Origin of the sequence: Cyclobacterium salsum (genome assembly GCF_010119245.1) — a bacterium.
Taxonomy (GTDB): domain Bacteria; phylum Bacteroidota; class Bacteroidia; order Cytophagales; family Cyclobacteriaceae; genus Cyclobacterium; species Cyclobacterium salsum.
In genome coordinates this window covers 115344-173014 of the sequence record NZ_WNKG01000009.1, presented here as the reverse complement: position 1 = coordinate 173014, position 57671 = coordinate 115344, and the positions used below count along the sequence as shown (strand labels likewise).

44 protein-coding genes and 1 pseudogene (2 of these 45 cut by a window edge) are annotated in these 57671 nt (G+C 45.2%); 21 read left to right on the top strand and 24 right to left on the bottom strand.

Annotation, left to right across the window (positions count from 1 at the left end):
- The 10 genes from GJS45_RS17030 to GJS45_RS16985 all read right to left on the bottom strand — a co-directional run.
- A protein-coding gene (locus GJS45_RS17030; RefSeq protein ID WP_162343063.1) for a DUF4837 family protein crosses the window boundary here: on the bottom strand, positions 1 to 398 show its beginning. Its footprint begins 703 nt before the window's first position; the window shows 398 of its 1101 coding nt (coding positions 1–398); it begins with the start codon at positions 396 to 398; its stop codon lies beyond the left edge, outside the window.
- Between the two features lie 78 nt (positions 399 to 476).
- Positions 477 to 1868, bottom strand: coding sequence for a lytic transglycosylase domain-containing protein (locus tag GJS45_RS17025; protein WP_162343062.1), 1392 nt, complete (start codon positions 1866 to 1868; stop codon positions 477 to 479).
- A gap of 19 nt (positions 1869 to 1887) precedes the next feature.
- Complete coding sequence (gene gatA, locus GJS45_RS17020) at positions 1888 to 3321, bottom strand: Asp-tRNA(Asn)/Glu-tRNA(Gln) amidotransferase subunit GatA (protein WP_162343061.1); 1434 nt, start codon at positions 3319 to 3321, stop codon at positions 1888 to 1890.
- A gap of 4 nt (positions 3322 to 3325) precedes the next feature.
- Positions 3326 to 3535 carry a Sec-independent protein translocase subunit TatA/TatB gene (locus tag GJS45_RS17015; RefSeq protein WP_092176689.1) on the bottom strand — a complete coding sequence of 70 codons (210 nt, stop codon included), beginning with the start codon at positions 3533 to 3535 and terminating at the stop codon, positions 3326 to 3328.
- 113 nt (positions 3536 to 3648) lie between these two features.
- Positions 3649 to 4845, bottom strand: a complete 1197-nt coding sequence (locus GJS45_RS17010; protein WP_235954831.1) for a murein hydrolase activator EnvC family protein — start codon at positions 4843 to 4845, stop codon at positions 3649 to 3651.
- Positions 4846 to 4894: 49 nt separating this feature from the next.
- Entirely contained in the window at positions 4895 to 5638 is a 744-nt protein-coding gene (locus GJS45_RS17005; RefSeq protein WP_162343059.1) for a DUF4292 domain-containing protein, read from the bottom strand.
- Positions 5631 to 7376, bottom strand: a complete 1746-nt coding sequence (locus GJS45_RS17000) for a tetratricopeptide repeat protein (RefSeq protein ID WP_162343058.1) — start codon at positions 7374 to 7376, stop codon at positions 5631 to 5633. Before GJS45_RS17000 ends, GJS45_RS17005 begins: the two co-directional genes overlap by 8 nt.
- 191 nt (positions 7377 to 7567) lie before the next feature.
- Complete coding sequence (gene dut / locus GJS45_RS16995; RefSeq protein ID WP_162343057.1) at positions 7568 to 7999, bottom strand: dUTP diphosphatase; 432 nt, start codon at positions 7997 to 7999, stop codon at positions 7568 to 7570.
- Positions 7989 to 9518: an MATE family efflux transporter gene (locus GJS45_RS16990; RefSeq protein WP_162343056.1), complete on the bottom strand. Its 1530-nt coding sequence runs from the start codon at positions 9516 to 9518 to the stop codon at positions 7989 to 7991. The genes dut and GJS45_RS16990 overlap by 11 nt, the downstream gene beginning before the upstream one ends.
- 18 nt (positions 9519 to 9536) lie before the next feature.
- On the bottom strand, positions 9537 to 10322 hold the full coding sequence (locus GJS45_RS16985) for an enoyl-CoA hydratase/isomerase family protein (RefSeq protein WP_162343055.1): 786 nt from the start codon (positions 10320 to 10322) through the stop codon (positions 9537 to 9539).
- A 312-nt stretch (positions 10323 to 10634) separates the two neighbouring features.
- Between GJS45_RS16985 and GJS45_RS16980 the strand changes: the two genes are divergently transcribed.
- Both GJS45_RS16980 and GJS45_RS16975 read left to right on the top strand, forming a co-directional pair.
- Positions 10635 to 12101, top strand: a complete 1467-nt coding sequence (locus GJS45_RS16980) for an NADP-dependent isocitrate dehydrogenase (RefSeq protein WP_162343054.1) — start codon at positions 10635 to 10637, stop codon at positions 12099 to 12101.
- Positions 12102 to 12121: 20 nt separating this feature from the next.
- Positions 12122 to 13453 (top strand): glycosyltransferase family 4 protein, encoded by a 1332-nt coding sequence (locus tag GJS45_RS16975; RefSeq protein ID WP_235954830.1) that lies wholly within the window; start codon positions 12122 to 12124, stop codon positions 13451 to 13453.
- Between the two features lie 4 nt (positions 13454 to 13457).
- On the opposite strand, the gene GJS45_RS16970 is transcribed toward GJS45_RS16975, so the two are convergent.
- The 12 genes from GJS45_RS16970 to GJS45_RS16915 form a co-directional block, all read right to left on the bottom strand.
- The gene (locus GJS45_RS16970; RefSeq protein ID WP_162343053.1) at positions 13458 to 14948 is read right to left on the bottom strand and encodes a lipopolysaccharide biosynthesis protein; all 1491 of its coding nucleotides are present in this window, start codon (positions 14946 to 14948) and stop codon (positions 13458 to 13460) included.
- Between the two features lie 136 nt (positions 14949 to 15084).
- Positions 15085 to 16368 carry a Gfo/Idh/MocA family protein gene (locus GJS45_RS16965; protein ID WP_162343052.1) on the bottom strand — a complete coding sequence of 428 codons (1284 nt, stop codon included), beginning with the start codon at positions 16366 to 16368 and terminating at the stop codon, positions 15085 to 15087.
- 43 nt (positions 16369 to 16411) lie between these two features.
- Entirely contained in the window at positions 16412 to 17863 is a 1452-nt protein-coding gene (locus GJS45_RS16960; RefSeq protein WP_162343051.1) for a DUF1501 domain-containing protein, read from the bottom strand.
- An 82-nt stretch (positions 17864 to 17945) separates the two neighbouring features.
- A complete protein-coding gene (locus GJS45_RS16955) occupies positions 17946 to 21203 on the bottom strand; it encodes a DUF1553 domain-containing protein (RefSeq protein WP_162343050.1) in 3258 nt (1085 codons plus the stop codon).
- 254 nt (positions 21204 to 21457) lie between these two features.
- Positions 21458 to 22996, bottom strand: coding sequence for a RagB/SusD family nutrient uptake outer membrane protein (locus GJS45_RS16950; RefSeq protein ID WP_162343049.1), 1539 nt, complete (start codon positions 22994 to 22996; stop codon positions 21458 to 21460).
- Between the two features lie 5 nt (positions 22997 to 23001).
- Positions 23002 to 26148 (bottom strand): SusC/RagA family TonB-linked outer membrane protein, encoded by a 3147-nt coding sequence (locus GJS45_RS16945; RefSeq protein WP_202928111.1) that lies wholly within the window; start codon positions 26146 to 26148, stop codon positions 23002 to 23004.
- Positions 26149 to 26688: 540 nt separating this feature from the next.
- Positions 26689 to 27657 (bottom strand): glycosyltransferase family 4 protein, encoded by a 969-nt coding sequence (locus tag GJS45_RS16940; RefSeq protein WP_235954829.1) that lies wholly within the window; start codon positions 27655 to 27657, stop codon positions 26689 to 26691.
- Between the two features lie 75 nt (positions 27658 to 27732).
- Positions 27733 to 28437 (bottom strand): class I SAM-dependent methyltransferase, encoded by a 705-nt coding sequence (locus GJS45_RS16935; protein WP_162343047.1) that lies wholly within the window; start codon positions 28435 to 28437, stop codon positions 27733 to 27735.
- Positions 28438 to 28441: 4 nt separating this feature from the next.
- Positions 28442 to 30877, bottom strand: a complete 2436-nt coding sequence (locus GJS45_RS16930) for a YfhO family protein (RefSeq protein ID WP_162343046.1) — start codon at positions 30875 to 30877, stop codon at positions 28442 to 28444.
- Positions 30878 to 30982: 105 nt separating this feature from the next.
- Complete coding sequence (locus GJS45_RS16925; RefSeq protein ID WP_162343045.1) at positions 30983 to 31960, bottom strand: PorP/SprF family type IX secretion system membrane protein; 978 nt, start codon at positions 31958 to 31960, stop codon at positions 30983 to 30985.
- A gap of 1 nt (position 31961) precedes the next feature.
- Complete coding sequence (locus GJS45_RS16920; protein ID WP_162343044.1) at positions 31962 to 36326, bottom strand: T9SS type B sorting domain-containing protein; 4365 nt, start codon at positions 36324 to 36326, stop codon at positions 31962 to 31964.
- A gap of 268 nt (positions 36327 to 36594) precedes the next feature.
- Complete coding sequence (locus GJS45_RS16915; protein WP_162343043.1) at positions 36595 to 37083, bottom strand: DUF6508 domain-containing protein; 489 nt, start codon at positions 37081 to 37083, stop codon at positions 36595 to 36597.
- A 284-nt stretch (positions 37084 to 37367) separates the two neighbouring features.
- On the opposite strand from GJS45_RS16915, the gene ffh reads away from it, so the two are divergent.
- Positions 37368 to 38705 (top strand): signal recognition particle protein, encoded by a 1338-nt coding sequence (gene ffh / locus GJS45_RS16910; protein ID WP_162343042.1) that lies wholly within the window; start codon positions 37368 to 37370, stop codon positions 38703 to 38705.
- A gap of 497 nt (positions 38706 to 39202) precedes the next feature.
- Positions 39203 to 39529, top strand: coding sequence for a DMT family transporter (locus tag GJS45_RS16905; RefSeq protein WP_162343041.1), 327 nt, complete (start codon positions 39203 to 39205; stop codon positions 39527 to 39529).
- A 293-nt stretch (positions 39530 to 39822) separates the two neighbouring features.
- Here GJS45_RS16905 and GJS45_RS16900 read toward each other — a convergent pair whose 3' ends face one another.
- Positions 39823 to 39996 (bottom strand): hypothetical protein, encoded by a 174-nt coding sequence (locus GJS45_RS16900; RefSeq protein WP_162343040.1) that lies wholly within the window; start codon positions 39994 to 39996, stop codon positions 39823 to 39825.
- Positions 39997 to 40385: 389 nt separating this feature from the next.
- Between GJS45_RS16900 and GJS45_RS16895 the strand changes: the two genes are divergently transcribed.
- The 15 genes and pseudogenes from GJS45_RS16895 (at position 40386) to GJS45_RS16825 (ending at position 52584) form a co-directional block, all read left to right on the top strand.
- Positions 40386 to 40667, top strand: a complete 282-nt coding sequence (locus GJS45_RS16895) for a hypothetical protein (RefSeq protein WP_162343039.1) — start codon at positions 40386 to 40388, stop codon at positions 40665 to 40667.
- A complete protein-coding gene (locus GJS45_RS16890; RefSeq protein WP_162343038.1) occupies positions 40658 to 41899 on the top strand; it encodes a TonB-dependent receptor plug domain-containing protein in 1242 nt (413 codons plus the stop codon). Before GJS45_RS16895 ends, GJS45_RS16890 begins: the two co-directional genes overlap by 10 nt.
- A gap of 220 nt (positions 41900 to 42119) precedes the next feature.
- A complete protein-coding gene (locus GJS45_RS16885) occupies positions 42120 to 43301 on the top strand; it encodes a sialidase family protein (protein ID WP_162343037.1) in 1182 nt (393 codons plus the stop codon).
- 90 nt (positions 43302 to 43391) lie between these two features.
- Positions 43392 to 43496, top strand: a pseudogene (locus GJS45_RS24175) (3-hydroxyacyl-CoA dehydrogenase family protein); the annotation flags it as partial.
- 266 nt (positions 43497 to 43762) lie between these two features.
- Positions 43763 to 44272 carry a 3-hydroxyacyl-CoA dehydrogenase NAD-binding domain-containing protein gene (locus GJS45_RS16875; protein WP_162343036.1) on the top strand — a complete coding sequence of 170 codons (510 nt, stop codon included), beginning with the start codon at positions 43763 to 43765 and terminating at the stop codon, positions 44270 to 44272.
- Positions 44181 to 44768: an aminotransferase class III-fold pyridoxal phosphate-dependent enzyme gene (locus GJS45_RS16870; RefSeq protein WP_162343035.1), complete on the top strand. Its 588-nt coding sequence runs from the start codon at positions 44181 to 44183 to the stop codon at positions 44766 to 44768. The genes GJS45_RS16875 and GJS45_RS16870 overlap by 92 nt, the downstream gene beginning before the upstream one ends.
- Complete coding sequence (locus GJS45_RS16865; protein WP_162343034.1) at positions 44765 to 44959, top strand: hypothetical protein; 195 nt, start codon at positions 44765 to 44767, stop codon at positions 44957 to 44959. The genes GJS45_RS16870 and GJS45_RS16865 overlap by 4 nt, the downstream gene beginning before the upstream one ends.
- A 279-nt stretch (positions 44960 to 45238) precedes the next feature.
- Complete coding sequence (locus GJS45_RS16860; protein WP_162343033.1) at positions 45239 to 45919, top strand: SAM-dependent methyltransferase; 681 nt, start codon at positions 45239 to 45241, stop codon at positions 45917 to 45919.
- A 240-nt stretch (positions 45920 to 46159) separates the two neighbouring features.
- A complete protein-coding gene (locus tag GJS45_RS16855) occupies positions 46160 to 46450 on the top strand; it encodes a nucleotidyltransferase family protein (protein WP_162343032.1) in 291 nt (96 codons plus the stop codon).
- The gene (locus GJS45_RS16850) at positions 46451 to 46783 is read left to right on the top strand and encodes a HepT-like ribonuclease domain-containing protein (protein ID WP_162343031.1); all 333 of its coding nucleotides are present in this window, start codon (positions 46451 to 46453) and stop codon (positions 46781 to 46783) included.
- A gap of 543 nt (positions 46784 to 47326) precedes the next feature.
- Positions 47327 to 48646: an exo-alpha-sialidase gene (locus GJS45_RS16845; protein ID WP_235954827.1), complete on the top strand. Its 1320-nt coding sequence runs from the start codon at positions 47327 to 47329 to the stop codon at positions 48644 to 48646.
- 279 nt (positions 48647 to 48925) lie between these two features.
- Positions 48926 to 50998, top strand: a complete 2073-nt coding sequence (locus GJS45_RS16840; RefSeq protein WP_162343030.1) for a CehA/McbA family metallohydrolase domain-containing protein — start codon at positions 48926 to 48928, stop codon at positions 50996 to 50998.
- Between the two features lie 164 nt (positions 50999 to 51162).
- Entirely contained in the window at positions 51163 to 51348 is a 186-nt protein-coding gene (locus tag GJS45_RS23840) for a hypothetical protein (RefSeq protein WP_235954825.1), read from the top strand.
- 93 nt (positions 51349 to 51441) lie between these two features.
- Complete coding sequence (locus GJS45_RS16830; protein ID WP_235954824.1) at positions 51442 to 52263, top strand: dipeptidase; 822 nt, start codon at positions 51442 to 51444, stop codon at positions 52261 to 52263.
- 42 nt (positions 52264 to 52305) lie between these two features.
- A complete protein-coding gene (locus tag GJS45_RS16825) occupies positions 52306 to 52584 on the top strand; it encodes a hypothetical protein (protein WP_202928110.1) in 279 nt (92 codons plus the stop codon).
- A 155-nt stretch (positions 52585 to 52739) separates the two neighbouring features.
- On the opposite strand, the gene GJS45_RS16820 is transcribed toward GJS45_RS16825, so the two are convergent.
- On the bottom strand, positions 52740 to 53165 hold the full coding sequence (locus tag GJS45_RS16820; RefSeq protein WP_235954823.1) for a c-type cytochrome: 426 nt from the start codon (positions 53163 to 53165) through the stop codon (positions 52740 to 52742).
- Between the two features lie 170 nt (positions 53166 to 53335).
- Between GJS45_RS16820 and GJS45_RS16815 the strand changes: the two genes are divergently transcribed.
- Together GJS45_RS16815 and GJS45_RS16810 are read left to right on the top strand one after the other, a co-directional pair.
- On the top strand, positions 53336 to 54631 hold the full coding sequence (locus GJS45_RS16815) for an amidohydrolase (protein WP_162343029.1): 1296 nt from the start codon (positions 53336 to 53338) through the stop codon (positions 54629 to 54631).
- Positions 54632 to 55251: 620 nt separating this feature from the next.
- Positions 55252 to 57671, top strand: the 5' portion of a protein-coding gene (locus tag GJS45_RS16810; RefSeq protein ID WP_162343028.1) for a SusC/RagA family TonB-linked outer membrane protein. 751 nt of this gene lie beyond the right edge of the window; the window shows 2420 of its 3171 coding nt (coding positions 1–2420); it begins with the start codon at positions 55252 to 55254; the stop codon falls past the right edge of the window.

Below are 57671 nucleotides of genomic sequence, written 5' to 3'. Positions count from 1 at the left end.
AATAGGGATGAATCTCCTCTGCTCATCTCCACGGATTCAGGCGTAAATTGATTATTGATAACCCTGCTCGCAGGACTGGAGTCATCGAAAGTGGTGACATATACCATGTTATTGGCCATCTTCAAGATCCGGGTTAGTGCTCGCGGATCCACTTTTCGTATGTAAAACATGGATTCAGAACGAATAATACCTGGAATATCATCTTGGAAGATATCCCTTAACGCATCTCCAACCGGTCCTGCATATTTGGCAGAATCGATCACCAACAGGATTTCTCCAAGCGATCCCCGGGCCCTGGGTTTGTTGCTGGAGGAATCATTCTCGCTACTTCCCTCACAAGAAGCAAGGGCAAAAGCTGCAAATAAAACGAAAATGTATAATCTGATATTTTTTTCCATAGGGTAGTTTTTTACCTAAGCCTAAATTAGGAATAATTGCCTATTGAAAAAAATAAAATTAAAAAATTAGTTTTAAAATTATCCAATAATTAATTTTTGACCCGGCTTGATTTGGTTTGTATTGAGGTTATTCAGCTTTTTAAGCTGCTCTATGGTCACTCCTTCCAGTCTCCTGGAGATTAACCATAAGGAATCACCGGGCTGAACGGTATACATTTTCCCGGCACGGGTTTCAGAAACCGCAGGTTGCTGGGAGGAAGCAATGCTTTTTTCAAAGGTGGGGTTATCCTGGTAGATATGAATTACCTGGCCAACGCGAATGGTATTGGAATACAGGTTATTCCATGACTTTAACTGGCTGACAGAAACACCATATTGTTGTGCAATTTTCCCTAAAACGTCCCCTCTCTGCACCCGATAGGTAAGGTTGTGGATCGGTTTTTCCGGTTCATCGGGTAGAGATGCCAGGTACCGTTCCTTTTCTACCATAAGGGAGTCTACCAGCCTGGGCTGGTTTTCGGTGATGTAGGCATGCATGTACTTGGGAACATTGATTGTCATGTTTTTCTTAAAATCAGGTACTTCTCCTCTAAGAAGGGAGGGATTTAAGTACTCCAGATCTTCCAGACATAATTCGGTGTGTTTGGCCAAATCCTTCAGTGTAAATTCGGCACCCATACTTACTTTATCAAAGTCCATGGCATAAGCTGGTTCTTCTAATATCAGATTATGTTCTTCAGCGTGCCGGAGTACGTACATGATGGCTTGAAATTGGGGAATATAGCTTCTTGTTTCGCGGGGTAAATAGCGATAAATACCCCAAAATGTCCTTTTCCCTCCGGATCTTCGGATGGCTTTGTTGACATTTCCCGGGCCACAGTTATAGGCTGCCAATGCCAGTTCCCAGTTGTTAAACCTTCGGTTCAGGGCTTTCAGGTACCGCAGAGCGGCATCCGTGGATTTTTCCGGATCAAGCCGATCATCAACGTGGCTGTTGATGTATAACTGGAATTCTTTTCCCGTTGCAGGCATGAATTGCCACAATCCGCTGGCACCCATTCTCGATCGGGCACTGGGATTCAGCCCGGATTCAATGATCGCCAGGTATTTAATGTCTTCCGGCATCTGGTGCTTGTCCAATGCCTCGTCAAACATCGGAAAATACATGTCCTGACGGGCTAAAACCATCCGGGTATAATCCCTGTTTCGAACAGTAAAGTAGTTTATAAAAGCAAAAATGGTCTCGTTAAGCTCAAATGGCATGTCGGTTTCCATTGCCGAGACTCGCTTTTCCACTTCTTCATAGGTGAAGTCCGGTATATGTTCATAGTCATAATAAGGAGCTACCGTGGCCGTACTTGCCTCTCCTTCCGATAGACTTACTACCTGATCCTGTGCAATTGCTGCGGGTAAAAACAAAATCCCGGCAAGCAAGCCCCTCAACACGTTTTTTAAAAATCCTTCCCTCATATCCGTAATCATTTATTTACTAATTAGTAGCTGCCCGCTCACTTAAGTAGTTAGCAAAGGCATATAATTCCGCTTCTTTAAACGAATTGGTCATAATCTGCAGACCAATGGGCAAACCATTTTCATCCTTTCCGTTTGGAATGGATATGGATGGAACTCCGGAGACGGAGGCCTGCACGGTAAAAAGGTCTTCCAGGTACATGGCCACCGGGTCATTTGAATGCTCCCCAAATTTGAAGGCCGTACTCGGAGTTGTTGGCAAAACAATATAGTCGAACTTGGTCAATAAGTTTTCAGTGAATTCCTTGATCAACCGCCGAACTTTCTGGGCTTTTGTGAAATAGGCATCGTAATAACTGGCACTCAACACAAAAGTCCCCAACATGATTCTCCTTTTTACCTCCTCACCAAATCCCTCGGACCGGGTGAGCTTGTACATGCTTTCCAGATTGTGGGCATTTGATGACCTATACCCGTATTTAACACCGTCAAATCTGGAAAGGTTCGAGCTGGCCTCAGCAGTGGTCAATATATAGTAAGTTGGTAACACATAATCCAATAAAGGGAAATTCACCTCCTCCACCTGATGACCTTCATTTTTCAGGTTGTCGAGTACCTGCATTGTATGTGCTTTTATTTCCGGCTGCAGAGCATCCGAATGCACCGTTTCTTTAAGATAGGCGATTTTGGCAGGCTTGTCAAAATGAAGCAGGTTGCTGTACGCGGGAACGGGTTTGCGTGAGGAAGTGCTATCGTATTCATCCGGGCCAGCCATGGTTTCCAATATCAGGGCATTATCTCTGACATTTCTTGAAAAGACACCGATGGTGTCAAAGGAGGAGGCATAGGCAATCAACCCAAAACGGGAAACCCTGGAATAGGTAGGTTTGATCCCAATAACGCCAGTGAAAGCTGCCGGCTGACGAACGGAACCGCCCGTATCTGTTCCGAGCGAAACCGTACAAAGATTAGCTTGCACGGCTACAGCGGACCCACCCGAAGACCCGCCGGGCACACGACTTTCATCCAGGGCATTCAGTACGGGACCATGTACCGTATTTTCATTGGAAGACCCCATACCAAACTCATCGCAATTGAGTCTGCCAATAATGATGGCATCCTGGTCAATTAGCCGTTGAATGGCGGTAGCGGTAAACTGAGATTCGAATCCTTCCAGAATTTTGCTGGACGCATTGGCCACATGACCCTGATAGCAAAGGACATCTTTGATCCCCACCACCATGCCTGCTAGTTTGCCTGCTTTACCAGCAGTAATTTTTTCATCTATGGCAGCCGCCTGCTCCAAAGCAGAGGGTCCATAAACTTCAACGAAGGCGTTTAATTGCGCCTTCGTCTTAATGTTGTTTAGGTAATAAGTAACAATCGCTTTACAATCCGTTTCCTTTTTTTCCAGCGATTTTTTTATCTCATCGAATGAAAGAAATTTTTCCAACCTGTTATTTTTTTGCTTTTTTGTTGTCATCCTTCAGTCCTTCCTCCAAATCATCCTGAATCTCTTTGGTGGCATCTTTGAATTCACGGATACCCCTACCCAGGCCTCTGGCCAGTTCAGGAATCCTTTTTGCCCCAAAAAGAAGGATGACTACCAGAACGATGATCACAAGTGATCCTCCTCCGATATTTTGTATAAAACCCAATGTACTCATGTTTTGCTTATTTTGATTATGAAATTATTACAAATATAGAACTGTGCTTTTCTAACGCAAAGGAAATAAAGCATGTTGTAATTTTTTTTTCTAAATATACTAAAATTTAAGCATTATTTGCTAGAAAGCCAAATACTTGGGTCCATTACTTCCAAACCTTTCCAGGTTTGAAAATGAAGTTCGGATATACCGTCGGAATCCGTATACACTGTGCCAATTACGGTGGATGTATTAACATCCTGGCCGGATTTCACTGAAATGGTTTTTAGCCGGCTGTACATCGTGTAAAAATCTCCGTGTTTAATAATAATGGTTCCCCCCATACCCGGGACAGTGGTTATTTTGGTAACTTTCCCGGCAAATACCGCTTTAACTGGAGCGTTATTGTTGGTTTGAATATCGACGCCGTCATTGGTTTCGGTGATTCCTTTTAGCGTAGGGTGCGGATAGGTTCCGTATTTTCTGGAAATAAAACCGGATTCTACCGGCCAGGGTATTTTCCCCCGGTTACTGGCAAAGGATGTGGAAAGTGCGGTAGCTTTGGGCGCAGCGGGAAGGCTTTTTTCCGCAGGCTGCTCGGTAGCTGCCTCGTTTTCCCTTGCTTCTCGCGCTCTGGCCAGTCGCATTTCTTCCTCGATCACTCGTTTGATCAATTGATTCAACTCTTCCTGTTGCTTTCGGGTGGCAGCAATTTCTTTTTTCAATGCCTCTTCCTTTTGACTCAACGAACTTACTAATTGCTGCTGTTCCGCTTTTAGCTCATTTAGCTCCTTCCGTTGTTCTTCTTCCTGTGCCAATACCGCGAGTTGATTGGAGCGCTGTGCCTCCAGTTCCTGTTGCTTTTGGGTCAGGTCCTGACTAACTTTTTCCATCTGTTCCACCTGCTTTTTACGCGCATCGCTGTATTGTTTGAGGTATTTTAGCCTCATGTAAAACTGTTTGAAGGTGGCAGAAGTGAAAATAAACGCCACGAGGTTTACGCCTTGATTCAATTTGTACGAAGTATAAATCATTTTTGCATACTCTTCCTTCAGATTTTTCAGTTCCTCCTCCAGCTGATCGATACGGGAAGAGGTCTGCTGTATTTCTTGTTTTACGAGCCTCAATTCCCTGTTTAACGTGGCGATGTAGCTTTCTCTGGCTTCTAGTTTTTGATTGACGGCACGCAATTCTCCCAATGAAATCCGTTTTTCATTCGTCGTTCTTTTTAATACCGTATCAAACTCCCGTAGCCTCTTTTGAATCCTGGCTTTTTCTTCCTCCAGCTCGGCTCTGTTGGCCGTTACCTGTGCTGCTGATGGACCCGCCATCAGGAGGAGAGCAAAAACCAGTAGGAAAACTGAGCGATGAAAAGAAAAGTTAAAAATTATATGGAAAGCTGATGGGATCATCCGTTAGTTCTACTTTTACCATTTCTGCATTGAGAAAGAAATTGGATTTAGGTTTCTGTGGCAGGCTGAGCACCATTTTTATGATGGCCTGATAAGGAAAGGGCTGGCCTTGCAGGTCTCTGAAATCCATGTAGGAGGCGGAAACACTTCCAGACCTGGTTTTTGATGCCTCACTTTCCAACTGCGTCACTTTTCCATGGCCTGCGTCTATCAGGGTTTTGTACTGTATATTTTCTCTTTCTTGTCTTAATTCAAAGGTTTTTCCAATCCGGATCAATCGATCCCGGTAACTGAATTCGTGTGGGATATTGGCAAATAATAGGTTTTGGAAAAGCGAGAAGGACAGTGGAACGCCGAATTTTTCCTGAAACTCCGCATACCCCATGTCGATTTTTTGTCCGTTTATCCGGTCCCGAATTTTGATTTGATCCGTACTGATATATCCTCTCACCGCCTCAATGCCCAGCCCGGGAGACATGTTAAACCAGATGACGCTGTCTTTCTTGGCTCGGATGTTTAACGTTCCTTTGGTGATTTTCCCATCTTGCTCTTCCAGGGTCACACGACCCTTTGCCGTAAGGTAGTTATAATCCAGGTAAAAAGGCTCGAACTCCTCCATTACACTGTCTGCGCTATAGGAAAGTGGTTTCCGCACACAGGAGCTTACGATGAATACCCCTAAAATGAAGGCGATTAGCTTGGCCTTACTCATAATATTTTTTGTTTTGGATTTTTAATGTTAAAAATTCCGAAGTATCCTCCAGCTCCTTCGCCCTATTCCAGTAATCCAGTGCCCGTTCTTTTTCTCCCAGTTTGAATAAAATATCGCCATAATGTTCCAGCATCTCTCCACTAGGCTCTTCCAGGTGGTCCAACGCTTTTTCCATATAGGTTTTGGCCTCCTCGTACCTGTTCAACTGAAACAATACCCATGCATGGGTATCCAAATAGGTCGGGTTTTCAGGAAATCGGGAAACGAGTTTGTGAGACATGGTATAGGCCTTATCCAACTCCTTTTTTTCCAGAGAGAGAAAGTAGGCATAATTATTTAAAATATGCTCATTATTTTTATTTTCCGATAAAACTTTTTCGTAAGCAGTGAAAGCTGCCTCTGTTTCACCCAACGCATGAAGGGCATCACCCAGTTGCGCATTGGCCATAAGGGAAAGCTGTGGATTGCTACCCGCATTCAGGTCAATAGCCTTGGTAAGTGCCGTTTTGGCGGCTTCATGGTCTTTCATTCCCAGCTGAGCAGATCCCAGGAAAAACCAGAATTCGGCCTTGTCGGGATGAACGGATGTAGCAGTCGAGCCCATCTCCACTATTTCTTCAAAGGGCTGTTGGTTTTCAAACATTAACGGCAAAAGCCGTTGAAACAATTCCTCCCTTTCCGGATCTGCAAGCAGGGATTTTTTGAAGTAAGAAATGGCCTCTAGCTGATTGTCTTCCTGAAGTTTCCATTTCCCCAAAGCAGCCGTTACTTCCGGATCATTAGGGTGCTGTGACTCCATTGTCTGAGCGAGTTTGGTCAACAATTGTTCCCGCGCGGTATTCTTTACCTGAGAGAGAATTCCCTCAAAAGCCCTGGCTTTCGTTGCTGCATCCAAATCCGGATGCTTAAATCCATCTAACAAATACTGCCGGGCTTTTTCCAGTTCTTCCTTTTCCTTGTAAAGCGTATGAGCAGCCATTTTTAATTCCGGTTGGTTAGGGTAGGAACTCAATGAATTCAATACCAATTCTAAAGCCTCGTCGGTTTGGTTATTGTTAAACAGTATTTCTACCAGCGCCAACACGTAATTGGGATTTCCAGGATGGGCTTCGATAAGCTTTCTTCCCTCAGCTACTGCCATTTCCAGATTATTTTTTCGCAGGTAAATGCGTTGCTTTTGAGCCGTAAGCTGCTCCACCACACCGTAGTATTCCTCAGCTTTGTTTAAAGCAATCAGTGCTTTATCAAAATCCTTCAAATTAAGGTAAATAGAAGCCAACTCCAGGATATATTGCTGGTAGTTGCCCTCTTTCTCCATTAATGTTTCTAATATTTTAGCGGCCTCTCGGCCTTTGTTCTGTTTATTGTAAATTTCTGCAATTTGTAAATGATAATATTTGTTTTCCGGTGCAAGCGCAAGTGCTTTTTGCCCGAATTCCAATGCTTTATCGGGTTGGTTGGCCCGAATCATCATTTCAGAAAGCTTGTAATAGATGGCAGGTTCTTCGGTGTCAAACTCCAATGCCTTGTTAAAATAAAAGTAGGCTTTCTTGAAGTCTTCTAACATAAGATGTTTTTGCCCTTCGATGAAAAGTCTGTCTGCCATCATTTCTTTTTCCTGGGCTTTCCTTTCCTTCCGGCTGATTTTCTTTTGAGCAAACACGGACTCGGGTAGGGTACTGGCAAATAATGCCAGCGTGAAAGTCCAGACCAAAGGTCTTAAATACCACTTATTCATTTATTTTCTATCTTATCGTTAGCGTAAAACATCCTTTGAAATGGTTCCCTGAAGGTAATGTTCGCGACTTTCTCAGGGTTTCTGAGAGCACACTTGAAGGGGGATTTTACGTATTTAATTTAATTTTCATACAATATAAGTGGGCGTTTGGTTCCCCAGCCAGGAGCGTAAGCCATGGGAGGTCTATCCAATTAACTACCCGTACTTCCATATCCTCCCACTCCTCTCTTGGTTTCTGAAAGGTTTTCCGCCAGTTTCCACTCGATTTGTTCGTGCCTGGAAACCACCATTTGTGCGATCCGTTCTCCATCCTGAACGGTAAAATCCTCCCTGGAATTATTGACGAGTAAGATTTTAATTTCGCCCCGGTAGTCCGCATCGATGGTACCCGGGCTGTTGAGTACGGTGATTCCAAACTTGTATGCCAACCCGCTTCGGGGTCGAATCTGCGCTTCAAAGCCTGCGGGTAATTCGATAAATAATCCCGTTCCTATTAGTTTTCGTTCGAGCGATTTTAAAATGACAGGAGCATCGAGCTCCGCCCGCAAATCCAGACCGGCAGCTAGTTGGGTTTGGTATTCGGGAAGGGGATGCTTCGATTTGTTTATGACGTTAATTTGCATGCTTTGGTTTAATGATGGATTTTAACAACGAATATAATTCCTTTTTTTCCATGTAGAAAATGAAGGCCACAAAGACCAAAAAGACAACATTGTGCAACAGAAAATTGAGTCCGGCTTGCCCCGTATCCAGCCAAAAGCCGCCATAGCTGAACAAGAATGCCAGGCACAGGTAGGTCACATCTTTTTTGGTTTGGTAGGGGATGGGGTAGTGTTTTTGGCCAGTGACATAACAAAATATGACCATGGTCAGGTAGCAGCCAAGGGTGCTTAGGGCTGCTCCAATAAAACCAAATACAGGCACCAGGGTAAGGATGATCACCACCGTGACCACCGCTCCGGTAAAGGTAATGTAAAAGCTGTATTTGGTTTGATCGGTGATTTTGAACCAAATGCTGAGGTTGTAATACACTCCCAGGAGCAGGTAGCCCATTAATAGAATCGGGACCATGGGAAGTGCGATGGCGTATCCCGGTGCTTGAAAAAACAGCGACCCGATGATATCCAGGTTTACCGCAACTCCGACCATGAGCACGGTACAGAAAATAATGAACCAATGCATCACCCGGGCAAATAGCTGCGGGTTATTTTTGTTTTCCGCTTGCTGAAAGAAAAACGGTTCTCCAGCATACTTGAAAGCTTGGATTATAAGGCTCATGATGATGGCCAGCTTAAAATTAGCTCCGAATACTCCCCCAGCTTCCCGGGAAGTCAACTCCGGGTAAAAATTTTCCGGCAGGGCGTATTCAAAAAGCCCTCGTGAAAAAACCTCATTGGTCACGCCCGCAAGCCCCATAAAAAGCAAGGGTAGGGCATAATGCCACATGGCTTTCAGGAGCGAGGCCTTCAACTCAAATTTCCATTTACCCACCAATTTCCAGACCAGGGGTAAAATCATTAAATTGGCCAGCACGTTGGAAAGCAAGATATAATCCACCCCCCAATTTGGCTGGTACCACTGGGATACCCAGGGATTTAATGAAGGGAGAATATCTCCGCTCACAATATGAAAGGCTACCACGATAAACAGGACATTGAACCCTACGTTCAGAAAAATATTGACTAATTTGACCGAAGCAAAGGTAACCGACCTGCCTTCTAATCTTAGTTTGGCAAAAGGGATGGCCATCAGCGCGTCAATGGTGAGGATCATGGCTGCCCATTGAAACAAGTGTGCTTTTCCCGGAAAGTCAAATAAAAGGGATAAAGGCTCAGCCGAGATATACAAGGCGGCTCCCAACAGGATCGCCACCAGGGTTACCAAGGACTGGGTATTCTGATACACTTTTTCCGGAGACAGGCCTTTTCCCGTAGCGAATCGAAAAAACGTGGTCTCCATACCAAAGGTAAACACCACGTTCAGGAAAGCGATCAGGGCATAAAGGATGGTAAAAGAACCTAAATCTTCTTTTGGAAGGTATCCTGTATAAAGCGGAACCAATAAAAAATTAATGGATTTTCCGAGGATACTGCTGACACCGTAAATGGCGGATTGCCCGGCTAATTTTTTTAACAGGCCCATAAAAAATAAAAAAGGGGATTACTCCCCTTTGAAGTTAGGTTTTCTTTTTTCCAGAAACGCATTGGTGCCTTCCCGGTAGTCTTCTGATTTGACACAGCGCGCAAAACTGTTTGCCTCAATTTGGTAGCCATTTTCATCACTGGCGTATACGGCATTCACACAATCCACTATCATTCCGATAGATAAAGGAGCTTTACTCATGATTTTCTTAAGTATTTCCTCTGCTTTGGCGATTGCTTCCTCCTTGGTAGCCTCTACGTGATTCAGAAGACCCAGCGATTTGGCTTCATTCACGTCCAACATGTCTCCGGTCATCAGAATTTCGGTCGCTTTGGTCCTCCCTATCAGGTGAGTAAGTCGCTGCGTGCCACCATACCCCGGAATGATCCCCAAATTAACCTCTGGCTGACCGAATTTGGCGTTGGTGGTAGCAATCCGCATGTGGCAGGCTATCGCCAATTCACAACCTCCTCCCAAAGCGTAGCCATTGACTACTGCTATGACTGGTTTATGGCAGGATTCAATGATTTCAAATACCTCCTGGCCAAACTCTGCGAATTTCCGGGCATTCAGTTCGTTTAGCTCGGCAATTTCAGTAATATCGGCACCTGCCACAAAGGCCTTTTCTCCCGCGCCGGTGATAATGACCCCACGAATGGATTTATTATCATTCACCTCGTTGAAAATATTTTTCAACTCCTCCAAGGTGTTGAAATTTAAGGCGTTGAGCTTAGACTCTCTGCTGATGGTCAGGTAAAGTATTCCGTCTTTAGTTTCGGAAAGAATAATTTTTTGTTCTGCCATTCCAATTATTCAATGGTAAGCTTCAAATATACGAGGAGCGTAATCAATCACAAAAGATTCAGATAAAAATCATCCATGATAAAAAATAGGAAATAAATAAAATAGCCAATAAAATGTATTTTAAATCTATTAAAGAGAATTTTATAATCGCAAGTGGATTGGTTTTACTATTGAATACTTCGGATACCGAAGGTACCAAATCTCTGAGTGTGATAATTTTGGGTTTCCATTTTAATATTTAGCCCGTAGAAAGGGTACTGTACCAATTTTTCCTATTTTTGTACCATCTTTCGAAAAATAAACGCAAACTACATGTCCGAAAAAAGAAAAATTACAGTTGCCTATGGAGATGGTATTGGTCCGGAAATAATGAAGGCCACCTTGTCCATTTTGGAAGCAGCAGGAGCTGCCATCGAAACTGAAGTCATCGAAATCGGAGAACAGGTATACTTAAAAGGAATTAGTTCCGGGATTGAACCCAACGCCTGGGATTCACTTCGGGAAACCAAGGTGTTTTTAAAATCGCCTATTACGACTCCTCAGGGCGGAGGCTTTAAGAGTCTGAACGTGACCACCCGAAAAACCCTGGGATTATATGCCAACGTAAGGCCTTGTAAGGCTTATTCACCCTATATCCGAACGCATTTTCCTGAGACGGATATGGTTATTATCCGGGAAAACGAAGAAGATTTGTATGCTGGTATTGAGCATCGCCAAACGGACGAGGTTTTTCAGTGCCTCAAATTGATATCTAGACCCGGTAGTGAGAAAATTGTCCGCTATGCCTTCGAATATGCCCGAATGAACAATCGGAAAAAAGTCACTTGCATGACCAAGGACAATATCATGAAAATGGCCGATGGGGTTTTTCGTCAGGTGTTCAATGAAGTGGCAAAAGAATACCCGGAAATAGAAACAGATCACAAGATCATTGATATTGGGACCGCCCTAATTGCCGATCGTCCCGAAATGTTCGATGTGATCGTGACATTAAACCTCTATGGCGATATTATCTCAGATGTGGCAGCTCAAATAACCGGGTCAGTGGGACTGGGCGGATCTGCCAACATAGGGGAGGAGGTAGCCATGTTTGAAGCCATTCATGGTTCTGCACCCGATATCACGGGCATGGGCATCGCTAATCCTTCTGGCCTCTTAAATGGAGCCATCATGATGCTGGTTCATATCGGACAGCCAGAAGTAGCGGAGAAAATCAGTAATGCCTGGATGCGAACCCTGGAAGAGGGAATTCATACCGGGGATATCTTTCAGGAAGGGATTAGTAAGAAGAAGGTAGGTACCCAGGAATTTGCCGAAGCCGTTATCGAAAGGTTAGGAAAAATGCCGGAGAAAATGAAAAAGGCTTCTTTTGCCAAGTCCGAGCGAAGTGAGAAAGACATCAAAGAGGCCCTGGCCATTCGACCAAGAAAGGCGGCAGAAAAGGTATTGATCGGTTTGGATGTCTTCATTGACTGGAAGGAAGGTACTCGTGATCCCAATGTCATCGGGGATGCGCTACGGCAGGTCGATTCCTCCGGATTGAAGATGCAATTGATAACTAACAGAGGGGTACGGGTATACCCTGGAGGCATGAAAGAGACGTTTTGTTCCGATCACTGGCGGGTGCGGTTCTTTAATGCCGACGAAAGTGTCATTACGCACGACCAGCTTATTGACGTGCTACAGCAGGTAAAAGCGCTTGGTTTTGACTTTATCAAAACGGAAAACCTTTACACATTTGACGGGGCCAGGGGATTTTCGCTGGCACAGGGCGAGTAATTCTTTCCAATCAATTACGCATGCAGGCCATTTATGGCTGGCATGCGTTGATTTTTAGCAGTATGAAACGGGTTTTGATCATCACTTATTACTGGCCGCCAAGTGCCGGATCAGGAGTGCAACGTTGGCTTAAATTTTCCAAATTCTTGCCCGAATTCGGTTGGCAGCCGGTAATTTTTACACCTGAAAACCCGGATTTTGCACTGACAGACCCTTCGCTGTCTAAGGAAGTGACCGCATCAACCGAAGTGTTGAAATTTCCGATTTGGGAGCCCTACCATCTTCTAAGGCGTTTAAAAAGAGATACATTGGCCGACCCCGCGCGGATTCTGGAGCAAAAGGAACCTTCCCTCCTGGATAGGTTGGCGGTGTGGTTCAGGGGAAATGCCCTGATACCGGACCCCAGGATATTTTGGGTAAAACCCTCGGTTTCGTTTTTGGAGAGTATTTGGCAACAAAATCACTTTGATGCCATCATCACCACCGGTCCCCCGCACAGCATGCACCTGATCGGAAGGAATCTAAAGCGGAAAACCGGTACCCCCTGGCTGGCAGATTTTCGCGATCCCTGGTCGGCCTGGGAATTTTTGGACACCTTGAAGCTCACCGCTATGGCAAGGAAAAAGCACCGAAAATTGGAAGCTTCTGTTTTCAGGGAGGCAGATGCGTTGATGACCATTTCCCCCACTTTTGCATCCGAAATGAAAGAACTGGCCGACCGGAAAATTCATGTAATTACGAATGGGTTTGATACGGATGACATGCCGCCCCACTTTAATAGGAGTCAGCCCGGGAGCGATCCGATTCAAATTGTCTATTCGGGGGTCATCGATGGTATTCGAAATCCCAGCCCCTTCTTGCAAGCCCTTAAAGAGGTATTCGGAAAAGAGCAAGGGAAGGTAAGGCTTACTTTTGTCGGAAGGGTAAGCCAACAAGTAGAAGAACTGATCCGACATGACGATTGGCTGGAAAAGCATGTGGAGCTTACTGGTTACCTGAGTCATTCGGAGGTATTTGCTTATTATGAGAAGGCGCATGCTTTATTGCTAATCCTTACCAATACCAAAAATGCCCGAGGGAATATACCGGGGAAACTTTTTGAGTACATGGCCACCGGCAGGCAAATAATCGGCCTGGGTGACCCGGAAGGAGACGCTGCCCAAATCATTGGTAAGGCAGGCGCGGGCAGGGTTTTTGCACATGAGGACATTAACGGTCTATCTCAACAGCTATCAGAATTGAGCACTTTTTCGAATTCAAATGAAACCGGGCAGCAATTACAGCCATTTCACCGGAGACATTTGACCGGGCAGTTGGCAGGGCTGCTTCAGGAAATGGGGGATAATCTCTGACAGGTTATTGGGCGGGTCGATTGACCCATTTTTTGATAGTTAACCGAAGCCAGTCTTCTGCTTCCGGAGCGGCTTTCAGGTAATAAACCAACGGCAAGTAGACCAATAGGACGAGCCCGGATCGTAGTACTAAATCAACAAGCACTGAGTCCAGGGAGGGCAGTAGAAAGTAAGATGCCGCCCAACTGATCCCTCCCGCAAAAGCTATTTTGAACACGCCCAGGGTGAAAGGGTTAAAGCCCAGCTTGACTTTAATATAGATAAACTTAATAAAGTTGTAAAAAAACATCGCAAGTAGGGAGGCAAGCGCGGCCCCTTCAATTCCATAGAGGGGTATAAAAAGCAGATTCAGCAAAATGACCGCAAAAGCCATGAGCAAGGTAGCCGTAATGTTAAATACATAGAATCGGGAGAAAACGATAATTTCCCCGTTGACCGAAAACAATACGTCACTGAGTTTGCCTAACCCGATAAGCAATACCACCCATTTTCCGGCTTCGTATACGTCCCGGTTAGGTACGAAATGGTAAAGCGTGTCGATATTCACCCAGATCAGCAAAAATACCAGGCCACAGACCAGTAATTGATGGATGGCTATTTTTTTGTAAAGGGCATCTATTTCGGATAATTGGTTGGCAGCGAATTTCTCGGAAATAATGGGCATGGCCACCTGTGAGATCGCTCTTCGGGGCATTTCGATGACTACGGCGATGGAAAACCCGATAGTGTATACGGCATTGGCATCCAGCCCGATCATGGAACTCACCATCAGGCTATCAATCTTCATTATCAGCAATGCGCCAGCCGTGCCCAGCATGGTAATCATATTGTACTGAAAAAAAGCCTTCTTTAAACTGCCCGGAATCCCACTCCAATTGAACTGAAGCTGAAAAATGCCTATTTTCCGCATGTAAAAGGCCATGCTTATCAGAGTAAGCAGGTAGACCAGTACCATTCCCCATATCATGAGGAAAAAGGGATAGCCATCTAAAAAGTACCCGATGACCAGCAAGCCCATTAGCAAACGCAGCAATACATCCCGGATCAGGGAAGGGATGGCAATTTTTAAAAAGGAACGGCTAAAAGCTTCCAATAGGGTGTTGAGCACGGATAGGAAAGTGATGAGCAGTGCTACTTGAATGTATTCGTTGACTTCCGGAGATTTTTCAACAAATGCCGCACTGATCGGTGCTTGGAACAGCAGGAAGATAAGTAATAAACCGGTGTAGCCAATAAATCCCAAAAACAAGCTAAAGGTAAAAAAGGAAAACTTTTCTGCTTTTACCTGCGGGAAAAATCGGGTAATTCCATTGCCGATGCCCATTTGAGCAAAGGGAGTCATCAGCAAGGCCATGTCCTGTATGGTTTTGAACAAGCCGATTTGCTCCGGTTCCAACACATAGGGCAGTAGCCAGAGGAGGTTAAAATACCCGATCACCACGCCCATATAGGCCGAAATGGTGGTGAGGATGCTTTGTTTGGCTAACTTACTCAAAGAAGTGCTGAAGATTGATGCTCAGGCAAAGGTACCTGTATCTGGTAAATTTAGATTAAAGTACCAGGTTTTTTGCTAAGTAATAGCAATTGCGGACAAACCATTCCGGGAGGTCTTACAAGTTTAGCTAGAAGGATTACATGGTATCAAATTGGGATAGGTTGAGGTTAGGGTCTATGCTCTCATTGGAGAATCGCATTTCATCCCAAAAAACCTGTCTTTGTCCGGTGGCTGCCTGCCTGCCCAAAATGGCAGTTAGTGTTGATTGAGAACCTGAAATCGCTTCGTTGAGGTAATTACCGGATTCTATGCTTGAAATAAAACTTTTTACTTTATTTTCATTGGAATCATGTAAAGAAGACGTAAAAACCCCTGCTGACTGTTGCTGCCTGCTTTGTTCGCTGGAATCCTCCCTTAAAATACCGGAATCCCACTTGTTCTCCCCATCAATGAAGACCCCTCCACTGTAATGGGCGGTGGCAATCCCTTTAGTACCAATGAATCGAGCACACACATCACCAAAAGTTGGCCCTAATTGGGTGGAGTGAAAACTCACATTGATATTATCAGGATATTTATATAACACCTGATAATTATTCCAGGCATCTCCAAAGGCATCCACCCCATTTCGTCCACCGGATCCAATGGAACTAACAGGGTTTTTTTGCAGGGTCCAGTTACAGACATCCAGCATATGTATACCCTGATCCAATAAAATTCCACCTGACAAAACCCTGAAGTGGAACTGATTCCGGATCCTTGCTTCATCATTGGACATATTGTTAATGGGTTTCAAAGGTACACGGGAAGAAAAATAGTACAGTTGGGCATTGATGATATCTCCAATGTCGCCCCGCTGCACCCTGTCCACCATTTCACGGTAGGCCGTGGCATGACGAATCTGGAACCCGATGACCAGACTCAATTTCCCATTGATGCGGTTGCCTACGGCTTCCACCCGCTTACAACCTTCCACATCCAAGGCGACGGGTTTTTCGCAATAAATGTGCTTGCCGGCCGCTACCGCAGCCTCCACAAATGCAGGGTGCGTATAGGCAGGAGTGGAAATCAATACGGCATCCACTTCTTCATTGTTCAAAAGGTCTAAATAGGCTTTTGAACCTTGGTAAATATTGGAACGGTCAATTCCCGAAAACCCTTTTTCCTGGTTGAGCTTATCCAATTTTTCCTTGGCTGTAATCAGTTGATTTTCAAAAAGATCTGCCATGGCAACAATATTGATATTGGTATGTTTTGACATGGCCGTGATGACGGAAGTACCCCGGTTTCCACAGCCAATAATCCCAACCTGAACGGCTGAGTTGGCCTTAGAGCCAAAAGCGGTGGAAGGTTTTAAAAGGGTGATGGCAGAAATGGCGGCAGCTCCTTTTATAAAGGATCTTCTTTGAATGGTTGGCATATTTATCACTAGGTTATTATCAGATTTTTTTAATTTTTTACATTTAGGATAAAATATCCTTGACCACATGTCCGCTGACATCCGTCAGACGGAACCTTCTGCCCTGGTGTTTGAAGGTTAGTTTTTCGTGGTCCACACCCAGCAGGTAAAGTAAGGTAGCCTGAAAATCATGTACGTGCACCGGGTCTTTGACGATATTGTAACCAAATTCGCAGGTTTCTCCGTGGGTATAGCCCTTTTTCACACCCCCACCGGCCATCCACATGGTGAAGCATCGGGGATGATGATCACGGCCGTAATTATCGGTTGTAAGCCTTCCCTGTGAATAGTTAGTTCTTCCAAATTCGCCTCCCCAAATGACCAACGTATCATCTAGAAGTCCTCTTTGCTTTAAATCCATCACGAGCGCAGCCCCAGCTTGGTCTACACTTTTGCTCATTACCTGGATATCTTTTGGCAGATTGCCATGTTGGTCCCATCCCTGGTGATAAAGTTGTATGAATTTTACATCCTTTTCTGCCAATCTTCTAGCCAAAAGACAATTGGCCGCAAAGGTACCCGGCTTTCTGGAATCGGGCCCATACATATCATAGATGTAATCGGGTTCTTTTGAAATATCCATGGTTTCGGGTACAGAGGCCTGCATGCGGTAGGCCATTTCGTATTGGGCAATACGGGAATTGATCTCGGGGTCCATTACCTTTTCATATTGCTCCACATGGAGCTCCTTTAAGGCATCCAGCATCCGGCGTCGGCTTACATTTTTAAGTCCCTCCGGGTTATTTAGGTAAAGGACCGGATCCTTCCCGGACCTAAACTGAACCCCTTGATGAAGGGATGGTAAAAATCCACTTCCCCAAAGTTTTGCATAAAGCGGCTGTCCACCCTGTCTTCCCCGGGATAGCAAAACACAGAAATCGGGTAAATTCTTGTTGTCACTGCCCAACCCATAACTGATCCAGGAACCTATGGATGGTCTCCCGCTTAGCTGGGATCCTGATTGAAAAAAAGTAATGGCCGGATCATGGTTGATGGCTTCGGTATGCATGGACTTGATAAAGCACAATTCATCCACAATTTTCGCCGTATGAGGCATCAATTCACTTACCCAGGCACCACTTTTTCCATGCTGGGCAAAATCAAAAACAGAACCTGCTAATGGAAATGAGTTTTGACTAGAGGTCATGCCGGTAAGTCGCTGCCCCGCCCTTATGGATTCGGGTAATTCCTGCCCAAAACGCTCGTTGAGTAGGGGTTTGTAATCAAAAAGTTCCATTTGTGAGGGGCCTCCACTTTGAAAAAGATAGATGACCCTTTTTGCTTTGGGTACGAAGTGTAAATTATCCAATACGCCCCCACCTCCGCTGCCAGGTGCCATTTTAGCCATGAGCTTACCAGGATCTAGTAGGGAGGAAAGGGCTAAACTACCTAATCCCAAACTGGTCTTGCTTAAAAACTGGCGTCGATCGATATGTTGGTTATGCAATAAGCTCATTTTTACTCTTTTTCAATGAATGGGGGACCACCTACCCCTTAAGTTAAACTTGAAATGCCTTGGTGGTGAACCCAAAGGTTCATTATCTTTTATACACTGCTTCGTCATAATTAATTAAGGTAGACGCCACCAGGGAAAGGGCCGCTACCTTTTCACTGGGCAGATTTGGATCTCTGGCGTGTGCCCCAACTTGTAGTAAGCTGTCTGCTGCAGCAGGTGATTCCGAGAAATCCTTCAATTCGGCCCAATAAAGGCCTTCCAAAATCTTTAATTCCTCAGCCTCAGGACTTCTGCTGGTGATGGCTCTGAAGCCGTACCGGATCTGATTTTGAAGCTCATTTCCACCTATTGTCAACATTTTTTCCGCTAATACCCTTGCAGCTTCCAGGTATTGAGGGTCATTCATCAGCACCAGGGCCTGTAAGGGCGTATTTGTTTTTTGCCTTTCTACAGTGCAATTGTATTTATCGGATGCATCAAAACTGACCATGGATGGAGGGGGTGAACTGCGTTTCCATATGGTATAGAGGCCTCTCCGATAAAGATTTTTTCCGGTATCCTGGACGTATTCTCTTACATTGGCGGTAGCCAATTCTTTCCATAAACCTTTTGGCTGGTAGGGCTTCACACTCCGCCCTCCGATTTCTTTAACCAGTAGGCCGCTGCCGGCAAGGGCATTGTCCCTGATCATCTCGGCAGGCATACGGTAACTGGGTCCCCGTGCCAGCCAGACATTTCCAGGGTCTTTTTCTTTGAGTTCATCATTCAGACGGGAAGATTGCTGGTAAGTACTAGAGGTGACCATAAGCTTAAGCAGTTCCTTAAGGTTCCAACCCGATTCCATGAACTTAACTGCCAGCCAATCCAATAATTCCGGATGGGAGGGAAAATCACCCTGGTTTCCAAAATCATCAGAGGAAGCCACTATCCCTTTGCCAAAAATCATCTGCCAATATCGGTTGACCGCCACCCTTGCAGTTAATGGATTGTCCATATGGACCACCCACTTGGCTAAACCCAATCGGTTTCGGGGTAAATCATCCGGAAACGCCATTACGGCCTTTGGCGTACCGGGAAACACTTCATGGGTAGGCGCATCATAAGTACCCCTATCCAAAATAAATGTAGCCCGGGGCTCTTCTCTTTCTCCCATGACCATCACTTCCGGCTGTGAACTGAGAATGGCATTTTCTTCTCCGCGAAGTTGCGTCAGTTGGTTTAATCCTTTTTGAAAGTCCTGATTCAAATTAAGAAGGTAAAAATCAAGCAAATCCTCTTCGCTTCCTTTTGCGGAAAGGGAAAGAATGGGAGCTGATGCTCCATTCAATACTTCAATTTCCAGGGCTGAAAGTTGGCGGTCAAATACGCTGAATTCGTCCACTAGCGAATGGTCCAGCGTTTCGGCAAAATTGGTCCCACGCTTACCGATCTGAAGATTACCCGGATGGCCCGTACTTAATTTGTCCTTGCCGTATGACAAGATACTCCGTTTTAAATGATCTGTTTTAATATCGAGATCAAGCTGCTTTCCATTAAGAAATAGTTGCAGACCCATTGCCCTGCTGGACCCGTCATAAACCATGGCCAAATGCATCCATTCTCCGATTGGTATTTTATCTCGGGAATGTACTTCGATGGCATTGGCAGGCCAGGTATGGCTCATTAAACCGGCTAACTTTCCATCTTCCCTGACCAGTAATTCATAGCCGCGGAATCCGTTGGCAAATCCCCCGGTTTTAGAAAAAACAGGACCTTCTAGACTGTCTTTTAGGGCTTTGTACCATAAGCTGATGGTGAAAGGTTCATTTCGCTCAAAGTAGGCCATTTCATCGCCCAAATCCACATAACTGTCACCTACTAACTTAACCGCATTGCCGAACTTTCCCTCTACAATTTGTATTTCCTTGTCTTTTTGAATGACCACCATGTCGGCAGGTTTAGATGGTTCTGCCAGGTTTTTAAATTGATCCTTGACCGGAGCATCTAAGGGGTAATGACCAATCCTTCCTTTGACCTCAACTTTATAATGGGGTTTCGATTCTAAACTTGCCTGCCAATCTTTAAAACCATTTTGGAATTTTTCCTGATCGGGGTCCAGGGCATTTTCCACCTTACGAATCCTTTCATTAATATAGGATAGCTTTTTTTCTACTTCCTCATCGGTAAGTATGACTGTGGGGCTGGGTTCTCCCATATAGGGTACCTGTCCGGTTTCTTTGACATTATTAAAAAACGCATACAATTGATAATATTCCTTTTGGGAAATAGGGTCGTATTTGTGGTCATGACACCGGGCACATTCCGTGCTCAAGCCTAGTATAGCTTTACCTACCGTATTGGTGCGGTCGGCCACATATTCTACGCGGTACTCTTCCGCAATCACGCCTCCTTCCTGGCTTTGGGGATGATTTCTATTGAAACCGGTGGCTAATATTTGGTCTTTGGAAGCATTAGGCAACATGTCTCCGGCCAACTGCCAAACGATGAAATCATCGTAGGGAAGATTTTCATTGAAGGATCGGATGACCCAATCCCTCCATGGCCACATGTTTCTCATGCCATCATCCTGGTAACCATGGGAATCCGCATATCTGGCTACATCCAGCCATTCAGAGGCCATGCGTTCCCCATAGTGAGGAGATTCCAATAAGCGGTCTACCAGCTTCAGGTAAGCATCAGGGTTGTCATCCTTCAAAAAATCGTCCACTTCCTCCACCGTGGGTGGTAATCCGGTAAGGTCAAATGATACCCGTCGGATTAACGTTTCTTTGTTGGCCCTATCAGAGGGTTCAAGTCCATTTTCTGACATTTTGGCCTGGATAAACAGATCAATTTCATTGGTGGCCCAATCGTTACTATTAAGTTGGGGGAGTTTGGGTTTGTCCGGTTTGATAAAAGACCAGTGTGGTTTAAAGGCAGCACCCTGTTCAATCCATCGAGTGATCAAAGCGATTTCAGTAGGTGATAAGGAGAGGTTGGATTCTGGTGGGGGCATCATCACTTTAGGGTCGGAAGAGACCATGCGCTCATAAACAGCGCTTTTATGGGGCTTGCCAGGAACGATGGCGTAATGGTCTTTGTCATCTCCCAATGCCGCAAGTGCATTTTCCGCTATATCCAACCGCAATCCGGCCTCTCTCTTGTTGTTATCCGGACCATGACAGGCAAAACATCGGTCGGATAATATCGGTTTAATATGGAAATTAAAATCAATTTGGGGGGGTAAGGAAGCCTCCACTTCCTCCGGAAATTTCACTTCAGATTCGTACTGAATTACCCAAATGATCAGGAGTACAATAGCCGCTGAAATAGATATTTTGACTACTGAATTTTGGTTCATCTTACGTTTTATTTTTCCTTACCAAGTATTCACAATTTAAAAAGAAATTAAACAAAATTATAAAAGAAGATGAAACGGCCAGTACTATTCTGATTTTATCCTTTTTAAGAAACCAATCAGTATTTTCCCGACCATTTCATCTCCATCCTTATAAAGAAGCTATTTACCAGTCACATCCAAATCATTCTCCTTTAACTTTCTGTTAGAATGCTTCAAGTGGCTGGTTTACTCCATGGTCTAACTGTCAAGCTAGATTACCAACCTGGATTTTGTTCCAAATTTTCGTTAAAGGAAATTTCATTGTCCGGAATTGGCAATAGATTGTCTTTCTCCTCGTACCCGGTAGGAAATTTTACCTCAATCAAACCTCCGTCGGCTCCCCTTACTTCAACGGGATAAAGGTCTTGACCTATATTCCATCGTTTTATATCTGCCCACAATATGCCTTCGCCGAAAAACTCGACCACCCGCTCATGCCTTAAGGCTTCTCTCGCTTCTTCTTGGGATAAATCGGTGGGTAAACTGGTAATGGTGACATCCATTCTTTCAGTTCTGATCCTATTGATTATGCCAATGGCCTGGTCTAAATTTTGATTCGTCTCAATCAGGGCCTCTGCTTTGGCCAGCAATACATCCGCATAACGCAAGACTATAAAATTTAAAGGAGATACCCTGGGAGACAGTAAAGGAATTCCTTCACCCACATTTTTTCGGAGATTGAATCCTACCCGTTGACCGGTATGATTGGATACTTCTGTAGGATAGACCATGCCTTCAAAAGTCGCTCCCGGCCGAAGAATACTAAAATCCAACCGGGGGTCTCTTCCTTCAAAAGGATTATTTGGATCCACTTCAGACCCATCAATCATCTCATACTCATCAATGATATGTTGGGTGGGGGCGGGATCGCTGGCCCCTGCGGCTGCTACACTTCCCGGAAGTGCCAACCAGGCAAAGAAATTTCCCTGCCCCTGCTCACCAGCAATATATTGAATATCAAAAAGGACCTCTTCGTTGTTTTCATTATCCAATTGAAAGAGCCCTTCATAGCTTGGGAAAAGGGCATACATGTCCAGGGCATCAATTTCATCCACTACCTCCAGTACTTCGTCGTATTTATTCTGGTACAAATAGGCCCTCATTTTCATTCCCAAAGCGGCCCCTTTGGTGGCCCTTCCCAATTCATAGGAAACAGGATCCAGTCTTTGAATAGCCTCATCATAGTCTGAAATGGCCTGTGCCCAGGTTTCTTCTCGGGTATTTCTGCTTACCGAGGTTACTTCCTCCGTGTTCATCACGGTGGTAATGATTGGAACTCCTCCATATGATTCTGCCAAAAGAGCGAAAGCAAGGCCCCTAAGAAAATGGACTTCTCCCAAATAGGTCGATTTTTTTGCTTCAGGTAAATCTACCCTTTCAATATTCTCAAAAAAGTCATTAGAGAAATTAATGATCCGGTAGCACATGGTCCATCGCTCATTTAACAACCCACCTGAAGTAGCGGCGGTTATGGTGCCATTTCCGATCTGCTTTTCCATGCCGTTCCAGTGCGCCCATTGGTAGGCATAGGGAGTTACAGCATCGAAAGTAGGTCCTGAGCCGTAAACACCCCGGTGTTTTAATACACTGTAGATTCCATTTAAAGCCAGCTGCACATCATTTTCGCTCTGCCAGAAAGAGACGGTGGTAATCCTGTCCTGGGGATAAACCTCAAGAAAATCCTCACTACAACTATTAAAAGTCAATAGGCCCAATAGGAGGATACTAATTGTTAATATATTTGTCGTTTTCATAATACCTAAAGATTAATATTGACACCAACGGTTACTATTTTTGGAAGGGGATAAAAATTCCCTCCGGAGTCAAATGTGTTCCGCTCCGGATCAAATCCTTCGTAGTCCTCGCTAACAATTGCTCCCACATTTTGGGCGTTGCCATATAAATAAAGCTTCTGTATACCCAGCCTTTTGGTCATTGCCGGATCAAAGGTATATCCCAGTTGGATATTTCTTAATTTAACGAAGGAAATGTCATTTACCCAAAAGGAGGATGGTTCACTCCTCCAGGTATCGCTGATGGAAATTCTAGGAACATCGGTCTCCATATTCTCGGGGGTCCAGGCGTCTCTCCATCGTTTGGTAATGGTTCCTCCTGAGATTCCAAGCGGTTGAGTCCAGGCATTTTGGGTATAAACACTTGCACCGGCAATACCCATGACAAGGGTACTCAAATCAAATCCTTTGTACGAAACACTTGGTGTGAAACCAAAAGTATATTTGGGAATGGTATTGCCCAAAGCCATCTTATCTTCAAATCCCAAACGTCCGTCATTGTTGACATCCTCATATTTCAATTCACCTGCCTGTGGTACATACCCGTTATCATACATGTGCTCACTTGCTTCCTGATCCGATTGGTATATTCCTATCGCATTGTATCCGTACAATTCTCTATAAGAAAACCCTTCCCGGATAAGATACAACTGATCCGGGGCATTCTCCCTGAATTTGGTTACTTCGTTCATGATGTAGGTCATATTAACACCCAGATTATAGCCGATTTCATCCCTATTTGCAGCGAATTTGGAGTAGTTAATATTGAATTCAAACCCGTTATTGATCATTGCTCCCACATTTTCAAAAGGAGCGCTCACTCCACCAAGGATGGATGGAATGGGCAATTGAACTATGATATTGTTAGTGGTTTTCCGGAAATAATCCGCCTCCACATATAACCTGTTGTCCAATAAACCGAATTCCACCCCAATATCTGTGGTTTCCGAAGTCTCCCAACCAATCGTTTCATCCACCAGGGCCACTACCCCGGCTCCCGGAGCAAAACTCCCTGCGAAATTGTGACTGAGGCCATTAGTTTGGCTGACAACAGCCAGATAAGGCCAATAGGAGTTGATATTTTGATTTCCCAATCTACCCCAGGATGCTCTCAGCTTGAGATCTGTAAATACATTCAAATCCTGAATGAAGGCTTCTTCACCCAATCTCCATCCAGCTGAAAAAGCAGGGAATATTCCCCATCTATACCCCTCCTTAAACCTGGAAGAACCATCTGCTCTTAAATTCATCTCAAACAAATATTTATCATCCAATGCATAGTTAACCCGACCGAAATAAGATAGCATCCTTAATTCGTTCAGGTTTCCATTGGCCTGAAATCCTGCTGTTCCGGCATCTACCTGGGTCAACCCTTCTTTGGGAGGATCTGACCTTCTTCCATAAACATCCTTAATCACTGTATTCTCCACCTGGATACCCGCAATGGCAGACAAATTGTGAATTTCGTTGAACGTCTTGTTAAAGTTTAAGGTGGAAAAGAGGATGTTATAATCACTTTGAACGTTGTTTCGACTGGCCTCCAAGATGGTCAGGTAATCCAGGTTCCGACCTTCCACACCCGTATGGGTATAGCCGAACTCCAGACTATTATGCCTGTCCCTAAGATTACTGTTGTACTGGGAGGTGAAATTGGTTTTTAAAGTAAGGTAATCGGTAAACTCAATATCAGCATAGACATTCATTTTAAAGAAATTGTTCTCCGTCAAGGTAAGACCATTTGCTGTTTCAATCAAAGGATTACGGTTTCCAACGATTGTATTCCCGTTGCTGTTGATCGCTTGAACTGATCCAAAGCGGCCATCTTCTGTATACGGTGCCGTGAAAGGATATCCGCCATTAGAAAATATGTACATCATCCTTCCCAGATTGAATGGTTCTTCTGAAGCTTTTTTTATACCGTTCATCCGACCTCCGATTGTCAACCAATCATTTAGTTTTGATTCCAGGTTAACGGTCAAACCATAGCGGCTGGAATTGGAATTCTGCATGATTCCATCTTGATTTAGATAGTTCATTGAAATGTAATATTTCGTCTGTTCTGAGCCCCCACTGACAGATAAATTGTGCTCAGTAATGGGAGCAGTTTTGAATACCTCATCAAAGAAGTTCGTATTGGGGTACTGGTAGGGATCATCATTATTTCTAAACTCATCAATTACCGATTCCGGAAATAGAGGGCTTCCTCCCTGGTTCATTAAGGCCTGGTTCCACATACCCATGTATTCTACACTGTTATCAATAATATCATACCTTCTTCCCAGTGATTGCTGGCCAACATAACTCCCTATACTCACTCTGGTCTGCTCTCCAAACTTACCCGATTTCAGGGTAATCAGGACTACACCATTGGCGGCACGTGACCCATAAATAGCTGCACTCGCGGCATCTTTCAGCACCGTCATGCTTTCAATATCATTGGGGTTGATTTCATTAATGGAAGCTTCTACACCATCTACTAAAATCAGAGGATTCGAATTATTCAACGTTCCCCAACCCCGTACACGGATCTGAGCTCCATCACTACCAGGTTGACCTGAGTTTTGACTGATCCAGACACCTGGCACCTGCCCACTCAGGGCCTGTGAAGCATTGGTGAGCGGACGATTCTGAAGTTCGTCATCAAAATTTACGGTTGAAACGGCTCCGGTTAGGTTCTCCCTTTTCTGGGTTCCATAACCTACCACTACGACCTCCTGGAGGGAGGAGGCTTCCTCAGCAAGTGTTACGTCGATCACGCTCTGATCTCCCACCACAATTCGCTGGGATTCAAAACCGATAAAGGAAAAAACCAATGTTGCGCCTTCTTCTACCGTAAGGGAATAATTTCCATCCAAGTCTGTAGCTGTTCCCAACGTGGTACCGGGAACCGAAACGGTGACACCAGGAATCGGTTCACCATTAGCATCTACCACCGTTCCTGTGACGGTAATGTCAAAAACAGCGGCAGCATCATTGAAGTGTTTTTTTGATTCTTCAGCACCGTTTGCCAATGCAGGAGAGGCATACAAGCCAAAGAATAATAGGAAGTGGAACATTAGGCCACCTCTGTAGAATTGATAAATTCTACTTCTGGGAGGTACGTTTTTTTTCATCTGTTCGAGGGTTTTCAATAATAAATGAATTTGAATGTTTTTTAAGTAATGGGAATGACTGTTACATATTTGATTAATTAAAGTTGAAATTTTATTTACTATAAATAATATACTTAGAGCTCTTTTTACTACTACACTATTAAAATTTCAACATGCCAATCTTAAAAAAGATAAATAAATAAATTAAAAATAGAAATATTAAAATTTTATTCGTAAAAGCTACTGAATAATTTTATAATAGTCAAGTCAAATTAGATGAACAGCGAATTATGCATGTATTAGATAATTAGGCCCCTGGTGGTGTTTTATTTTTGAATACCTAAATAATAATCCAACGCAGGACAATTAGCGGTTTACCGATTGTCATCGCTCTCAGCAGAATCAATTTTCGACTGAATTCACGCTGGCAGGTTCCGAAATCTTTTTGAGGAGCCGTTTAAATCAGATTATCTAAAAGTAAATTCGTGGTGGGGGGTTAAAAACCGAATGAAAAAATAAATCCGAATAACCACCAATAAATAGCGATCGCAACTTCTAATTTTACGCAAGCAATTTCAAAAGTTTTTCTTTCCTTTTTTGATAGCTGAATCTATTTCTAATTCGATTGGATGCCGCTAATCGGAGTTTTGCCAAATCGGTCGTGGGAAGCCTATGGAATATCTTTTGTAGCTCGGTTATCTCTTTTTTTGCTAAAACAAAACCGGAATCCCCGATTATTTCCGGTATTTCTCCCACAGCTGACCCAATGGGTATGCACCCACACAACATGCCCTCCGCCAAAGCATTTGGAAAGCCCTCAGAAGAAGAAAGCTGCAAATAGAATTGGGTCTCCTGAAATAACGACCTAATCTTTTCCTGAGGTAGAGATCCGATGGTAGTAATATTTGGTAGCTCGGATTGGAATTTTTCGTCTCCAACAATCGTAAACGTATATTTCGGAAACGATTTTGCCAGCTCCAATAATAAATCTATCCCTTTTACCAATGCCCTGTTTTGTTTGGAAATGCCCGTGGCCACCGTTATAAAGGAAAAGGGCCGTTTTTCGTTTCCCTTATCAAACCAAAAGGAGGGATCAAAACCATTGTGAATAACGATGATTGGGGTCTTAAGGCCCGGCACCAAATTTAAAAGGCCTTGCCTGCTCGTTAGTGATTGGTCATAGGTGTAATTGGATTTGACTAACGATTTGGCGACGGGTACGATCAGGGAGCAATGTTTGAAACTGAATATGGTAGCCATTTTCAGCCATTTTTTGCGGTAGTTTCCGTAATTTATTTCGGGTAAATTTACGGCATCTGTACCACCACATTGAATGATCACTTCCTTACCGAATAGTTTGCCAAACACCACGGGTAGGACCGAATGATAACCAGAGAAGAAACAAAGGTATTTTTTCGTCGCAGGTAGCAAAAATAATAGCTGAATGGTTTGGATAATTAAGGCCAGGGGTAAAAAATAGGGGTTGTCAGTCAAGGTCAGGTGTTTGACTTGAAAATTTGACCTTAGCATCTTCAAATCCCTTTGAATAAATGCGGTGTTTATTGGAGAAATATAGACGATCATTCGATGAATTCTTAAACCAATTTAAAGCATTAGTTTAATACGGATCCATATTCTTGACATCAAAATGCTCCATTTAGTTAGATGGGAGATTTTGGAGATGGGTCTGGATTTTCGGAAAATAAAGTATTGGTAGTCCTTTTCTTTGTAGTAAACGCTGTAGGTTTCCATTTTCTCAAGATAGAAGCCATTAGTGGTAACGTCCTTCACCAGATTACTTGTGTCTAACGGTTGGTCGATCACCTGAAGTTTTTTGGGTTCATGGTCGATCATCCACTCAAGGAATCGGGGTGCTGGGATATGGATAAAAACAACGGTGTTTTGATGGGCGTGGCGGCTTATGGTTTCAAATAGCGAAAAATGATCTGATACCGGAATGTGTTCCAAAACATCCGGAAGAACAACAAAATCAAAGGCTTTTCCTTCTTTCCGAAATCCTTTCATATCGGATACTTCAAAAGTGAGGTTGCTTAGTTTTGACCAGGCTTTTTGCGCTTGAGCGATGCTTTTTGGACTAATATCTACCCCTAATACACTTCCCTTTGGCGTTTTTTTTGCGATAAGATGGCTGACCGTGCCAATGCCACAACCAATTTCTAATACCTGGTGCTCAGGTTTTAAACCCGCTTGGATAAGCTTATCAATGATGCTTAGGTGGCGTGAATTGACGCCAATTCTCATTTGATTGTTAGCAAATTCATCGTAGAATTGAGCTACTTGTTCTTTCATTAATTTATCCTTTTTGGGCTGCTTTTTTCGAGTTAATAACCAACCCAATGATTAAAAATAATAGGATGGCGTACTGGGTAATGTTCGTAATCCACACCTTTGACTGGTAATGATCAGGCCTAAATTGCATCTCCACCTTAACCTCCCCCGCCGGAAGGACCAGCCCACGTAGTAAATAATTTACCCGGTGGATTTCGGCTTCTTCGCCATTCACAAGGGCTTTCCAGCCCTCAGGATAGTAGATTTCCGAAAATACGGCCAAGCCCTCTTTCGCTACCCGGGCGGAATAGACCAACTGATCCGGTGCCCTGCTTTCCAGGTCGATGCTGCCGCTTCCTTCCGGTAACGATTGGCCACCAGCTGTCTGACTGGAATTATACGTGGCTACTGTTTTCGTTTGCAGCCCTGCCAGGGTATTGATCTCTTCCTCGTTACTGTCCACCGGTATGATTTTTTCCGGAAACCAGGCGGCTCCGTTGGCCAACGGATTGGTGAAAACGGCATTTTCTGACCTTCCTGCGAGAATGTATTTGGTATTGAGCATGTTCAACACCTGTATGGAACCATAGTCAAAATTTCCTTCCTGGGCTTTTTGAATAAAATTGTTCATTTCCGGAGTCAATACCCGCTCGATGAGGTCCTGATAGCGGCTCATTTTAGCCCCATGGTAGCCGCCAATGCTATTAAAATAGTAGCTGGTTCGGGCTTCGTTAAATGGGTTCTGGATGTTTAATACCCGGAAATACCCCTCATCCTGCATGATTTTCTGGTCTGCCGGAGTAGCTGCAAAATGCTGCTGGCTGGGGTTTTCGGTGAAGCTTTCCTGATCCAAATACCTTCTGTTTACCCCGTAAAGATCCACCAGCAGCAACAGGCCTATTGCCAGTAAGGCCCATTCGGTTTTTAATTTTTTGTACAGCACCAGGCCAATCAGCAGCCCCGTAGCACCAATAAAAAACAGCGAGCGTAAGGTGTCGGAGAGCAATATGCTTCGACGATCCTCCTTTAGCGCCGAAAGCAGCCATTCAGGATAACCGGTCGTATTTCCCTGGAAATTCAAGCCAAAAGCCACTAATACCGCCAGTACAATCAAACCGAGGGTGATGGCGATTCCCTTCAGGAAGGTTTTTTTGGTTGTCGCTGCCTGGCTATTCCGAAGCACGTTTTCCAATCCCAGTGTACCAAGCACCGGAATAAGAAATAACGTAATTCCCAGGGCCATGGATACGGCTCTGAACTTATTGTATCCTGGCAGGTAATCAAACAGCGTATAGTTAAACCAGGCCAGGTTTTTACCCCAGGAGAGCATCAGGCTCAGCAGGGTAAGGGCCAGAAAGACATTTCGATAGAGGGGAGGGGCAAATAAGATTCCAAGGACAAACAAAAATACCATAATGACCCCGCCATAGATGGGGCCGCCGGTAAAAGGCTGTTTGCCCCAATAGGTAGGGGCGTTTTGTATAAACTGGTTGGTTTGGGCAGGATCCGCTCCCTGAGATCGCAAGGCTTGCTCCGAGGCGGAATCTTCTGGCAATGCCTGCTGACTGGCACCGCCATAATAATTCGGGATGATCAGGGTAAAGGTCTCCACTATTCCATTGGACCAGCTGAACGCATAGTCTTTGTCCAGGCCGGTATCGTTTTCCCCCGTCTCCGGTAGGTTGCTTTCTCCCCGGATGGAATAAGGGCTGTATTCCAATACCGAAGTAAGTCTTGCCAGGTTGCCCAGACCTCCCAGCATGGCTCCTGCCAGTAGCAAGGCGGTGATTTTGGAAAAATCCAGGAGGCGGTTTTCTTTATAATAAACGACCAGTTGCCCAATACCATAGCCCACCACCAGCATTAGCGTGTAATAGGTGATTTGCAGGTGGTTAAACTTTAGCTGCAGTAATACGGCCAGGGCGGTGACCGCGACACCCAGGAGCTTTTTATTGTTAAAAGCCAAATGAACGCCGGTGAAGATGAGGGGAATAAGACACACCGACCATATTTTGGCATTGTGTCCTGCTTCCAGACTTAGAAAGTTGAAGGTGTTAAACGCAAAAGCCCATGCGCCCAGGACAGCGACGATGGGCCGGACCCGAAACCCCAACAATAGCAGGTACATGGCCGTCATACCAAAGAATAATGCGCTGATAGGATGCGGTAGCCCCAGGGTTAGTACTTTAATAAGGGTATTGGTGATGTCCCCTTTTGGGTCCAGGTGGATGAGGTAAGCGGGCATGCCTCCAAACATGCGGTTGGTCCACAGGGCTTCCTCTCCGGTATTTTCGCGGTGGTCCAGAAGCTCTTTTGCCGAGCCCTCCCATTGCAAAATATCGGTTTGAAACATCATTTTCCCTTCAAACACAATGGGAGAAAAGTAAATGACGACGATCAGGTAAAAGGAAAGGATGGCCAAAAAATGTGGTAGAATGACTTCTTTAAATTTAAAATCCATGATCCAAAAGGTTGGTCTACGTTTTTCGATAGGAATGCCCTGCAAATTAGTAAATTTCACCGGAATATTGGTACAAGAATTGGGATTGGGGCCCATCACCACTGGTTAAAAATACCGTTGCTGGGGTGCTTTTAGCCATTTGCTTTGGATATAATACCCAATGGAGAATTCATGACTGTTATTTCGGTAGTTGTTTTTACTATTTAAATTGAAATCATAGGCATAACCAAACCGAATATCTTCGGTAATAAAGAGATCCAAAAGCAGCGCAACAGCAGTTCGGGTAGAAAAAGGAGAAGCCTCCGGAATATCGGCATTTCCAAATCCGGATCGAAAGGAAGTGCCCAGCCAATACTGTTCGTTAAATAAAAACATGGCGTTAAGATCATAGCTTCCGGGGCCATTCAAGTCCTCCCGGACAAGTAGAGTGGGTTTAAACGTGACCTCGCTCGAAATGGGAAGCAAGCCCCCCGCCTGAAAATAAAAATGGTAATTGTGGGTAGCCAATGCCAGGTCTTTGTTTTGCAATATTTTCTGACCGATCAGGTTAAAGGCGCTGATTCCAGAAAAAAACCGGGGAGAATGATAAAGTAGCCCGGCATTCAGATTCGGGGTAAAGGCATTGATCCGGCCTTGGGGAATTCCAGGGTCGGAGGGGTCGTCTGGAAGCAGCTTTCCGGCATCCAGTAGGTGTTCGGATATACCGGAGCTGATACCCAATCCCAGAAAACGTTCCTGGGTTAATTGCACCTTGTAGGTGTAGGTCAAAAGCAAGGATTGGATCTTATTGGGACCCAATTGATCCGAAATGAGGGACATGCCATAGCCCATGGTTTCCTCCAGATTCCCCATATCTGCTGAGATGGAGAAGGTTTGCGGAGCGCCTGGGAAATTCATAAACTGTGACCGGTAGGTGGCCTGAACGAAGGGGTCTACCTTGTAGCCAGCATAGGCCGGATTGATATGCAAGGCATTAAAGACATATTGGCTGTATTGCGGCATCTGTTGTCCGTTTCCACTGCTTGGGAAAAGAACCGCTCCCAGTAGGAGCCAAATCAAATAGGTGTAAGCGCTACCCTTCATGTCATTCTTTGATTACCTGTATCCAGCCCTGGTATTCCTTTTCATTACCCCGGGCATCCACTCCTCTCACCTGATAATAGTAGGTACCCGAAAGGAGCCCTTCTGCGGCCCAGTCATTTTGATAGTCCTCTGCTCCGAAGACCAGGTCTCCCCAGCGATTAAAAATCAATACTTCTACCCTGTCAAACTTATGATCTGCCCGGATGACAAAGGTATCATTCTTCCCGTCAAAATCTGGTTTGATCACGTTTGGAATGAACAAGGGAAGGATGTTTTTTTGCTCCAGAGCCGTGTTGTTTTCCGGCGCGGTATCTACCCCCTCACTACTCACTTCTGCCCGATTGCTTATTCTCCCGTCTTCCATGGCGGAGACAGTCAGTCGAATCTCCAATTCAGCACCCACCGGAAACCGCTCCAGTTCCCAGATCAATTGTTGCCCCTCCTGACGGAAGGAGGGTGCCGCCGGCAATCCGGAGTTTTGAACGCTGGCTTCCACATATTGGAGGTTGGGAGGTAGAAAATCGACTATACGAACATTTGCCGCTTCATCCATTCCATCATTGGTAATGGTAAGCAGGTACTCGAAATCATCCCCGTCGCGTACCGGTTCGGTACCGGAAGCTTTTTGGATGGAAAGATCCACCATTACCGGGCGCACCTGCAATTCTTCACTGGCAACGGTTTCGTTAAAATTTTCCACTTCTACCCGCACCTCATTGATAAAGCTCCCTTCCGAGGCAGCAAGAACGGTTAATTCCAGCAACACCGTTTCATCGGGCTGGATTTCCGGAACGAACCATATCCCCTCCTCCGAAGCCTGGGGACTGGTCGAAAGTAGCATAAGCCCTTCGGGTAACAATTCCGTTACCTGGACTTCTTCCAGGGGGAAACTACTGGTATTGGTCAGGGACAGCGTAAAATCGACCATTTCACCCCTGACGGCCTGGTTTCGGTCAATGGATTTCTCCAGGTCCATGCTGATTCCAATCACCGTCAAGCGGATCTGCGCTTCGGAACAATTGGTCGGCACATCGGACTGGCAAATGCGGTATTGCAACAAATACGTATTGGGAGGGGTGTCTTCCGGTAGAAAAAATGAACCGTTTTCATCCAGGGAGTAGACCAGATTTTGTTCCTCTCCGGCTTCATCGGTGATGGATAGGATAGACAGGGAAACATCCTCCCCGGTTACCGGTTCCAATTTCAGGCTATCATTGGCATAAATGGAGGGGAGCCGATGTTCTTCGAAATTCCTGAACGGACCAAATTGATCGTCATTGGCCACAATAGGAGCCACTTCCACGGTAATGATCACTTCATTACTGGTAAAACTGCCGCATACCGGATCCTCCGTAATCCTTCGAAATCGAGTCGTTTCCATGAGCGGGGGGGCAGAAAAATCTTTATTTGTAGCCCCTGTGATGGGTACCCATTCAGCTTCTCCGGACTGTATTTCCCACTGGTAACTGAAATCTCCTGACCCTCCGGCGGCCGTTTCCCCGATCAGAATTTCAGGAACTTCCATCTGGTATAGCGTTTGGCTCTCTTGTATTTCATATCCGGTTACTTCCGGGTAGAGTACCACTTCTACGGGCAATCGCTGGTCTGATGGGCATCCATCTGCTTGCTGCTCTGCATAATACGTCCTGCCCGATTCCAGACTGGTTTCATTGGAAATCCGATCGCTGCCCTCTGGTGTGAGGTACCATTGAATGTTTTCTCCAATAGCAACCAAATCGGCTACCGTATAATCTCCGGGAGCACAGAATTCCTGCAAGCCTTCTCCCAGAGGAGCCGGTGGTACCTCACTCAAATCAATGGTGACCTGTGTGGATTTTTCGCCAGAACAAATCCCTGTGATGGTATATTCAAAGGTATAGGTACCTGTATTGAGGTTGGCCGATGACCAGACATTTCCCACCAGGGCACCGCTATTACTTAGTTCCTCCCAGGTACCGTAGTCATTATAAGGGCCTTCCAGGAAATCAAACAAATCCACGATTTCCCCTTTGCAGACGATTACTTCCTGCCCTGTTCCTGATTCCGGGTTGAGACTGGCCTCATCGATGGTAAATTCCAGGGTCTCATTCAGGCAGGATCCGGGCGTGTCATTGCTTAGCCGTACCCCGTACACTCCCTCGTGGGTGGCCAGGTTAAACGGCGTAAACTCCAAGCTGGAACTGGTGCTGAGGACCTCATCGGGATTGGCTTTATTGAACCATTCGAAGGATAGAAAATCTAGGTTTTTTATCGACAGCGACCCGTTATCCCCTTCACAAAGGTTTTCGGGGATAATTCTGGGAAGGTTTTCTCCGCTGATCTGAACCGTGGTGTTGGTCAGATTGCCGCAGGCATCTTCCAATTGTACCCGGTACCTTCCTGCTTCCAGGTTTTGAAAAAGCGGGTCCGATCCATTGTCAATCTCAAAAGGCAATCCGTCCTTCTCCACTATTTTGTAAGTGATAGGCGGGTATCCGCTCGCATCCACGGATAATTCATAATTGCCTTCCACACATTGGAAGGTATTGACACTCGTGAAGCTGCTCCGTTCGTTGACTTCAAACGCTTCCAGGGTCTCCAGACAGAAATTGTAGGAGGGTTCGTTGGGAACAATGTCCTGCCCGTTTTTCCAGATCCGGATGGATTTCACCAGTCGCAGGTTGCCATAATAACTCAGATTAATTGTCGTGGCACCGTTTACAATAAGAATGGAATTTTCGTCATTCAGTTCCTCACCTTCTTCGTAAACGAGTCCGGTTTCCGGATCTCCCCATTCCCCGGTATCTTCGTTTCGTTTTTGGATCCCAAATCGGGTGGTTTGGTTTTCGTCCAGATTGTCCTGATGATTCAGCGATAGATTGAACGAACCGCAGTTTTCTTCAATGTTTAAATCATTTGTCAGAATTTCGGCACCTTCTATGGTAACTTCGGTCACATGTTCGGTATCGCAGGTGGTGTACGAAGTAAATTCGTAATCACCAGCCGGGAGGTTACTCATAAAAAACCTTCTGGGATCGCTTAGACTGATGTTTTCCGAAAGGTCCAGCGGGAACTGTCCGTCGTAGCTAGCCGGACCTGCGGTCATTTCAATGCGGGTAAACTCGTAATCAAAGCTGTTTAATTGAAGGGAGCCGGTGGAGGGGCCACAGCCCTTGTAAACGGTAGCGACCGGCCCGCTGAGCAGGTCCCTGAATTCCCTGTTAAGACTGGCGGTGCTGCCACAGGCATCCGTGATGCTAAACGAATAGGTTCCAAAAGGGATGGGCATTTCCTCGGAGCCAAAAAAGAGGTTTTCTTCCGTAAATGGTCCGGGGTATTCCTCGTTAAACAGTTCAGGGTCAAAATCTCCGGGATAGTCGGTAAAACTGACGGTGTAAGGAGGAACAAAATTGATTGGTTTGATGGACAGCCGTCGTTTGCCGCAGAGGCCGGCCCCCCAGAAAAGGTCTTCGGATATGGTAAGTTGACGGTCGATCAGGTTGTTTTCCAGCACCGCTGTCTGTCCGCAATTGTCCGTTACCTCGAGGTCGTAGGTATAGGCCTCTCCCGTGAAAAAGGGTAGGTTTCCAAAGATGACGCTTTCCGTAGCCCCACCCTCGCTAAGTTCCGTGGTAATTTCCTGACTGGATCCATCCGGGGCGGAGACAGTAAAGCGGGCTTGCAGGGGATAAGCGATTTCGGCTCCCACGGCACGCACCAGGTGACCCACGTTAATTTCTCCGCAACTGCTTAACGTTGCTGGAAATTCCTGAAAATCTTCCTCCAGAATGAATTCGGCTTTTTGTACTTCAAAAGACTGGGAAAGCCGGTCCCCGCATTCGTCCGTGACAATGACCGTATACTTGCCTGCAGGAATGGCCTCAAAAATCGGGCTTGCCTGAGGGGGTCGTTCGGCTTCTCCCCTTAACTCAAAGGTTTCAGGGTTTCCCTGATTGACGATCACCTCAATGCTGCCAAGGTCATTATCACAGAGATTTTGGGAGCTCACCGTATACGACAAGGGTTCAAACAGAGAAACGAGTTCTACTTCAGCCGAAATTTCCAGGGGACTTTCGTTTAAGGTAAAAGCAGCGGCGACTTGATAGGTGCCTACCGGTAAATTAGAAAAGATACCCGATTCATTTTCAAGCAGGGCGCTGTTCTCGCCCGATCGGAATAGCTGGAAAATCAGATCTGTGGGATTGCCATCCGCATTTAAGCTTGCCGTAATCGTACCATTTCCGGTACAGGTGACCGGGTTGGTTTCCAATTCCAGACTTGGTTGGTCCTGGGCCAATAGTTTCATTGGTGTCAGAATACCGGAAACGATTAGCAAAAGCATTCCGAAAAAATGTATAAAGTAATTTCCTTTCAATTCTACCCTCATTAAAACTTTATTTACTTCAACGCTAGAAAAGTATCCTGATCATACGAATTCTTTATTGTGAAATAACGTACAAAATAATGGAATTGGTTGTAGGTATTCCGTTATTTTTCCAGAATTCTGTCAATTGTTCAGGTTTCCGACCTGCGTTTTATTTTTTCTGACAATAAATAGGCCAGAAAGCAGGATTCTGCATTAGAAAAGTAAAATGGGTGATTAAGCTTAAAAAGCGGTTAGGGGAGTGTTTGCTTGTAGGAATAGCGTGCGAATGTTAATCCAGGTTTCCGGCTAAATTCACCAAAGAATTGCCGTCTAGTGAGTGGATGATGGCTTTGAGAAGGTTCAAAACGAACTTATCCTTGATTTTCGATTCCAGAAAGGTCGGACCGTAAATGGTTTGGGACCGTAGCAGAACCGTCATGATTTTGCCCAGTGTGACTGCATCCAAGCTGTACAACTGGGCTTGGTCTTGATAATACCTTTCTGCTTCGCTTTTCCAGGACATCCAATCAAAAAGGGGGACTAGCCTGAGTTTTAATACAGCATCCAGCAGCCTGACGTGGATACCGGTCAGCGCCAGGGTATTCAATGAAACGTTACTGAAATCCTGGATGCCCAGTATTTTTTCCGTCTTATAGAATTTTAGCTCCATTTCGTGGACTAAGTCAATAAGTGGCATCAGTTTTTTCCGGTCGATGCTGTTACAATGGTCAGAAAAATTCCCCAGGGGAATAAACAGCGGGATTTGGTCTTTGATCATTTTTGTTTGGTTTTTGGTTAATTAAATAATAACTCATTGATAATTAATTGGTAGCGGTGCAATTCGATGTGTAAGTAACGACTTTTTTTTCATCAAAAAAATACCCCGATTGGGGTATTTTTGTATATTAAATACACCTTTTTGCCTTTTTTCTATAACAAAAATTAATAGAAATTACCTCAAATACAAGAAAAAGGCCTTTTATCTTTCAACGAATACTTTCCCATCTTCCCTGACAAGCTTAAAAAAAAACGCTATTTTTGTTGCTTCTAAAGAATAAAGACATGTTTGATAATCTGAGTTATAAATTAGACAGGGCCTTTAAGACCTTAAAGGGTACGGGTAAGATTACCGAAATTAATGTTGCCACCACCGTCAAGGAAATCCGAAGAGCCCTGATTGATGCCGACGTTAATTACAAAGTAGCCAAAGAGGTAACCGATAAAATCAAGGAAGAAGCCCTGGGAAGGGACGTGCTGATATCGGTGTCTCCGGGGCAGCTACTCGTGAAGATCACCCAGGAAGAACTCACCCAGCTGATGGGGGGCAGCAAAGAGGAGATCAATATTAAAGGAGATCCGGCAGTCATTCTGATATCCGGTCTTCAGGGTTCGGGTAAAACCACTTTTTCCGGCAAACTGGGCACCTATCTGAAAAAACAAGGCCGGCAGGTACTCTTGGTCGCCTGTGACGTGTACCGTCCCGCAGCGGTGGAGCAGCTAAAGACGCTGGGAACACAGATAGGTATCGAAGTCTATGCCGAACCCGGCAATCAAAACGCGCTTCAGATTGCCGAGAATGGCATTGAATACGCCAAAAAATCCGGCAAGAAAACGGTCATCATCGATACCGCCGGTCGCCTGGCGGTGGATGAAGCCATGATGGACGAGATTTCTTCCTTAAAAGAAAACCTCAAGCCTTCGGAAACCCTGTTTGTCGTCGACTCCATGACGGGTCAGGATGCGGTCAATACGGCCAGGACCTTTGACGAGCGCCTGAATTTTGACGGAGTGGTGCTTACCAAACTGGATGGTGACAGCCGCGGTGGGGCGGCCATTTCCATTCGCCACGTCGTGAATAAGCCCATCAAGTTTATTTCCACCGGGGAGAAAATGGAAAACCTGGACCTCTTTTATCCCGACCGGATGGCCCAGCGGATCTTGGGCATGGGGGATGTCGTTTCCCTGGTAGAAAAAGCACAGCAATCCTTCGATGAAGACGAAGCCAAGCGGCTGAATGCCAAAATCCGGAAAAACCAGTTTGACTTTGACGATTTCCTTTCCCAACTGGAGCAGATCAAAAAGATGGGCAACATCAAGGACCTGCTGGGAATGATTCCGGGCATGGGGAAAGCCATTAAGGGGCTGGATATAGACGACGAGTCCTTTATCCCCATTGAGGCCATCATCCGCAGCATGACCCCGCAGGAGCGCGGCAATCCTGCCCTGATCGACGGCAGTCGTAGAAAACGCCTCGCGCAGGGCAGTGGACGCAGCATTCAGGAGGTCAATAACCTGATGAAGCAATTTGCCGACATGCGAAAAATGATGAAGCAGATGAACAAAATGGGCGGTGCCCAAAAAGCCCTGGGCGCCATGAGTGGCAATATGAAGCGGCGTTAAAGTGCCCGTATTCCGACATATAATTCATACCGGCAGGGTTTTCTTGCCGGTATTTTTTTTGGCAAATGCTTGGCAACCACGTTTCCACCATCACATGATTCGCAATCCGGCGGAATACCAACGCATTTCAACCTATATCAGAAAAAACCCTGGGCATTGTAAGAGAGGTAAATTTTAGGGAGGCTAAATTTGGCAACTTTCCAGCCTTTTGTTTCGGCAGATCCGGAAATACGCTGCCTGGATAGTTGATAGGTGTTTCTTTACCGGATCGCAAAGGGGTGGTGGGTAGCCCCGGATCAATAAAATATTCCTACATGCTTGATTCCTTATACGAAATCCATAATTTGACCATTTAAAACCGGGAGTCAGGTGGTAGCCATGGTTCGTATATTGGCAATTCCCCTTCCAAGACATAACTATATTTAAATATTAGCAGTAATGCCACCACAGACCAAGACTGAATATTGCCAAACGGTACAAAAAGAAATTAATTACGAATGAATTGGATACTCTTAGTCATTGCAGGACTTTTTGAAGTCGCTTTTGCTGCTTGTCTTGGAAAAGCAAAAGAAGCAACAGGAATTGAAACAAGGTATTGGTACATAGGATTCTTGGTTTGCCTGGGAATTAGTATGTTTTTGCTTGTAAAAGTGAGTCGACAACTGCCGATTGGAACAGCTTATGCGGTTTGGACAGGAATAGGTGCTGTAGGGACAGTTTTGATTGGGATTTGGTTTTTTAAAGAGCCAGCAACCTTTTGGCGATTATTTTTCATTACGACATTAATTGCTTCAATTATCGGACTGAAAGTAGTTTCCCATTAAGATTCAGACTAAAAAAGTAAAAGCACTTACTGCTAACTTTCGCTAGTCTTCTAACGGTTAGATCAGGAATCATACCCATATAGACTAGGAAACCAACTCATAAATGGAAATTCAGGGATTTTACTTCTATGTACTGGTCGGTGTCGGGTTGTATTCTGCCTTTGGGTCCGAAGTAATAAGCAGGATCTCAGAAACTTTATTTTTCGGAATGGTCGGGATTTCATTTGGTATAATAATGCTTACCGGGAGCGTATTCTTTGGCACTAACAAATAAAAATGGTCATGTTTAAAGGTTAATAGTCAAATTCCGAACCGGAACGAAACCTGTTTTTATGCAAGCCTGTCAGTTTTGAGTCCATGCTTGCCTGTGTAAAGCCAGTGGGCAGTTCTCTGGTCTGGACGGTTTCAGTGGACATGATGGGTAGAGTATACTTCCAGTCATGGCAGAGGCTCATTTTACAGAGCATTTACAGGATTTTAGCTCCCTGAAGCCATTTAATACCGACCTGGTGCATCTTTCGGAGACGGATTACTTTTGAAAAGAAGGCTTACAATGAGATGGCAGGTTTCCATAGGATTTTCAAAAATACTGTCAGATACCGATGGGTAAAAGCCAAATTTTTTTAAGAAAGGAGATCGATTCAACGAGTTTAATTTTTGACCAATTTCTGTGGAAACTTTAGCTACGGCATTAATAGCAGGCTGAACCATATAATATTGTATGGTAAAGAGGGTTTTCGTCATAAAATTTCACAGAAAAATTGTATTGATAATGTATAATAAAGTAGAAGCCTTCATTTTTGCATATAATATCTTTGATAGGACAAATGAAAGTTTTCAATAAAATCATTTTCCTATGAAAGTAATTGTACGAATTCCACCCAGGTGGAAAATTATTTTGGTGCCGGTTTTCTGTATGTTCTTCCTGCATCACAGTTTTGGTCAGGGAGCACGATCAGTAAGCGGAACCGTGACAGACAATTCTGATGAATCCATTTGTGGGGTTAATATTTTGGTAAAAGGAACCTCGATGGGGACTATTACCGATATTGATAGAAGTTATACCATTATGTACCGGATGGAAGCAATACGCTTGTTTTTTCCTTTATTGGCTACCAAACCCAGGAGGTGGAAATAGCTAACAGTATCCAGGTTGATGTTTCTCTGGAGCCTTCTTTATCTGATATGGAAGAAGTAGTGGTGATAGGATTTGGAGAAATGTCAATAGAGGTTTTGACCACTTCGGTGAGTAAGATGGATGAACGGGTTCTTGAAAGTGTTCCATTTTCGAATGCTGCCTCGGCGTTACAGGGGACGGTATCAGGTGTTAGGGTACAAAGTGTTACTGGTCAGCCTGGTGCTCCTCCTAGAGTAATAGTAAGAGGTGGGACATCCATAAATAATCCAAATGGAGCTACGCCCCTATTTATCAGTGATGGGGTAATCCGTCAGGATATGAATGACTTAAATCCTGAAGATATTGAATCTATGCAGGTTCTTAAGGATGCGGCATCCACTTCAATTTATGGTGCACGAGGTTCAAATGGTGTCGTAATTATAAAAACTAAGTCCGGAAAAGCAGGAACAACTAAAATAAATTATCGGTCGGATTTTACAGTTTCAACACCCAGCCTTTTATACGACCATGCTACTGCTAGAGAATTATTATATTTCCAAAGGGTGGGGACTCATTTAAGTGCACAAAAGACACCTTCCTTAAATTCATTGTTAACAGGTCCGTGGGGTGGTGGTGTCGGAAAAGATCTGACAAACAATACTGGTTTCACTCCTCAATATTTATCAGATGAAAATCGACATAAATTAGAAGAGGGATGGGAGACTATGGAAGACCCTTTAGATCCAAACCAAACTATTATTTTTAAGGGGACGGATTTTCAAGATAAGCTTTTTAGAACTGCTTTTTCGCACAACCATGCTTTAACTGCATCTGGAGGCACGGAAAATGCAACTTTTAATATTGGCTTAGGATACTTGAATAGTCAAGGAACAGCTATTAGCACTGATTTTGAAAGGTTAACATTAAATATGAATGGTGACATAAAAGTAAATAATAGCCTTAAACTTTTTGGAAGATTGATGTATTCCAATACAAGTGATAACAGGGTTCCAGGTGAAGGAGTAGTTTTTAAAAATAATCTTAATACAGCCCAGACATCTAAATACAGGTTTGAAGATGGAACATTGGCACCTGGTAGGCTTTTTACGAATGGAAACCCAGAATATTATATAAGCCGGTACAACACTAGAAACAGTAGAGACATGACTACTTTGGCCGTTGGGGGAAAAGACGATAGAATTCCCGAGCGGTGGGGATACCAGATATCCCGGAATGCTGTAAAACAAGAATAAATTATGGATGGTCTATTATTCCAGTCTCGAAGAAAAGACCAGCATTTACCTGTCAAAAATTCCATTGGCCTCGCTCCGCAAATAAACGCAAATAGTAGAAAGAAACGATCCGCACAGCACGGAAGAATAGGGAAGTTTTTTCTTCTGGTGCCATACGGGGGAGAATAGGGAGATGGCCTTTTCCCGTTTTAGTAAGTATAATAAGTAATTGAAAAGCATTATGAGAAAGTATATTTTCGCAACATTGGGCCTATTTCTGGCTGTCATTTCACTTTTTGCACAGCGGTCTTCTACCAGTGAAAGCGCCATGCCTGCAACCAAGGTCCGGGATATGGTCATTTACCAGGATTCCAATTATTACGCCACTTTTCCATCTATTGTGAGGAAAGCAGACGGAGAATTTCTCCTTTCCTTTCGCCGGGCACCGGATAGGCGAGTAGTCTTTGGAGAAAAGGGCAACAGCCATGTGGATCCCAACAGTTATTTGGTAAGCATGACTTCCAAAAACGGCATTACCTGGGAAGGGGAACCGGATCTGCTCTACGCCCACGATTTTGGGGGTTCACAGGATCCCTGCTTGCTTCAGCTTCGGGATGGGACGCTGCTATGCGCCAGCTATGGATGGGCATTTTTGTATCCGGAGGGCTTGGAAAATGTGGAAAAACCAATTTTTGAAAATCGCAACGGGTCCGTTTTTTTGGGAGGTTACCTGCTACGGTCCATAGATGGGGGAAACGAATGGGCCGGACCCATTTATCCGCCACACATCGAGCCGGAAGTCCATATTAACCCCATGGGAAATCCCATTCCCGCCTACAATAGGGGAGCCATGTACGAAGGGAAAAATGGACGGATCTATTGGGTGGTTGCCGCCAATGACCGGTTAAGTCCCCGACGAACGTCCAATTACCTGCTGGTTTCCGATGATAAGGGGAAAAACTGGGAGCATTTGTCCACTGTTGCCAAAGACGAAGAAGTGATTTTCAATGAAGCTTCCATCTATGAAACCCCCAACGGGGATTTGGTGGCCTTTATCCGTACGGACAATTTCGAAGGCCAGGCTGTTATTGCGAGGTCTACCGACGGTGGGAAAAGCTTTGGACAATGGCAGTCTATGGGATTTAAGGGCCACCCCTTGCAGGCAACCAGGTTGCCGGATGACCGGGTGCTTCTAGTCTATGGATACCGCCACCAACCTTATGGGATCAGAGCGAGGATTTTAAATGCAGAATGTACGGATTTCGCCACTGCCGAGGAAATCGTCCTAAGAGAAGATGGTGGCAACGGAGACATCGGTTATCCCTGGGCAGTGGTGTTGGATGATCACCATGCCCTGGTAACCTATTACTTTAATAGAGATAATGGCACCCGGCATATTGCTGGTACCGTTATAGAATTTTAGGTGTATTTATTAGTTTTAAACGATTATGCCAATGGGTACGAGGGTATTTGGATCAGGGATAAAAGTTGGGCTATTGATGGTCTGGCAAACTGGGTATATGAGTTGGCTTATTTATGGGGTAAGGAGCCCACTTTTCTTCAAAAGGACATCAGGGGATTTGTAACCAACCGCTTGATGTATGCCGTGTACCGGGAAATAGCTCAAGCTACCGGACATCAAATATTGGTATCGGGCATTGGTCCGGTGGTGCATACCGGATTTACGGATATGGAAAGGGCGGTAGATTTCCGGGATGTGCTCCGCTTTGATAAAGGGAAATTAAAATCCTTCATGGCTGCCTTGCATGACAAGGGCTTAAGGGTGATCGGAAGAGGGCTTTGGTACATCAGCGCAGTGCATACGGAAGCGGAAATAGACCAGGCTCTCGGGCTGGCCAAAGAAGTATTAATCCATCAGGAAAAATGAAATACCTAAATTGTAAGGTAGCAGTGGTGGGCGAGGGTAAAATATCACCTTCCGTGGTTTGCTGTCTCCTCCAGGCAGGGCATCAGGTCAAATGCTTTTCTCCCGGTAATCCTACCGAAGAGGTAGATAGGCTGTTGGAGATTGCGGGTCTTTCTCCATTGGGTACCTATGATTGGGAAGAAAATTTTGACAACCCTACCAGCCTGAAAGGATTCCAAATCGTAGTGGCCTGTACATCCGAAAAGACAGGAGAAAAAGAAAACTACCTGAAGAAAATTGATCATGCGGCAGACCAGGATGCCCTGATCGACATTAATTCGGAAAGCATCCCTTTGGAGCACCTGCAAAACCAGGTACAGGCACCCTCCAGGCTGCTGGGCGTAAACCGGACCTATCCGACTGGTCCTTGCCCATGTGGCCCGTTCTTTCCATGGACCCCATGCTGCCGGGATTTCGGTATTGAAGGACCTGCCCAATGTTTGGTTAGACATGTCAGGAATCTGTGAACCCCAGGCCATGATGTTGGTTTTGCACCATTTTGGTCCTGGCCGGTTGTTGTGGGGAAGTGATTTTCCGGTTTCCTCCCTTCGGGGCAAAGCCGTAACGGTGGGTTGGAGGATCCATCTGGGGGGACTTCACCTGCGTTACCGGGTGGATCCCGATATGGCCATTTTTGCCAAAGCCCTCGGCAATGGCTTTCCCATTGGAGCCGTGATTGGAAGGAAATGGGCCATGGAGGGCGCACATCGTTCCTTTATCAGCAGTACCTATTGGAGTGAAAGCATTGGTCCCGTGGCGGCTGTGGCCACGCTGGGCGAAATGAAAAAACTGGACCTTCCCGGCCGCCTGGCCGAAACAGGAAGCAAGGTTCAGCAGCGATGGAGGGAGTTGGGCCAAAAATGGGGATTGCCCATCGAAGTCACCGGTTTTCCTTGCCTGTGGCCGGGTTTCGATTTGTTCATCCGGAGGGCGAGCGCCTGCGCACCTTGTTTACCCGGATGATGTTGGCCCAGGGTTTTCTGGCGGGCACGGCCTTTTACCCCAGCCTTGCCCATGGGGAAGTGGAGGTAGAAAAATATGGGCTCGCTTTGGACAAGGTGTTTTCTGCAGTTTCAGAAAGCCTGTCCACAGGCAGTTACCGCAATTTACGGGACGAGGAGGTGGCGAAAAGCGGCTTTTCCAGGTTGGTTTAAGACCAATAGGGTTAACGGTTTATTTGAAGCTATCCTTTTGATAGCCAATTAAAAAGAACATTAATGTTGTAGCTTTGGGCTGTGGAACCGGGACTCTATGCGAGAATTGTTCCAGAACAGAAAATAGAAAATCATTGGATTCGAAATCAGGAATCAGCAGACTAGCCTATGGATTAATTTGATTAGCTTAGGTGGCTCTGGGAAATAGGGTTTAACTACATCCGCATGAATGAGAAATAATTCAATTTCAGTGTTTACGAAGGTATTAAAGTAAAAACAATGGCATTTGAATTAAAAAATACAGTTCCCTGGGGGCGATCATTAGCGGAGTATAGGAGCATGTTCAACTTAACCGGCCCTGACCTTGATAAAAAGATAATAAGTTTTGGGGATGGTCCAGCGAGTTTTAATTACGAAATGACACAACAAAACAAGACGGTTACTTCGCTTGACCCAATTTATCAATTCTCGAAAGATGAATTGAATAGGCAGATTGTGTCAGCAAAGGATACGGTCATGAAGCAAATGATAGAAAATCAAAATAATTTTGTTTGGACTTCGATAAAAGATTTGGAGGAACTGGAACACATTAGGATGCGTGCCATGTCAGATTTTATTGCTGATTTTGAATTGGGAAAAAATCAACATCGGTATGTACATCATGAGCTGCCGGAAACGACAAGTTTTAGCGCGCAAGCCTTTGACCTGGGGTTGAGCTCTCATTTTTTAATCTTGTACTCAAAACTGGGGCTTGAATTTCACATAAAATCTATGGCAGAAATGTTGAGAATCTGTAAAGAAATAAGGGTTTTTCCCTTGTTAAATCTGAATGCAAAAAAATCCGAAGTTTTAGATGGCATCCTGGAGGAATTTGGAAATGCCTATAGCTGCAGCATTGAATCTGTTAGCTATGAATTTCAAAAAGGAGGAAATAAGATGTTAAGGATACAAAATAAATAGGATAGCCAGTAGGTTTACTTACCAAATAGCCATAGGTGCAGACCCGGTATCAAAAAAATACCCGTTCGCTCTTGATTTTTTATACGAAATCCTTAATTTGACCAATGATAATAGGGGGGATGGTGGACCTAGTACCTATACACGCAAGTCCCCATTCAAGATATAGCTTCCTACAGATGTTGTGCCGCATGCTGAAAAAATCAAATCGCTAAACTTGATACAATTTATTATCTTTGATTTATGATGTCAAAAGGTGAAATATTATTAAAGTTACGGGATCTTAAGCCTACCCTTCAAAGAGATTTTGCCGTGAAAGAGATAGGTCTTTTTGGATCATTTGCGGATGATTCCTTTGATGAAGATAGTGATATTGACTTAATTGTAGAATGGGAGAGGCCAATTGGATGGAAATTTTTCACATTGGAAATATACCTGGAGAAAATTTTTAAACGGAAAATAGATTTGGTTACAAAGAATGCGATTAAAGATCAAATTAGAGATAGCATCTATAAAAAGATTAACTATGTCTAAATGAAAAAAAGGAATCGCAATTACCAAATGTATCTTGAGGATATAATTACCTCAATGGATCGTATTGCTGAATATATAGATGGACTTTCCTTTAATGAATTCAAAAAAGATTATAAAACGGTAGATGCGGTAATCCGAAATTTCGAAGTTATGGGAGAAGCTGCGAAAAATTTACCCATAGAGATCAGATCCAAATACGAAGATGTTCCCTGGGATGAAATGTACTTGCTCAGGAATAAAGTATCACATGAATATTTTGGGTTTGATTATGAGATAATATGGGATGTAGCCACAAATTACTACCTGAAAATAAATCTCAAATTGAAAGAATAATACAAAGGGGAAAATAAAGCACGAAGGCACAACAAAATTAGATAGAAAATAGGCTAGAAATCAGCAAAATCAAAGGTTACCGCCCGTATAAGTTTCATCGAAAGCCGAACGAGAATCTTTCCAACCTGCGTATTTTGCATATACGGAACCGCTAGAGGACATATATTCGGGCATTGCATTCCTCTGCGTTCGCCGCGCCTTCGTTGCGGTTTCGGCGTGAAACCCCTTCCGACAACATTTTTCCTTAAAAAACCAGAGGTCGGGAATCGACTTTCACTACCAGGGTTGCTAATCGGTGTCGTTACCAAATTGCAATAAAGGTGGATACGGATAAAAAAGTAATCGTTCGGGCTTGATTCCTTGTCCGAAATCCTTAATTTGACCAATATAAACAGTGGGAGGGATGCGGACATATACACGCAAACCCATCCCAAGGCATAGCTTTGTACCAATCCATTCAATCCTGAAAGTGATGTTGATCTGAAGGTGGATATTGAGGACAATGCCCCTTACAAAAACAGCCTTTCAGGTAATGGATAAATAATGTATTTTAACGTTTCCACCAAAATAACTGAGTTTATGGATCCCAATGAATCCGAAAGTAGACGGGCCTTTCTAAAGGATGGCCTGATCGCAGCCATCACACTCTCAGGCATCGCTCCTCTTGCCCTTTATGGAGATACAGGCAAGTCATCTCCGGGCCAGGATACCTTGAAATACCGTCTTGACCATAAGGTGCCTACCCGTTTGTTTGATGGTAAAAAGTGCTGGGTGCATCCAAGAGCGGGAATTGTCCCCGGAGCTGGAAAAGCAGGGATGCCCAGAATCGTGATGACCCTCAATACGCTGGAATTATCGGGAAGCGATGTGTTTAAGGGGATGTTCGGCATGCATTCGGAGGATGGAGGTGAAAGTTGGACCGATCCACAAGCCCTTCCTCCGTTGGCCCCACGGACTGAGCAGCTGGAAGGGGAGGAGCGCCCCGTAGCGGCCAGTGATTTTTGGCCCTCCTGGCATAAAAAAAGCAACAACTTATTGGGAACCGGGCATACCATTGTCTATACCAGGGACTGGAAAGTGGCCCACCCAAGACCCCGGCATACCGCATTTTCTGTCTATGATCCCAGCCAAAACCAATGGTCTGACTGGGAGAAATTGGATATGGGAGATGATGAAAAATTTCAAAATGCAGGGGCCGGCTGCGTACAGCGCTGGGACGAAGCGGATGGAAATATCCTTTTGCCCGTTTATTTTATGCCTCCGGGAAGCAATTCCCAGGTTACGGTAACGCGCTGTGCTTTTGATGGGAAAAAACTTCGCTTTCTGGAGCAGGGCAATGATTTGTCCATCGCCGATGATAGCAGGGGACTACATGAACCCTCCCTGACCCGTTTTCAGGGCAAATACTATCTCACCATTCGGAATGACAAACAGGGATTTGTTACCCAAAGTGATGATGGCCTGCATTACGCGCCCATTAAGCCCTGGAAATTTGATGATGGAACGGATTTGGGCAATTACAATACCCAGCAGCATTGGGTGACGCACAGCGAAGGCCTCTACCTGGTCTATACCCGCCGGGGAGCGGAAAACGACCACGTGTTTCGGCACCGTGCACCACTTTTTATGGCAAGGGTGGATCCCGAAAAGCTGGTGGTGATCCGCAATACCGAACGGATCCTGGTCCCGGAAAAGGGAGCCAGGCTGGGGAATTTCGGCGTTACGGAGGTCAGTCCGGATGAAACCTGGGTGACCGTGTCTGAATGGATGCAGCCGGAGGGCGTAGAAAAACACGGAAGCGATGGCAGTGTTTATGTGGCGAAAATTTACTGGAATCGACCTAATGAATTGTTTGGAGCCTAAGTGCTGTTTTTCCAACTTCTTTTATCATCTCAGTATGGGGCAATAATAAAAAATAAGTATCGATAAAAAGAAGTTTGTAAGTATGCCTCCTTGACAAAAACCATCCATCGGGCACATAAGAGTAGTTGGTTAGCCAAATGATTTTTTCCTTCAATTTATCGAAAACGGATCCCTAAAAAATTGATTTAACTGACCCAGTTTCCTACCTTTTGGTAATGAGATGTTTGTTAGCAGTTTGATGATACATTACCTTTTACATTTTGTTTAAATAAGATACAGATGAGACCACTGATTCTATGCTGCTTGTTGATTTTTAGTCTAACCGCAGAAGCCCAGACACCGGTAGACTTTACCGATTTTGATAAAAACGGCACTGCAACAGCCACCGTAGCCAATAACGTTCTGGAAGTGACCTGGCCGATCAGTGAGGTGGAAACCGGAAAATTATTGATCGCATTGGAAAATGAAAACGCCTTGCTGGAAAGCATTCAGGTTGGAAAAGAAGGAGAATTTACGGAAATAGCGAGGAGCCTGGATCCTGTTTTTATCCTAACGGAAGGAAAAAGGGACCTGACTAAAGGCAGTGGATGGAACATCTTTTTTGACAAAACCGCCTACCTCCCCCATACCCCGCATGTTGTGAATATTCAAAGGAAAGATGCAAAAGTAACCACAGAGGGCAGCAGGACAAAAATTAGCATCACCGAAGCGCAGGCAGCCCATTTTTCAGGAACCTTGGAGCTGACTTTGTATGCCGGAAGTCCCTTGCTCAACCTGGCTGCGGTTATGGAAACGAAAAAGGATTCGGTAGCCATCATTTACGATGCGGGGCTGGTAAGCCGGGATGGAAATTGGGAAGAGGTTTTTTGGTCAGACACCAAAGACTATTTACAAGCTGAAAAGGTGGATGAAAATACACCTGCAAAAGCCTTACCTGTAAAGTACAGGACTGTAATTGGCGAAAGCATAGGTGGTAGTCTGGCCGTATTCCCTCCACCGCACCAATACTTTTATCCCCTGGACAATGCTTACAATTTAAAGCATACCTGGTTCGGTACTGGCTACCGGGACCTGATCCCAGGCTTTGGCATCGGAATAAGACATGATTTGCTGGGAGACAGACGCCATGTTCCTTGGTTTAATGCCCCACCGGGGACCGAACAACGGCTTAATTTTTTCGTCGTAGTAAGCACCGAAAAAGACGGGCAGGTACTGGAAATGGTCAAGAAATTTACCCATGCTGACCGGTACCGTCCCCTTCCGGGATACCGGACCATGGCTAGCCACTTCCATACCGAACACATCGACGATGTTCTTACCCACAAGCCCCTCCCGGAAATTCCCGGTCACGTCAGGGCGCTGAGGAATCTTGGGGTTAACATCATGCACCTGGGAGAATTTCACCTGGCGGGAAATCCCCGAGATCATGGTCCCAGAAGGCTGCCTGAATTCCGGTTAATGTTTGAAGAATGTGCCCGCCTATCCACTGGAGATTTTCTAATGCTGCCTGGCGAAGAGCCCAACAGCCATTTTGGAGGGCATTGGATGAACATTTTCCCCAAGCCTGTATATTGGATCATGTCAAGAGAGACAGGTCAGCCTTTTGTAGAGGAAGATCCAGCATATGGAAAAGTTTATCGCGTGGGCAACAAGGAGGAGATGTTGGAATTACTGGAAGTGGAAAACGGCCTGGCATGGACAGCCCATGCCAGGACAAAGGGTTCTACCGGTTTTCCGGATCAATACAGGGAGGAGTCATTTTTTCAATCCGATCGTTTTTTAGGGGCAGCCTGGAAAGCCATTCCGGCGGACCTGTCTCAACCCAGATTAGGAAAAAGGGTTTTGGATCTGATGGATGATATGGCCAATTGGGGTCATAAAAAATACGTGATAGGGGAGGCTGACCTGTTTAAACTGGAACCTGATTATGAAATTTATGGCCACATGAATATCAACTATCTGCAAATGGAGAAGCTACCAAAATTTGAAGATGGTTGGCAGCCAGTGTTGGATGCCATGGAGGAAGGCCGGTTTTTTGTAACCACCGGTGAAGTACTCATTCCAGCATTTTCTGTCAATGGTAAAAGTTCAGGTGAAGTGCTCAAGCTGGATAGCAATCCGGCCAAAGTGACCATGGACCTGGAATGGACTTTCCCCCTGAATTTTGTTGAAATCATTTCAGGAGATGGGGATAAGGTATTCCGGGAGAGGGTCAGTATGAAGGATACCCGGGCTTTTGGGAAAGAAAACTTTATCTTCCCAGTAGACCTCAACGGAAGAACTTGGGTAAGGGTGGAAGCCTGGGACGTGGCAGCCAATGGTGCTTTTACCCAATTTCTATGGCTTGAATAGCCAGGATGGCCATCCTGATTTTATTTATTCTTCTTAAACCCTTAATTTGGAGTTCAGGCGTTTCACTTGCCAATGTAGGCCATGAAAAATAGTACCATCTTTCCAAATAAAAGTAATAGTTCCTGCCTGGCAACAAGCTTACATTTGATCAAGCAAAAACTGATATGACTGCTGCCATGAAACCCAGCCTGGTGCTGCAAAAATTACGCTCCGGCGAAAAGGTGTCCTGTTTTAAAGTAAACCTGGCAGATGCCTGGGTGGTGGAACTGGCGGCTCTTTCCGGATTATTTCTTCCACAATGCCGGTCTGATCAATCTCAGCCGCTACCTGGCCAAAATGCATGCCGGTAAAAACACTCGCTTCAACTGTATTTCCCCGGGGCCTTTCCCTAATTTGGAGGTAAGGAAGAAAAATCCGGAATTCACCCCAGCAGGCCTGGGCCAATGACGCAGGCACAATTGGCCTGGTACCGGGAAATGGAAGTCCTGGGAGAAATGAAACAAATCACCAACCGGACAGAACTCGACCAACTGGTGGACCTGTGGAATGACGATACCCAAGCGGATGCCGGCAAACCTATTGGTTACCTGCTAAGTCTCGAAGGAGCGGATTCTCTGGTGGATGTCTCTTACCTGGAAAAAGCGCATGCCTATGGCCTGAGGGCCCTGGGCCTTTCTCATTTCGGGCCTGGAAGGTATGCTCCCGGGACCAAAACCGAAGGCCCCATCAGCCCCCTGGGAATGGACCTGCTGAAGGTCATGGAACAATACCAAATGATTCTCGACCTGACCCACCTGACCGACCAGGGCTTTGAGCAGGCCCTGGAAAGCTATGGTGGTCCGGTTTGGGCAAGTCACCATAATGTGCGGAAAATTGTACCCAATCAACGGCAACTGACCGATGACCAGATTAAACGCTTGCTGGAAAGGGGAGCTGTCATCGGAGGTATGCTGGATTGCTGGGCCATGGACATCCGCTTTATAGATACCATTTCCGATCCCTGGCAACTCGACATCCTGCTCGAGCAGCTGGTCGACCATTGGGATCATATATGCCAGTTGGCTGGGGACAGCCTGCACATCGGAATTGGCAGTGACCTGGATGGCATATTCGGCACTGAACAGTCCCCCTGGGACATGAACTCCATAGCAGACCTTCAGAAATACGAGGAAATTCTGGATAGGAGGGGCTATACCAGTCAGGATATTGACAACATATTTCACGGCAACTGGCTGCCGTTTTTGAGCAATTCTTTGCCCGTATGAATGCTGAACCAGGCAAATTTTTGAACTAACTACTGGTAAATTATGAAAGCAGACTTAACACTGATGGCCGGAGCAGCAAAGGTGGATACCACGCCCCCTCTGGGCAGCATCATCAATGGAGATTTTGTCACCCATTATGCCCAAACCATTCATGACCCCCTATTTGCCAAAGCGCTATGGTTGGAGAATGGGAGTGGGACCTTGGTTTTTGTAGTGGTAGATATCTGCGTCATGGGCCAGGAATTGATTGATGAAGGGAAAACCCTATTTCACCGTCTGCCTGGCCAATGGAAACCTGGGGTATGTGCCTCCCGTGCATGAGCTGGAAAGGGGAGGCTATGAGACCTGGCGGTGTCGGATCAGTAACCTGAATGGGCAGGCGGAAAAGATCATGCGTGAAAAAGTGTTGGAATTAACTCGGGCAAGTAACCCTTAGCACTCCAGCCTGGAAAACAGGCATCCTGGCTGAAATGAATCTAAAGCTGATCCAGAGACAGGATATAGTAGACCATGGTTTGGGCGTCTTCTATTTTTAGCTTTGGGTGAGGGCTCATAACCGGATTCCCCCAGGATCCGAAGCCTCCGGAAATGATTTTCCGGGCGAGCAGGTCCACATAGGCAGGCTGGACAGGATACCTCTGAGCGATATCCTTAAAAGCAGGTCCCTTGGCTTTGGTATCGATCCGGTGGCAGTCTGCGCATCCCGAATAGGCTATCAATACTTCTCCTTTTGCTACCAGCTCATCCGGTATGGTTTCACTTTTTCCTTCGATTTTTCGGATATAGTCTTTTTTTGGGGAATCGGTTTCTTTTTCGGCAGGAAGATCCTTCTGACAGCCTGCCAATAGGACCAAACCCAACAACATGATTTGATAAGTGCCTGTACGAATCCTGGTAACCATACACAAATGTATTAAAAAAGATAAAACAGTCTTAATTTAATTTCCTTAAATCTGAACTAACCGTTATTTTTTTCAGTAAAGTATTGGCTGGAATACTGGAATAAATCAATAGATATTGAACATGGAATGGTGAAACTTATTAAATTTGGTTCTACCGAAAACCAATATCCATGGAAAAAGCAATAATAACCCTTTCACTCCTTTTTGTGATCACCTTTACCAAGGGGCAATCCGGGATGCAAGATCAGATCAACCAAACGGCACTTGCCCTGGAACAACAAGTGATAGAATGGAGACGGGATTTTCATGAGCACCCGGAGTTGGGCAATGAAGAAACCCGGACGGCAGGTATTGTTGCTGCGCACCTCCGTGATTTGGGCATGGACGTTACCGAAGGAGTGGCGGTAACGGGCGTTATTGGGGTGTTAAAAGGTGGCAAGCCTGGCCCAACCGTAGCCATCAGGGCGGATATGGATGCATTGCCGGTGACGGAAAGAAACGACCTTCCCTTTAAATCCATGGTGAGGACCACTTACAATGGTCAGGAAACAGGGGTGATGCATGCCTGCGGCCACGACTCCCATGTAGCCATACTGATGGGAGTGGCCGAAGTTTTGGCAGGAATGCAAGAGGAATTGAAGGGAAGTATCAAATTTATATTTCAGCCGGCAGAGGAAGGATTGGAAGACAAATCGGTGGACAGCTGGGGAGCCAAGCAGATGGTAGAAGAAGGAGTAATGGAAGATGTGGATGCCGTTTTTGGATTACATATCAATTCTCAAACCCCGGCAGGTGTCATCAAATACAAACCCGGCCCTGCCATGGCTGCTGTGGATAATCTGGAAATTCTGGTCAAGGGAAGACAAGCGCACGGAGCCTATCCCTGGTCCTCCGTTGACCCGATAGTCACGTCTTCCCAAATTGTAATGGGGTTGCAGACCATTGTAAGCCGAAATGTAAAAATCATCGAAATTCCTGCGATTGTGACTATAGGAGCGATTCACGGTGGTGTCCGGCATAATATTATTCCGGAGGAAGTAGAAATGATTGGGACGATCCGGACCTACAGCGAACCCCAACAGACGCTTATCCATAGACGGATTCGGGAGATCGCGGCCAATATTGCAGTTAGTGCAGGTGCTGAAGCTGAAATCAGTATTAAAAAAATGTATCCGGTGACACACAATGATCCGGCGCTTACCGAACAAATGAGACCGACCCTGGAAAAGGTTGCCGGTAGTGAAAATGTATGGGTTCATGACCCGGTCACGGGTGCCGAGGATTTTAGTTTTTTCCAAAAGGAAAAGCCTGGGATGTTTATTTTTCTGGGCGGCATGCCCCCTGAGGGAGATCCGGAAACGGCTCCTTCGCATCATACGCCTGATTTTTACCTGGACGAAAGTGGGTTTGTCTTGGGAGTCAAAGTGTTAAGCCAATTGGCGGTGGATTACATGGAAATGGACTAACCTTCTATTTTCAAAGGTGCTAGCGGATTTATTCGAGCCGGTCCTTCCCATCCGCAGCCTGGTTTGGATTTACCCAACTAGACAGGGAGAAGTCTCAGGTTCCCAAAGAGGGAGGATCTGATGGAACCTCCAATCGTGCTTTTTTGCATGGAAATTCCGCTTTGGAAATATTTTTCCCGTCGGTCCCTGGCATTTACATTCATATTTCCTCGAACGAGGGCGGGTTGGCTTTCACCCGAACGATTCCTGAGGTTATCAAAAAATTCCCGATGGGCGAACAGACCTTCATCTAACTTGGTGGGGTCAGGCTCTATTCAGGCATAGGTTAGCAAATTAAGGGCCGAGAGGGGTGAGAGTAGTTACTATTTACCTACGATTCATTGTGATGTTTTCCGGGCGATGTTTCTTTTCGGGTTCTGATTATAGCCCATTATTCCCTAAGCGGCGAAAATTTTACCATGAAGCCTTCTTTGAAACTTACTATTGCTATTTTTCGCCAAATAATAGATGTAAAACATTTTGATCTTCTTTAATAAAATTTTATTTTTAAGGTAACGTACACGTAACGAATAGCCTTAAACCTAATTTAACTTTTTGTTCATCCTTTAACACGCTACATTATGAAACAACATTACGCATTGCTGAGCAATCGGGGGAAACGGTTGTCAGACTCCTGTAAATGGAGGAAACCCTCCATACCTTTAAAAATCCTGGTATTTTCCCTGATTACAACGATTTTTTGTTGGTTTCCGGGCAATTTTGCCAATGCCCAACAGGGGACGCAGATCACCGGGCAGGTTTTTGATAATTCTTCCAAAGAAAGCTTGCCGGGGGTCAACATTCTGATCAAAGGGACTTCTACGGGGACAGTCACCGATATCGATGGTTCCTACTCCATCCGGGTTCCAAATGAAGATGTCGAATTGGTCTATTCCTTTGTGGGATATTTAACCCAGGAAATAAGGGTAGGCAACCGAACGACTATTAATGTGGACCTGGTTGCGGACCAGGCGCAGTTGGAGGAAGTGGTGGTAGTAGGATATGGAACGGTCAAGAAAAGCGACCTTACCGGATCAGTGGTCCGGGTAGATCCTGAGAGCTTTAAAAATCAAAGTAACGTTCAGCTTACGGACATGCTGGCAGGAACCGTTGCGGGGTTTAATGCCAACCAGGGGACCTCCGCCGCAGGTGGCAGTTCGCTAGAAGTAAGGGGGCCCACCTCGCTAAGTGCGGGCACCGAACCGCTGGTCGTCCTGGATGGGGTGATTTTCAATGGAAGCCTTCGGGACATCAATCCAAACGATATTGAATCGGTGGATATCCTTAAAGATGCCAGTTCGGCAGCGGTTTTTGGTGCAAGGGCTGCTTCGGGAGTCATTCTGGTGACGACCACCAGAGGCAAAACCGGGGCACCAACCATTAATTTCACCACCAAGTTGGGGGTGGCCGGACCGACCAATGATGATTTTGCAGTGCGCGGTCCGCAAGGCTACCTTGATTTCCGAAGAGATTATTTCCGGACCCTGGGGCAGGCGCAGCCGGATTACCATTGGTTCAATCCCGAAGAATTGCCGGAGGGAGTTACCCTGGAGCAGTGGAGAGCCTCTAATAACAATCCCAATCCGGATAATACCCGAGAATGGCTGTCCCGGTTGAATTTTTTTCCGGATGAAGTGGAGGCCTATCTGGCTGGAGAAACCATCGATTGGAGGGATAAAGTAATGAAGCCCGGCATGCGGCAGGAATATGACCTAAGCGTAGGTGGCGGCACGGAAAAAATCAAGTACTATTGGTCGCTGGGATACCTGGACAATGAAGGGATTATTGTAGGAGATAAATTTTCCACGATCCGTTCCAGAATCAACTTTGATTTCCAGGTAACCGATTGGATGAAAGTAGGGTTGAATTCCCAGTTTTCTTCCCGGGATGAAAGCGTGGTACAGGCCAATCTGACAGGGATGTACCAAACCGGCCCTTATGCCCAAATGTATGAGGAAGACGGCTCTATAAAATGGTTTCCCCATGGGTATATAGGAGGGCAAAACCCGCTGATCAATTACCTGGGACAGGACCGGTTTCACAAACGCAATAATTTTTTCAACACCTTATTTACCGAGTTCAAACTTCCATTTGGGATTACCTTCAGATCTTCCTACCAGCCCAGGATTGAAAGCGTTAGGGATTATAATTATTGGTCGCCGGAGACCATTACCGGTGGACAGACGTATGCTGGGGGCAGGGCAACCCGGTTTGAATCCAATACCTATGAGTGGATGGTGGACAACCTGTTAAAATGGAACAGAGAATTCGGAATCCACAATTTTGATGTCACTATTTTGTACAACCTGGAAAAAAACAGGATATACAGTTCCAGCATGGCCAACCAGACCTTTCTTCCAAGTGCGATTTTGGGTTATCACGGGATGCAGTTTGGTGGGGATCCGACGATTGAAACGGATGACATTACCTATACGGGGGAAGGTTTAATGGGAAGAGTAAATTACACCTTGATGGAGAAATACTTGTTTACAGGTTCCATTCGCAGGGATGGTTTTAGTGCTTTTGGCCGGGAAAATCCTCGCGCCATATTCCCGGCATTGGCGTTTGCATGGCAGATTTCAGATGAAACGTTTTACAACTCAAGTCTGATCGATCAACTTAAAATGAGGTTGTCATGGGGAGTAAATGGAAACAGGGATATAGGTCCCTATTCTTCATTTGCCCAAATGGGAAGCAACCAATACTACAATGGATCTCAGGTACAGATGGGGATTTTCACCTCCACACTCTCTAATCCAGGCCTTTCATGGGAAGAAACAGAATCCTATAACCTGGGCTTTGACATCGGCATCTTGGCGAACCGTATTAATCTGACGTTGGATTACTACGACATGAGTACGGAAAACCTATTGGTGGACCGCTCGCTACCCCGGGTTACTGGTTTTGAAAACGTGACTACCAATATCGGCGAGCTGGCCAATAGGGGCTTTGAAGCCACGGTGGGAGCGGTAGCCGTCAACCGTCCCAACTTTAACTGGAG

Coding starts and splice junctions, on each gene's coding strand:
- GJS45_RS17025 (WP_162343062.1), bottom strand. CDS start 1,868: ATGAGGGAAGGATTTTTAAAAAACGTGTTGAGGGGCTTGCTTGCCGGG.
- GJS45_RS17015 (WP_092176689.1), bottom strand. CDS start 3,535: ATGAGTACATTGGGTTTTATACAAAATATCGGAGGAGGATCACTTGTG.
- GJS45_RS17010 (WP_235954831.1), bottom strand. CDS start 4,845: ATGGCGGGTCCATCAGCAGCACAGGTAACGGCCAACAGAGCCGAGCTG.
- GJS45_RS17005 (WP_162343059.1), bottom strand. CDS start 5,638: ATGAGTAAGGCCAAGCTAATCGCCTTCATTTTAGGGGTATTCATCGTA.
- GJS45_RS17000 (WP_162343058.1), bottom strand. CDS start 7,376: ATGAATAAGTGGTATTTAAGACCTTTGGTCTGGACTTTCACGCTGGCA.
- dut (WP_162343057.1), bottom strand. CDS start 7,999: ATGCAAATTAACGTCATAAACAAATCGAAGCATCCCCTTCCCGAATAC.
- GJS45_RS16990 (WP_162343056.1), bottom strand. CDS start 9,518: ATGGGCCTGTTAAAAAAATTAGCCGGGCAATCCGCCATTTACGGTGTC.
- GJS45_RS16985 (WP_162343055.1), bottom strand. CDS start 10,322: ATGGCAGAACAAAAAATTATTCTTTCCGAAACTAAAGACGGAATACTT.
- GJS45_RS16980 (WP_162343054.1), top strand. CDS start 10,635: ATGTCCGAAAAAAGAAAAATTACAGTTGCCTATGGAGATGGTATTGGT.
- GJS45_RS16975 (WP_235954830.1), top strand. CDS start 12,122: ATGCAGGCCATTTATGGCTGGCATGCGTTGATTTTTAGCAGTATGAAA.
- GJS45_RS16965 (WP_162343052.1), bottom strand. CDS start 16,368: ATGCCAACCATTCAAAGAAGATCCTTTATAAAAGGAGCTGCCGCCATT.
- GJS45_RS16960 (WP_162343051.1), bottom strand. CDS start 17,863: ATGAGCTTATTGCATAACCAACATATCGATCGACGCCAGTTTTTAAGC.
- GJS45_RS16955 (WP_162343050.1), bottom strand. CDS start 21,203: ATGAACCAAAATTCAGTAGTCAAAATATCTATTTCAGCGGCTATTGTA.
- GJS45_RS16950 (WP_162343049.1), bottom strand. CDS start 22,996: ATGAAAACGACAAATATATTAACAATTAGTATCCTCCTATTGGGCCTA.
- GJS45_RS16945 (WP_202928111.1), bottom strand. CDS start 26,148: ATGAAAAAAAACGTACCTCCCAGAAGTAGAATTTATCAATTCTACAGA.
- GJS45_RS16940 (WP_235954829.1), bottom strand. CDS start 27,657: ATGCTAAGGTCAAATTTTCAAGTCAAACACCTGACCTTGACTGACAAC.
- GJS45_RS16935 (WP_162343047.1), bottom strand. CDS start 28,437: ATGAAAGAACAAGTAGCTCAATTCTACGATGAATTTGCTAACAATCAA.
- GJS45_RS16930 (WP_162343046.1), bottom strand. CDS start 30,877: ATGGATTTTAAATTTAAAGAAGTCATTCTACCACATTTTTTGGCCATC.
- GJS45_RS16925 (WP_162343045.1), bottom strand. CDS start 31,960: ATGAAGGGTAGCGCTTACACCTATTTGATTTGGCTCCTACTGGGAGCG.
- GJS45_RS16920 (WP_162343044.1), bottom strand. CDS start 36,326: ATGAGGGTAGAATTGAAAGGAAATTACTTTATACATTTTTTCGGAATG.
- GJS45_RS16915 (WP_162343043.1), bottom strand. CDS start 37,083: ATGATCAAAGACCAAATCCCGCTGTTTATTCCCCTGGGGAATTTTTCT.
- ffh (WP_162343042.1), top strand. CDS start 37,368: ATGTTTGATAATCTGAGTTATAAATTAGACAGGGCCTTTAAGACCTTA.
- GJS45_RS16905 (WP_162343041.1), top strand. CDS start 39,203: ATGAATTGGATACTCTTAGTCATTGCAGGACTTTTTGAAGTCGCTTTT.
- GJS45_RS16900 (WP_162343040.1), bottom strand. CDS start 39,996: ATGCTCTGTAAAATGAGCCTCTGCCATGACTGGAAGTATACTCTACCC.
- GJS45_RS16895 (WP_162343039.1), top strand. CDS start 40,386: ATGAAAGTAATTGTACGAATTCCACCCAGGTGGAAAATTATTTTGGTG.
- GJS45_RS16885 (WP_162343037.1), top strand. CDS start 42,120: ATGAGAAAGTATATTTTCGCAACATTGGGCCTATTTCTGGCTGTCATT.
- GJS45_RS16875 (WP_162343036.1), top strand. CDS start 43,763: ATGAAATACCTAAATTGTAAGGTAGCAGTGGTGGGCGAGGGTAAAATA.
- GJS45_RS16865 (WP_162343034.1), top strand. CDS start 44,765: ATGATGTTGGCCCAGGGTTTTCTGGCGGGCACGGCCTTTTACCCCAGC.
- GJS45_RS16860 (WP_162343033.1), top strand. CDS start 45,239: ATGGCATTTGAATTAAAAAATACAGTTCCCTGGGGGCGATCATTAGCG.
- GJS45_RS16855 (WP_162343032.1), top strand. CDS start 46,160: ATGATGTCAAAAGGTGAAATATTATTAAAGTTACGGGATCTTAAGCCT.
- GJS45_RS16850 (WP_162343031.1), top strand. CDS start 46,451: ATGAAAAAAAGGAATCGCAATTACCAAATGTATCTTGAGGATATAATT.
- GJS45_RS16845 (WP_235954827.1), top strand. CDS start 47,327: ATGTATTTTAACGTTTCCACCAAAATAACTGAGTTTATGGATCCCAAT.
- GJS45_RS16840 (WP_162343030.1), top strand. CDS start 48,926: ATGAGACCACTGATTCTATGCTGCTTGTTGATTTTTAGTCTAACCGCA.
- GJS45_RS23840 (WP_235954825.1), top strand. CDS start 51,163: ATGACTGCTGCCATGAAACCCAGCCTGGTGCTGCAAAAATTACGCTCC.
- GJS45_RS16830 (WP_235954824.1), top strand. CDS start 51,442: ATGACGCAGGCACAATTGGCCTGGTACCGGGAAATGGAAGTCCTGGGA.
- GJS45_RS16825 (WP_202928110.1), top strand. CDS start 52,306: ATGAAAGCAGACTTAACACTGATGGCCGGAGCAGCAAAGGTGGATACC.
- GJS45_RS16820 (WP_235954823.1), bottom strand. CDS start 53,165: ATGGTTACCAGGATTCGTACAGGCACTTATCAAATCATGTTGTTGGGT.
- GJS45_RS16815 (WP_162343029.1), top strand. CDS start 53,336: ATGGAAAAAGCAATAATAACCCTTTCACTCCTTTTTGTGATCACCTTT.